Here is a 57,597-nt window from a genome sequence, read left to right on the forward strand (position 1 = left end):
CCGAGGTCGTCGAAGGTCTTCTCGGGGGCGAGGGTGTCGGCGGGGATGCCGAGTCCCTCGATGAGGCAGGTGGCCAGCGTGTCGCTGATGGCGGTCATGAGATGGCTCCGTCGGGTGAGTGCGGTGGGGGGAAGGACGGGGTCTCCCGGCGAGGTGCGCTCACCGGAGGCGAGCGCACCTCGCCGGGAAGCAGACCGGGGGTGCAGGACGGGTCGGAGGACCGGGGCGGGGCGGGCCCGGCGCAGGAGGAGGCGGGGCGGCCGGGCCCGCCTGCCCGCGGTCCTTCAGTGGCCCTCGGTCCGAGGGGCGCTCCGCAGCGCCTCGCCGATCTCGTCGAGCCGGTCCCGCAGTTCCCGGAGCTGCCGCGGCAGGTCCGCGTCGTGCTCGCTCCGGCGGGACTCCGCCCCGTCGGAGCGGCGGTCGTCGCGGGTGGCCCGCGGCCTGGGGCGGCCCGAGTCCAGGTCCTCGAAGGCATCGACGATGTCGTCGAGGTACTCGGCGGTCTCGTCGATGATCTCGTGCAGGAAGCGTCCGAAGCGGGAGTGGCGCCGTTTCATGGTGGTGTTCCCTTCTGCGTGGGCGGGGTGTCTTGCGCTCGCGGCGGTCGTCCGGGCCCACCGCCGGCGAGCGCGGTGACCCGGGGGTGGGCGTCGATGTGGAGGAGCGGCAGCCGTCCCGACAGGAAGGCGGTCCGCAGCGGAGCGCGGCGGATCTTGCCGCTGGTGGTGCGTGGGACGGTGTTGCGCGGCACGAGCAGCACGCTGACCGGGGCACCGACCGCGCGCCGGGCGGAGCGCCTGATCCGGTCCGCCAGTTCGCCGGGCGAGGTGCCGTTCAACTGCTCCGGCCCGATCTCCTGGACCAGGACGACGTGTTCGCCGTCCGCCTCCACGCCGAAGGCGGCCGCGGTACCCGCGGCGGGATGGGCCGTGCGGCCGGCTTCCTCGATGTCCTGCGGGTAGAGATTGCGTCCGTGGACGACGATCACCTCCTTGGCGCGGCCGGTGACATAGAGCTCCCCGCCCAGCAGGAAGCCGAGGTCCCCGGTGCGCAGGTACGGTCCGGCGCCGTCGGTGGTCCGGGCGCCGAAGGTCTGCTCCGTGGCGGTGGGACTGTTCCAGTAGCCCTGCGCCACGCCGGGTCCGGCGAGCCAGATCTCTCCGACCGTGCCGTCGGGGAGCGGGTCCGTGCCGTCCGGCCGGACGATCAGGACCTCGGTCCCGGTGGGTCTGCCGCTGGAGACGATCTCGGTGCGCCGGGCGCCGGCGGGGGCGACGGCGCGGTGGTGTTCCAGGTGGCCGGTGTCGAAGGCCGTGATGCGGGCGCCCGCCCCCCGTCTCGTCCCGGTGACGAGGAGGGTGGCCTCGGCCATGCCGTAGGCGGGTGCCCAGACATCGGGGCGCAGCCCGTACGGCCGCAGGCGCCGGGTGAGGGCGCGAAGGGTGTCCGGGCGGACGGGCTCGGCTCCGTTGAGGGCCCATTCCAGGCAGGACAGGTCCAGCCCGGCGAGGTCCTCGTCCTGCGCGCAGCGGTGCAGCCAGGCGTAGGCGAAGTCGGGGGCCATGGTGGCGCGGGCCCGGTAGCGGTCGATCATCCGCAGCCACAGCACCGGCCGGGCGACGAAGGCCGACGGAGCGGCGATGACCATGTTGCCGCTGGCGTACAGCGGTTGGAGGAGCTGCCCGACCAGCCCCATGTCGTGGTAGTGCGGCAGCCAGCCGACGCCGGTGCCCTCGGTGGCTTCGCCGGGACGGGAGATCAGAGCGTTGATCTGGGCGGAGTTGTGCATCAGATTGGCGTGACTGACCAGCACGCCGCGCGGTTCGCTGGTGGAGCCGGAGGTGTACTGGAGGTACGCGACGGTCTCCGCGGTCACCGCCGGCCTCGACGGCTCGGGCAGGGGGCCCGGCAGTTCGGCGGCGTCGGTGGCCAGGCACTCGACCTTCTCCTCCAGGCCGGTGGTGCGCAGCCAGTGGCGCAGACTCCGCTCATGGGCGCGGTCGGTGAGGACGAGCCGTACACCGGCGTCGTGGACGATGCGTTCGGCGCGCCGGAGAGCGCCGGGGTCGGTGGCGGGCAGCGGGGCGGGAACGGCGACGGCCCGGGCGTGCAGGCAGCCGAGGAAGGCGGCGAGGAACTCCAGCCCGGCCGGGTAGAGCAGCAGTACCGCCTGGTCGGTGGCGCCGGCACCGGTGAGGGCGGCGCCGAGCCGTTCCGCGCGGTGGTGCAGTTCGCGGTAGGTGAGGCGGCCCGTCTCGGCCGGGATGCCGCGTCGGCCCGTCGTATGGGCGAACCAGCGGGTGTCCCCGTAGCGGTCGGCCTGCCGGCGCAGACAGGCGGTGAAGGTGCTCAACGCCGTCCCCCGTGGTGGGGAGGCCCGCTTATGGGCGCCGCCGCGGGGTCGGCGCCCGCCGTGCCCTGGTTCTCCTCGCGCAGGGCGCGCTGGACGAAGGTGACGGCGTCGGCGACGGTACGGAGCTCCCAGGTGTCCTCCTCGGAGAGGGTGATGCCGAACCGGTCCTCGGCGGCGACGGCGAGCCGCACCATGCGCAGGGAGTCCAGTTCCAGGTCGTGTACGAGGGACATGTTCTCGCCGACCTCCCGGACGGGGAGGTCGAGGACGTCGTGCACGATGGCGGTGAGTTCGTCGAGGATCGCTTGTCGGTCCACAACCGTGTGCCTCCTCGGCCGGTCAGGCGGGCCGCACCGCGTCGGCGTCCCACGCCACCGGCAGGGCGTCCAGGCCGCGTTCGAACTGGCCGGGCCGGAACCGCACCGGGCCGGCCAACCGCAGTCCGGGCAGCCGGCGCAGCAGGGTGCTGATCGCGGTCTCGGCGGTGAGGCGGCCGATCTGCGCTCCCAGGCAGTAGTGGGCGCCGTGCCCGTAGGCCAGGTGGTGGTTGCGTTCGCGGCGCAGGTCGATGCGGTCGGGATCGGGGAACCGGGCCGGGTCCCGGTTGGCGGCGGCGAGCGAGACGATCAGGGACTCGTCGGCGGGGACGGTGACGCCCCCGAAGTCGACCGGTTCGAGCGTCCCCCGCCAGCTGGTGAAGGTCAGCGGACTGCAGTAGCGGAGCAGTTCGTCGGTGGCCGAGCCGATCAGCGCGGGTTCGCGGCGGAGCAGTTCGGCCTGGTCGGGGTGGGTGAGCAGGGTCAGCATGCTGTTGCCGACGCTGTTGATGCTGGGGTCCTGGCCCGCCACCAGCATCAGCATGAACATGCCCGCGAGTTCGTCGTCGCTGAGCAGCCCCTCCTCGTCGCATCCGCGCACCAGCAGGGACAGCAGGTCGTCGCCGGGCCTGAGCCGTTTGTCGTTGAGGATCTCCGTGATCAGGGCGTCGGCTTGGAAGGCCATGGCCCGGAAGTACGGCACCGTGGTGTTCCAGTCCACCAGCCGCCAGGTGACGGAACGGAGTTGGACCAGGTCCGGGACCGGTGCGCCCAGCACCGAGAAGAGCACATGGGCGCCGAGGGGATAGGCGACCTCGGCCATCAGATCGGCCTCGCCGCGCGGTCCGATCGCGTCGATGCGCTCGTTGACGAGGGCGGTGATGCGTCCCTGCCACTCCGCTTGGCGCTTCGGGGTGAACAGCGGCGCCATCAGTCGGCGCAGTTCGCCGTGACGCGGATCATCGCTGTCCAGCAGGTGGGTGAAGAGCCGCCGGCGCAGTTCCTCGGGCCACTCGCCACCCCACAGGATGCCGGCCGGCGTGCGCTTGCTGTCACAGCTGACCCGGCGGTCCCGGTGCGCCCGGCGCACGTCGTCGTAGCGGGTGAGCAGCCAGCCGGGTCCGTCCGGGGTGACGATGCGGCACACCGGGTGGTTCTCCCGGTACCAGCGCAGCGTCGGGTAGGGGTCCTGCTGGAAGCGGGGGGTGAAGGGCGCGGGGAGGCCACCCGGCAGGTCGGGCGGCGGCCAGCCGGGGGGATGGTGGTGGGTCGCGCGCCCGCCCGGACGGGCGCCGGTGGGCCGCTGCCCGCCGTACCGCTCGTACGCCTCGGTGAACAGCCGTCGCGGCGAGACGGACTCGGCCACGGACACGGCCTGGAGATGGCTGGTGCGCAGCATCGGGTAGTCGGCCTCGCCGAAGACCCCGCCGCTGCGTCCGGTGCCGCCGTGGTTGGACAGGTAGGGGCCGCCGGCGAGGTGGGAGTCGTTGACCCGCAGCTGGCCGCAGCGGGTGACCCGGTCGAGGAACGCCCGGGTCACCCCGGGGTCGTCACTCCACAGGGAGCAGCGCAGGCCGTGGGGGTTGGCGGCGGCGAAGTCCAGCACCTGCCGCAGCAGTGCGGTGTCGTCGGTGGGATCCGGCACGATGGCGGTCAGTAGCGGGAAGAACGTCTCGTCCTGGACCGACCGCAGCCGCCCGGCCCGCGCCAGGCCGTCCACCCGGACCACCGCCGGCTCCAGGAAGACACCGCTGTCGCTCTCCGCGCCCTGCACGTCGAGGTGGCGCCCGCCGGTGAGCACCCGGGCACCATGGTGACGCGCGTCGGCCAGCGCCCGGTCGTAGCCGGCGCTCAGTGCCGACGGCGCGAGGACCACCTCGGGGTCGTCGGGGTGTCCGGGCCGCAGCCGGCGGACCGCCTCGGTGAGCCGGCCCAGCAGCTCGTCGGCGACCTCGGGGTGGGCCAGGACGAGATTGGGCGCGCAGCAGATCTGCCCGGAGGCGTAGAAGGACTCGGTCAGCGCCTCCACCGCCCGGGTGAGGTCGGCGTCCCGCCAGACCACCACCATGTCGTTGCCGGCCAGCTCCAGCACCGGCTTCTTCCCGGCCGCCAGGCAGTCGGCCTCCAGCCTGAGGCCCCGGGTGCTGTCGCCGAAGTACAGGATGTCGTCCACCAGCGGGCTGGCCAGCCAGGTCTTGAGCGCCGCGGCCGGCTCCGTGCACAGCGCCGACAGCACCCCGGGCGGGGCGCCCAGCTCCGCCAGAACCGGTCCGGCGACCCGCTGCACCAGATACATGGCGGCCAGCGGCGCCTGCCGGGAGAGCCGCACCACCAGGCAGTTGCCGGCGATCAGCGACTGGAGGGCGGCCGCCACACCCACCAGCGGGGTGTTCTGCGGCGGTTGCACGCACACCACTCCGTCCGGCCGGCGCCGCAGCTCCACCCGCCGGCACCCGTCCTCGGCCTCGGTACGCATCTGCCCGGCGCACCAGTCGGTGGTCTCCGGGCCGAAGAACGCCGCGATGTCGGAGACCTCCGACGCCGCGAGCCGCACCGGGTGCCCCTCGCCGACCAGCAGCTCCACCAGCCGGGGCGCGTGGTCGAGCAGTGCCTGCCGGAAGCGGGCGGCAAAGGCGAGCCGCCGTTCGAACGGGACCGCCGCCCAGACCGGCGCGGCCTCTGAGGCCTCCCGCAGGGCACGCTCCATCAGCGGGCGTGAGGCCAGCGCGCACCGGCCCAGCACCACCCCGGGCTCCTCCTGGTGCGACATGGTTCCGGCGTCGAGGCAGCGCCGGTAGGCCGTGGCGCCCAGCGGGTCGTCGACGATCGCGGAGGCATGCACGACATAGGTCCAGCCCTCGTCGGCGGGCACGGAACGCGCGGCCACATACGAGGCGAAGTCGTGGGGAAGAGCGTCCGTGCCGCTCGGGCGCGTCCGTTCCTCCTTGAATACGGTCATGCTCTCTCCTCGGGCGTGAGCTGCCTCCACCGTGCCCGTCCGGACCGCTGCCGGGTCCGGAGGCGAGCGGCAGGCCACGGCAGGGCGCACCGCGGCGGTGGAAGTGACGGTGGAGAAGGTGGTGCGGGAATCGGCGTGGCCGCAACGGGTGTTCCGGGGGCCGATCAACGCCTCCGGCGCGAAAGGCGCCGACCTTCACTGTGCCCGCGGAGAAATACCGAGGGCAAGTACCGGAAAATACTCACCGGCATATTGGCGCGAAATCCCCGGCCTTCCGAATCGTCTTCTCCGCGGGCTCGTTTCGCACGCCCCTCACGCGCCCTCCCCCTACGCCGGCCGGACGCGGGGGGCGACCCGGACGCCCCCCGTGGATCGTGCCCCGAAGCCCGCGTTTCGAGCCGTCAGCGCACCTCAGTAGGCTCCCCGGCGTGCGAAGACGGTGCCGCGCGCCCCTGCCGTCCTGAAACCGACTGGTTGAATACTGATTCGGAAATCAGCCCATGAGTTTCCGGATAACGCTGAGACGGAGGAGAAATCTTCCACGCCGGACGTGCCCCTTCTCCCGCATAGTCGGCCGGAGCCGGGGAATGCCTAGCCGGGATACCGCGTGCCACGGGTACGTCTGGTGAAGCGGCGACCGCCGGGAGAGGAAAGCCGTACGTCCGGGCTCCGGTCCGGCCCACCACGCAGGAGAAGACCTTGACGCATTCGGGAACGCCCGGGCCCCGGGCGGCGACCGCGACCGGCGCGGTCGCCTCGCCGACGACCGCCCGGCAGATCCGCGGCCCGGGCCCGGGAGCGCCGCGTGCTCGCTGAACGCGGCCGTCTGCTGCTCACGGTCGTCACCGACCTGCTCCGCCGGGAGCTTCCCGGTCCCCGCCGCCTCGACGAGGCGCGGAACACCACCGGGGAGCAGGCCCGCGCCGTACGGGTGCGCCAGGCACTGGAACGCCTGGGGCCGCTCTACATCAAGGCCGGCCAGGTACTCGCCACCCGTGAGGACCTGATCCCGTCCGCCGTCGCCCGAGAGCTGGAGCACCTGCACGACCAGGCGGCCGAGCTGCCCTTCGCCCGGATGGCACCGGTGCTGGAAGACGAGCTGGGCCCGCGATGGCGGCGCCGGTTCGGCGACTTCGACACCGGTCGCCCTCTGGGGTGCGCCTCGCTCGCGCAGGCGTACGCGGCGACACTGGCGGACGGGACGCCCGTGGTGGTCAAGGTGCAGCGCCCCGGGATCACCGCGACGATGGCGGCCGACATGCGGCTGCTCAGGGCGGCGGTGCGGCTCCTCGCCCGGCGCACCCCGGTGCTCAACGAGACGATCGACTTCCGGGCGATGCTCGGCGTGGTCTTCGACGCCATGCGAGACGAGCTGGACTTCACCCTGGAGGCTTCCAACATGGAGCGCGCCCGGGTCACCGCGGCCTCCGCCTCCGGCGTCGAGGTGCCGGCCGTGGTGCACGCCACCTCACGGGTCCTGATCCAGCGGCGCGCACCGGGCACCAGCATCCGGGACGCCGACCCCGCCGCCTTCAAGGAGGAGGAGCGCGAGCGGATCGGCACGGACCTGCTGGCCTTCATGTACCAGGGGTACTTCATCGACCACTACTTCCACGCCGACCCGCACCCGGGCAATGTCTTCGTCTGCCCGGACGGCCCCACCACACTCATCGACTGGGGCATGGTCGGCCGCATCGACCGCGGACTGGGCAGGGCGCTGATGATGACCCTGCTCGCCCTGGCGAACAACGACGCCGTGGCCGTCGCGCGGACCTGGCCGGAGATGGGGCGCCCCACCGCCTGGGCCGACATCTCCGGATTCGAACAGGACATGGCCTCCCTCGTTCCCCGGCTGAACGCGGCGTCCATCGACGAGCTGAGGTTCGGTGCCTCCCTCGCCCAGCTCCTGCGCTACTCCACGCACCGCGGCATCCAGACCAACCCCATGATCGGCATCCTCGGCAAGTCCTTCTCCAACGCCGAGGGGGCCGTGCGCCGGCTGGCCCCGCACCTCTCGGTGACCGACGTCCTGGTGGAGCAGACCGACCGGGTCGTCCGGCACTACGCCGAGCAGACCCTGTCCCGGCAGCAGGTCGGCTACACGACGCTGCAACTGCTGTCCGCACTGGAGAACTCCCTGCCGCAACTGCGGTCCGCGCTCCGGTCCCTGTCCGGTGGCGACCTGACCGTGCAGCACACCGCCGTCACCCGGCGCTTCTCCCTCGCCGACCAGCACGACCGCCATCGGCTCTGGCGGACGGGAGAGCGGCTACTCGTCCCGGCGGCCGTCGCCTGGCTGCTCTCCCGCCGCCGGGGCTGACGCGTGGTGCGGTGACCGGCAGCGTAGATTTCCGGACAGTCCGTTCCGGAGGGAGCGGCCCGGCAACCGCCGTGCGTTCAGGGGACCGAGGGACATGCCTTCCATGAGTACCGCCGCCATATGCGAGCGCGCCGCCACGGCACGCTCCACCACCGCCGCCCGCGCCGGCGCCTTCTCCTCGGAGACCACCGCTCGGCCGGCCGGCCGGTGAGCGGCCGTCGCGTGCTGGACGCCGTACGGAGCTACCCGAGGCGTTCGCCGGTCACCTTCGGCTATGTCTGCCTGCTGCTGCTCACCCACGCCTGGGTGGTGTACGGCCTGTCGGCGGAACGCGCCGACGCGCTGCTGCGCCATGTCAGCACCAACCTGGACAACCTGGCCGACCACCCGGTGACCGCGGTGCTCGGCAGCGCGCTGTTCTTCGACGGCACGCTGACCGACGTCACCTCGCTGTACTTCCCGGCCACCGTCATCACCCTGGGCCTCGGTGTCTGCGGCGCACTGGCGTGGGCGGAACGGCGGTGGGGTTCGCCGCGGGCGTTCGCGGTGTTCCTGGCGGGGCACCTCGGCGCCACCCTGCTCACCGCGGGCGTGATCACCGTGGCCCTGCGGCAGGGCTGGTACGCCGACGACGTCCGCCGGTCGCTGGACTACGGGATCAGCTACGGCGCCCAGACCATGATGGCCGCCGCCACCCTGGCCCTGCCCCGCCGGGCCCGGCTGCCCTGGGCGCTGTTCGTGGTCGCCTGGCCCTTCGGCGGGGCGGAGTGGGGCGGGCCGCTGCCCGACTTCACCACCGTGGGGCATGTGCTGGCGGCCGTACTCGGTCTGCTGCTCGTCCTCCCCCCGGTGGCCCGCCGCCTCGACCGTGGGCCGGCGCCGACCCCGGACCCCCGTCCCCGCGGTCGGTACGGAGCCCGCTGATCGCCTACGCTCGACGGATGGCGAAGTACTTCGATGTGCACCCCGAGAACCCGCAGCGCCGGACCATCACCACCGTCGCCGAAAGCATCCGCTCCGGCGCGCTGATCGCGTATCCGACGGACTCCTGCTACGCGCTGGGCTGCGGCCTGAGCAACCGCGAGGGCCTGGCCCGGATCCGCTCCATCCGCAAGCTCGACGACCGGCACCACTTCACGCTGGTCTGCCGGGACTTCGCGCAGCTGGGACAGCTGGTGCAGATCGACAACGACGTGTTCCGCACCATCAAGGCGGCCACCCCCGGCAGCTACACCTTCATCCTGCCCGCCACCAAGGAGGTGCCGCGCCAGCTGCTGCACCCCAAGAAGCGGACGGTGGGTGTGCGCATCCCCGACCACGCGGTCACCCAGGCCCTGCTGGCGGAGCTGGGCGACCCGCTGGTCTCCAGCACCCTGCTGCTGCCCGACGAGGACGACCCGCTCACCCAGGGCTGGGAGATCAAGGAGCGCCTGGACCACGAGGTCGACGCGGTGCTGGACTCCGGCGACTGCGGTACGGAGCCGACGACCGTGGTCGACTTCTCCGGCGGCGACGTCGAGATCGTCCGCCGGGGCGCGGGCGACCCGTCCCGCTTCGAGTGACCGGGTGACCGGGTGACCGCATGACCCCGAGTGACCGGGTGACCGGGTGATCGCGACCGCCCCTCGGCACCCGGGAGGGTCCCGAGGGGCGGGAGCGCCGCCCGCCGGGGCCGGCGTCAGTGCTCCGGCAGGACGTTCCCGTCCTCGTCCATCGGCGGGTGCATCCGCATCGGCTCCTGGCCGTTGACGTCGGACGGGCGGGGGCCCTCGGGGCCGTCGGGGCCCCAGCGCAGCAGCCGGCGGGTGCGGGCGATCTGGTAGACGGTGTCCCCGACCTCCAGCCGGTTGACCCGGACCCCGGCCCTCAGCCGCTCGGCGGCCTCGGCGTAGACGGCCAGCTCCGCGGCGGCCGGGCTGTCGGCGGGCGGGTTGCGGGCGCTGGTCTTGGGGTCGGACTCGATGGGGATCAGGCCGCGGATCCGGGGCCAGGCCCAGAGCAGGGAGAACTCCAGGCCCCTGCGGGCGGCGTGCGCGGTGGCGTGCGAGCCGCCGGCCCCGCGCCAGCCGCCGTCGGTGCGCTCCACCACGGAGAAGGTCGGCGGCAGCAGCAGGATGTCGGGGTGGGTGGTGACGGCCCGCGCGGAGTCGGCCAGCACCTCCTCGGGGAACCGCTCACCGGTGTAGCGCAGATCGTGCAGGCACAGCTGCTCCAGCGCCTGGGTCGGGGTGACCGGCGCGTCCGGGTCCAGGACCAGGTCCGCGTCGATGGACGGCTCCGAGGCCTGGAGGCTCCAGTCGGGGGTGAGGGGCTCGGGGTCGGTGGGGCGCGGCGGTTCGATACCGCCGGGCCCCGCGCCCGCGTACTCCTCGGCGCGCAGCACCCGGTACCGGGTGTCCTCCACGGTGACCTCGTCCACGTAGTCGGTCTCCAGCCGGGCGACCGCCGCCAGCAGGGCGCGCCGCTCGGCCCGGTCCCGGGCCTCGTCCTTCGCCCGGAACCACAGCAGCGACTGGAGGCTGTCCCGGGACACCTGGGGGCAGCCGGAGGTCACCGAGACCACCACCCGCCAGCGGATTCCGTCCTCGGGCCCTTGCCTCGCCACCCCGAACAGCGGGCCGCGCACCATCAGCCCGTCGGCGGAGGTGGCGGCGTCGACCGCGTCGGCCTCGATGGCCGCCTCCACCGGCTCCACCGGCACCCGCACCACCAACGGCCGGGGCGCGCCCGGTCCTGCGTTCGCACGTTCCATGCCCTCATCGTGCCCACTGGCCCCGGCCGCCGTCGGCGGTTCGCGGAATTCGCCCCTCCACGGGGTGACGTCTTTTTGCGGGCCGGTGTCGGCTTCGTCGGCGGCCAGGGTGGGCGGGGGCAGGGTCCGTGCCGGGATAGTTGGCCGGAAAGAGGCGGCCGGGGGTACGCGGTCGGGCCGTTGGGCGCGTGTCCACGCCTCGGCCGACCGCACCGGGGCGGCCCCCGGGACGCTGCCGGGCCGCTGCCGGGCCGCTGTTCGACGGCGGGGCGCGGGCGGCGGCTCCTCTATCACAACTCTCCTTGCCGACCTATGGGTTCACGACGAAGTCGCCCCCGAGGCGGACTGGGCGGTCAGAGCGATCTCCGCACCGGGCAGGCTGGCTAGCATGACTTTCTGTCCGGACGGAAGATCGCGCGGCCGCTTGATGCCGGCCTTCCCGACCGCCGGTCGCCGCGCGGCGACCGTCTCGAACCGTCTGCTCTCACCGACCGAGGGGCCGCCGAATGTCCGTGCCTGCACCGCCCGTTGAGCACCGTTCGGCGAAGGCCCGAGGCACCTCCCGGGCCGCGCCGGTGGCCGTGCTGGCGGTGAGCGCCGCGGCCGCCGGAGCGGCGGTGGTCCTGGCGCCGTCCGGGGCGCGGACCTGGACGCAGCTGGTGGCGGCCGCCGCCTGGGTGTGCCTGGCCGCCGCCGTCCTCGTCGGCGGCCGGGCCGTACGGCGGGCCCGGCGTGCGGCCGCCGCACGGGCGGCCGAGGCCGAGCGGCACCGCGCCGCCCTGGCGCAGCTGTCGTCGGAGACCGCGTATCTGGTCAATGTGACGCTGCCGGGCCTGGCCCAGCGGCGCGACGGCACCGCCGCGGCCGCCGAGCCGTTCGGCGGCGTGCTTCCGCCGAGCGATCCGCAACTGGCGCGGGTGCTGCACCTGTTCACCTCCGCGATCGAGGCGGGCGAGCGGCAGGCGGCCGCGCTGGACGCCGAGCGCCGGCAGGCCCGGCAGGAGCTGGACGAGGCGGCGGCCGAGCTGGAGCGGCTGGCCCGGGAGACGCTGCCCGCCGCGGTCGCCCGGCTGCGCGAGGGCCGGTCGGCCGACACGGTACGGGCCGAGCTGACGCTGCCGAGGATGCCGCTGGTCCGCGTACCGACGGAAACGTTCATCCGGGAACTGGCGCTCAGCGAGCGGCGGGCCGCCGCCGCGCAGGCCGCCTCCGCCAAGGCGCTCAGCCGGGTCCAGGCCAAGTCCGTCTCCATGCTGGCCGATCTGCGGGAGATGCAGGACCGGCACGGCGAGGAGGTCTTCGGCGACCTGCTGAGGCTGGACCACAGCACCTCCCAGCTGGGCCTGATGACCGACCGGCTGGCCCTGCTGATGGGCGGCCGGTCCAGCCGCTCCTGGAACAAGCCGATCGTGATGGAGAGCATCCTGCGCGGCGCCGTGGGACGTATCGCCGCCTACCAGCGGGTGCGGCTGCACTGCGCCACCTCGGTGGCCATCTCCGGCTTCGCCGCCGAGGGCGTGATGCATCTGCTCGCCGAGCTGATGGACAACGCGGCGAACTTCTCCCCGCCCATCGACGAGGTGCACGTCTATGTGGAGGAGCGCAGCGCGGGCATCGTCGTGACCATCGAGGACAGCGGCCTGAAGATGGCCGACGCGGCGATGCGGCGGGCGGCGGACGCGGTGGCCGGGCGGATGAACGACCTGGTCTCGCTCCAGGGCACCCGGCTCGGTCTCGCCGTCGTCGGGCGGCTCGCGGTGAAGCACGGGATCAGCGTCAACTACCGCCCCTCGTCCCGGGGCGGCACCGGCGTGGTCGTCCTGCTGCCCCGGCAGCTGCTCGCCCAGCAGCAGCGCCGCGCACCCCGCCTGCTCTCCCGCGAGACGGCGACCGGGACCGCACCCGCCCAGACGGCGGCCCCGGCCCCGACGGCCGCCCCGTACGAGCCGGCTCCGGCTCCGGTCCCGATTCCGACCCCCACCCCGGCCCCGGAGCCCGCCGCCGTCCACTTCACCGATCCCGCCGCCGTCTACTTCACCGATCCCGGCGAGGCCGCCGCGGTCGCCGAGCGCCCGGCGGTACGCCCGGGGGCGTCCGAGCAGGCGGCGCACCGCCGTCCCGCGGCCTCCACGCCCAACGGGCTGCCGGTACGCACCCCCGGCCGCACCATGGGCGAGGCCGAGCGGGAGCGCGGACGCGGACGCGAGCGGTCGGCGCCACCCGCCCCCACCGCGAACGGGACCGGGACCGGGACCGGGACCGAACCCGGCACCTGGGGCGGCGAGGTGCCCGAGCAGCGCCCCGGGCGGGACGCGGGCTCGCGGTTCGGCGCCTTCGCCCGGGCCCGCAGGTCCCCGCGCGGCACCACCGGCGGGGGCGCCCGGCCCGAGCCCCCGGCGGGCGGCCCCTCGTCCTCGTAGACCGCGCCCCGCCCCGTACGCACTCCCGATCCCGTACCCCACCCCCGCACCGAGATTGGAGGGACGGACCGTGGCCGGCCATCCTGGCCCCGCGGGCCCGTCACCCGTCATGCAGACCACCGACAACAGCCTCACCTGGCTCCTGCAGCAGCTGCTGGAGCACACCCCCGGCAGCCGGCACGCCCTGGTGCTGTCCCGCGACGGACTGAAGCTGTGCTGGACCGAGCATCTGACGCTCGACCAGGCGGACCAGCTGGCGGCCATCTGCTCCGGTATGCAGGCCCTCGCCCAGGGCGCCTCCGTGGAGTTCGGCGACGGCACCGGCGGGGTCCGGCACTCGATGACCGAGTACCACGGCGGGCTGCTCTTCATCGTGGGCGCGGGCGAGGGGGCGCATCTCGCGGTGCTCGCGGCGGAGGAGGCCGACCCCGGTGTGGTCGGCCACCAGATGACCGAGCTGGTCGAGCAGATCGGCGAGCACCTGCGGGCGGAGCCCCGTACCACCGTCCGAAGGAGTGCCACGCCGTGACGCGCAAGCCCGTCGACACCGGCGACCCCGACCGGCTGTACACGGTGACCAGCGGGCGGAGCCGGGCCGACGACTCCTTCGACCTGGTGACCCTGGTCGTCAGCGAGTCCGGGCCGACGGCGGGGATGCAGTCGGAGCACGCCCGGATCCTCCGGCTGTGCCGGCACCCCACCGCCGTGGTCGAGATCGCCGCGGAACTGGGGCTGCCGATCACGGTGGTGCGGATCCTGCTCGGCGACCTGCTGGGCACGGGCCGGATCACCGCCCGCCATCCGCAGGCCACGCGGTCGCTGGCCGAACTCCCCGACTCCGACCTTCTGAAGGAGGTGCTCCATGGGCTCCACAACCTCTGAGCTGCCCCTGCGGCGTACACCGCTGACCGACACGGCCGAGACCGGGCTGAAGGTCGTCATCGTGGGCGGGTTCGGCGTCGGCAAGACCACCCTGGTCCGCTCGGTCAGCGAGATCCGGCCGCTGAACACCGAGGAGGTGATGACGCAGGCCGGTGTCGGCGTGGACGAGACCGGCGCGGTGGCGTCCAAGACGTCCACCACGGTGGCGTTCGACTTCGGGCGGATCAGCCTCAACGCGCGGATGGTGCTGTATCTGTTCGGCGCGCCCGGGCAGGAGCGGTTCTGGTTCCTGTGGGACCGGCTGTTCTCCGGCACCCTGGGCGCGGTGGTGCTGGTGGACACCCGCCGGATGGACGACTCCTGGTACGCGATAGACCGGCTGGAGCACCACCGGACACCGTTCGTGGTGGCGGTCAACCGCTTCGACGACGACACCGCGCGCTACTCCCTGGACGAGATCCGCCAGGCGCTGGCGCTGCCCGGGCACGTCCCGATGGTCGACTGCGACGCCCGGGTCCGGCAGTCCGGCAAGGACGTGCTGATCACCCTGGTCGACCACCTCTACGAACTGGCGATGGCCCAGGAGGCGACACCGTGACCGAGCACCAGCCCAGCCCCCATGCCCCGGACGCCCCCGCGGCCGCGCCGGGCTGCCCGGTGCGCACCGACGCGGTGCGGCTGGCGGGGGTCTCCTACCAGCAGACGCCGTCGCAGCTGTACCGCGCGCTGCGCCGGGAGCACGGCCCGGTGGCGCCGGTGCTGCTGGACGGGGACGTACCGGCCTGGCTGGTGCTCGGCTACTCGGAGGTCTCCCATGTGACCGCCCATGACGAGCTGTTCGCGCGGGACTCCCGGCGCTGGAACCAGTGGGGCGCTATTCCGCAGGACTGGCCGCTGATGCCATTCGTCGGGTACCAGCCGTCGGTGCTGTTCACCGAGGGGGACGAGCACCGGCGGCGCGCCGGTGTGATCACCGAGGCGCTGGAGGGGATCGACCAGTTCGAGCTGGGCCGGGACTGCCAGTACATCGCCGAGCAGCTGATCGCCGAGTTCGCCGGGAGCGGGCAGGCGGAGCTGATGGCCGAGTACGCGCACGCCCTGCCGATGCGGGCGGCGGTGCAGGTGTGCGGGATGCCGGACGCCCGCGCGGACACCCGGCAGCTCGTGGAGGACCTGCGGATCTCGCTGGACGCGGGCGAGGGCGACGACCCGGTGGCGGCGTACGGGCGGGTGGGCGAGCGGCTGCGGCAACTGGTGAAGGACAAGCGGTCCGCGCCCGGCCCGGACGTCACCTCGCGGATGCTGCTGCACCCGGCGGGGCTCACCGACGAGGAGATCGTCCAGGACCTGATCTCGGTGATCGCCGCGGCCCAGCAGCCCACCGGCAACTGGATCGGCAACACCCTGCGGCTGCTGCTGACCGACGAGCGGTTCGCGGTCAATGTCTCCGGCGGGCGGCTGAGCGTGGGCGAGGCGCTGAACGAGGTGCTGTGGCTGGACACGCCGACGCAGAACTTCATCGGCCGCTGGGCGGTGCGGGACACCCAGCTCGGCGGGCGGCACATCCGGGCCGGGGACTGCCTGGTGCTGGGGCTGGCGGCCGCCAACACCGATCCGCAGATCTGGCCGGAGTCGCATGTCGGGGCGGAGAACGCCGCGCATCTGTCGTTCTCCAACGGGGAGCACCGCTGCCCCTATCCGGCTCCGCTGCTGGCGGACGTGATGGCGCGGACGGCGGTGGAGACCCTGCTGGAGCGGCTGCCGGACCTGGTGCTGGCGGTGGAGCCGGAGGAGCTGGCCTGGCGCCCGTCGATCTGGATGCGCGGACTGACCGCGCTGCCGGTGGAGTTCAGCCCGGTGGTGCGGTAGCTCCCCGGGAGGGGCCTCTCCTCCCGGGGCTCCGCCCGGCCTCAGGCCCGTACGGGGGTGAACCGTACGGGCAGGGTGGCCGGGCCTCGGGTGAAGACGCCCTGCTCCGCCGGGGTGAAGCCGTCGGCGAGGCGCAGGTCGGGCAGGGCGTCCAGGAGCTGGTCGACGCCGGTCTCGACCTCGGCCTTGGCGAGCAGCGCGCCGACGCAGAAGTGCCGGCCGAGGGCGAAGGCCAGGTGGTCGGCGGCGGCCGAGAACGCCGTGGTGGTGGTGAGGTCCTCGCGGAAGAGGTCGAAGCGGTCGGGGTCGCGGTAGCGGTCCGCATCGCGGTTGGCGGCGCCGATCAGGCAGGTGACGGTGGCGCCGGCGGGTATGGTGCCGCCGCTGAGGGTGACCTCGGTGGCGGACTGCCGCATGATCATATGGACCGGCGGGGTGTACCGCAGGGTCTCGGCGAAGGCCCGCGGGATCAGGCTGCGGTCGGCGCGGACGGCGGCGAGCTGGTCGGGGTGGCTCAGCAGGTTGGCGAAGATACCGGCGATCGCCTTGTCGGTGGTCTCGCCGCCGGCGGCCAGCAGCAGGCTGCAGAACGCCCTGATCTCCTCGTCGCTCATCCGGACGCCGTCGATCTCGGCCGCGCACAGGGTGGAGAGCAGGTCGTCGCCGAGGGCGTCGCGGCGGGCCCGGATGATCGGCAGCATGTACGCGGTGAACTCGACCCGGGTCCGCTCCCCCGCCTCGGTCACCGCGGGGTCGGCCGACAGGTTGCCGAGGAAGGCGACGACGGCGGTGTACCAGCGGTGGAACCGGGCGTGGTCGGCCTTGTCCAGGCCCAGCATGTCCACGATGACGTTGACCGGGAAGCGGGTGGCGTAGTCGGCGACCAGATCGGCCGAACCGCGGTCCCGGAAGGCGTCGATCAGCTCGCGGGAGTTGCGCTCGATGACGGGCAGGAACTTCTCCTGCAACTCCGCGCCCCGGAAGGCGGGCGCGACCAGGGCCCGGCGCACGGCGTGCTCCCGGCCGCTGAGCTGGATGATCGTCTTGCCGTGGACGGGCTCCAGCTGCCAGTCGTAGTTGTCGGTGGTGAACTCGCCCTTGCGGTCCTTGAAGACGTACTCCACGTCCTCGTAGCGCGAGACGATGTAGCTCCGGGTCGCCTCGTGCCAGATGAGCGGCGCGGTCTCGCGCATCACCCGGTACGCCGGATAGGGATCCGCGGCGAACTCGGCCGAGAGGATGTCGGGCACCTGCTGCGCGGTGGACATGAGGCTCCCATCGGATCAGTAACCGACTGCGTTCGGACAGCAACCGATCATTCCATGAGCCAATCCGGCCTGGCGACCCCTCAGTTGGCCGACGATCGACCCTGGCCGAAACCCGCGCCTCGCCCCGAGGCCTTGTGTGTCCGGGCGCCGTCCCTGGCGAAACCCCCGCCCCCGTCCGGCCCGTGAGTCGTCAGACCCGGACGACCTCGACGTCCCGGCCGGTGAACCGCTCCGCCACGTCCTCGGGGACCTCTCGGTCGGTGACGATCCGGGCGATGTCGGCGGTGGGGCAGACCTGGGCGAAGGCGCGGCGGCCGAGCTTGGTGGAGTCCGCCACCACCACGACCCGTTCGGCCCGTTCGGCGATGGCCCGGTTCACCATGGCCTCGCCCTCGTCATGGCAGGCCGCCCCGAAGTCGGGGTGCACGGCGTTCACGCCGAGGATGGCGTAGTCCAGACTGAGGTGGCTGAGCACCGCCGCGGCGAACGCGCCGGTGAGTTCGTAGGAGTTGGATCGGGCCACTCCCCCGATGACCACCGTCTTGATGTGCGGCCGCACCGCCAGCTCGTTGGCGATGTTGATGGCGTTGGTGACGATGGTCAGCGCCTCGCCCGGGCCGTGCTCGCGCAGATCGGCGCGTACGGCCAGCTCCCGGGCCACCTCGCTGGTGGTGGTGCCGCCGTTGAGGCCGACGATGGCGCCCGGCGGGATCGCCTCGGCCGCCGCCCGGGCGATCCGCTGCTTCTCGTCGGCGCGGCGGGAGGTCTTGTAGCGCAACGGCAGATCGTAGGAGACGGTGCCTCCGGCCACCGCACCGCCCCGGGTGCGGGTCAGCAGCTGCTGGCGGGCCAGCTCGTCCATGTCCCGGCGCACCGTGGCCTGGGAGGCACCCAGGCGCTCGACGGCGTCGGTGACGGAGAGGCTGCCCTCCTCGGCGAGCACCTCCAGCAGCCGGGTCCACCTCTCGTGCGCCTTCATGCCGTCCCCCTCGTGCCCGTCCCGTGCCGCTCGCGGGGCCATGGATGACGGACCCGCGGGAGAACCGAATCGGGCCCTCGGGCAACATCTTCGCTCACCAGGCGTGTTCGGTGACACCCGGCCCGGCGGCGCGGAAGGACAGGGGCGGTCAGGCGGTGACGGAGTCCGCCCACTCCGCCGGCGGCGCGGGTGCCGTCGGCGGAGCGGGGCCGGTTGCCACCGGTGGGGTCAGTTCAGTCGCCAGCGCTGGGTCGCCGCTCCGGTGCCCGCGGTCTGGACCAGGCCCGCGCCACTGGCGGACGAGGCGGGGGCGAGGAGGAGGCCGCTGTGCTGGGCCTTGATCTGGTAGCCCTCGCCGTCACGGGTGAGCCGCCATTTCTGGTTGGCGTTGCCGGTGCAGGTGTACTGGACGACGGCCGCGCCGGAGGTGGTGGCGCTGCCGGTGACATCGGCGCAGAGCCCGCTGAGCTGGTTGCGCAGCTGGTGGGTGCCGTCGGCGTTGGCGCTGATCTCCCATTTCTGGTTGGCGTTGCCGGTCGGCGACCACTGGATGAGCTGGGTGCCGGCGGTGGTGGAGCTGTTGGGTACGTCGGCGGCGAGTGACGTTCCGTCGTTGACCAGCGAGAACGTGCCCGTCACCGGGTCGGTCGAGCCGCCGGGGATGGCCTTGGGGGTGGGGAGCGCGGCGTCGGAGACGGTCACCGAGAAGGCGGAGGAGGTCGACTGGGTACCGGCCTTGACCCGGAGCACTCCAGAGCGGTCGGCGCTGTCGAAGAACCAGCCGGTGGCGGCGGCGTCGAAGGCGGCACGGGTGGTGTGGCGGGTCAGCGCGGTGGAGCCGAGCGCCACCGAGGAGGGCGCCGAGGCGAGGTGGACCTCCATCTCGTAGGCCCGGCTGGCCTGCTTGCCGGTGAAGTTGCCGACCGAGGCGCCCACATCGACCCTGACCGTGCCGGTGCCGCCGGTCGGGGCGGTCACGGTGGCCTTCTGCCGGGCGGAGGCGCCGCTCTGGTGGGCGCGGGTGACGCCGTCGTCCTCGTAGAGCTCGAAGGAGGAGGTGCCGCGCGGGTAGACGTCGAAGGTGAGGGGGGTCTTCGGCTTCTCGCCGGTGTAGTTCATCGCGGGCTGCATGGGCACGATGGAGCCGGCCTTGACGAAGAGCGGCAGCCGGTCGAGCGGGGCGCTGTAGCCGTTGAAGGTGCCGGGGCCCTGGTAGACGGTGCCGGTCCAGTAGTCGGTCCAGGTGCCCTCGGGCAGGTAGATGCCGCTGCGGGTGCTGCCCGCCGAGGTGACCGGGGCGACCAGGAAGGCGTCCCCGGCCATGAACTGCTGGCTGGTGGCGTTGCCCTGGGCGACCGGGTCGTTCGGGTACTCCAGCACCATGGCGCGGGTGCTCGGTACACCGGTGTCGGCGGCGACCTTGCTCATCGTGTAGAGGTAGGGCAGCAGCCGCTGGCGCAGCTTGAGGTACTTGCGGTTGATCGCGGTGTGCGCCTCGTCGAAGCGCCAGGGCTGCTTGTCCTGGTAGCCGGCGCCCGGGTTGGTCGCGCCCCAGCCGGACATGCTCATCAGCGCCGGGGTGAAGGCCTTCCACTGCAGGTCACGTGCGTAGGTGTCCGGGCTGCCGCCGAAGATGCCGTCGACGTCGCCCGCCGCGTAGTTGAGCGCGGAGAGGCCCGCGCCGGTGACGGCCGGGACGTGCCAGCGCATGTTGTCCCAGTCGCCCTCGGTGTCCCCGGTCCAGACGACGGCGTTGCGCTGGGTGCCCGCCCAGCCGTCGACCGTCCAGACGAACCGGCGGGCGTCGCTGTTGTTCTCGATCCCGGCCACCGCGGACTTCACGCCCTGGAAGGCGTCCCGGTAGCCGCCGCCGACCCAGGCCACATCGGTCTTGACCATCCGGGTGCCGGCGGTGCCGACCTCCCAGCCGATGTTCCCCAGGCTGCGCTGGGTCCACAGTCCCGTCTTGAAGCCGCGCTGGGCGAGCTGCTTGACCGTGTTCGGCAGGTCGACGTACTCGCAGCCGTAGCCGTCGTTGGGCAGGAACCAGCCCGACGGCATGTCCTTGGCGCGCGCCTGGTCGGCGTACTTCACCACATCCGGGGTGCGCTGGTGGTCCGCCCGGTTGTGGTCGCCCTGGTAGTCGGGGCTGGAGGCGTTCCAGCAGTCCGCGTGGCCCATCTCGAAGCCGTAGATCGGGGCGAGGAACGGCTTGCCGGTGACGTCGGTGTACCGGCCCAGCACGTCCTTCAGTCCCGCGCCCGCGAAGTAGACCGCGTCGAAGCGGTTCTCGTTGTGCGTGGTGGTGACCGTGGGCCCGAAGCCGTAGCTGCCGGGGGCCCAGGTGTTGCGGACCACGCCGTAGCCGGCGGTGCTCATATAGAACGGCGCGGGGCTGGCGTTGTTGTTCTCGTTCCACTTGTTGTCGATGGCGACCGGCACCGTCTTGTCCCGCAGCGCCCACTGCCCCAGGCGCAGTCCGGTGCCGTAGAACTGCTCGGATGTGCCCCGGGCGAGCCGCTGGCGCGCCGTGCCGTCGCCCCAGGACAGTCCGGCCGACTCCTGCCAGATCAGCGTGGTGTTGTCCGCCTTGTACAGGGCGAAGCGCAGCGGGGTCTTGTACGCACGCAGCACCACCGAGCCGGTGGCCAGGCGGTAGTGGTCACCGGCGTCGGTGGCGCTCGCCTGCACCGCGCCGAAGTCGGTCCTGGTGAGGATGTCTCCCGCCCCGGGGTCGGTGAACGAACCGCCCGGCCCGAGCCAGATCCGGAACACATCCGGCTTGAGGAAGCCGACCCGGACCCGGTCGGCCCCGGCGGTGAGGGTGAAGGTCGAGCCGGACTGGGTGACCGAGGTCAGGTTTCCGATGGTGGTGGTCGCGGCACTGGCGGCGGGCGGCGACACCAGCGCCGCCCCGGCGAGGGCCAGCAGGGAGACCACCAGCGCGAACCATCGTCTAGTTGGGGGCATGACCATCCTCCACAGCAGAGAAGCTCGAAGATGCGCGAAACATAGGGCAGTCGCGCAACATGCCGCAAGACACAGCCCCAAACAATCAAGAAAGCCAGACCTGACGTGCACACGTCTAGACCGGCGCCCGAGGGGCAGACGGATCAGCACATCACACCGACCACACCGTTCCGCATGAGGGAGCCGCCCCATGGCCGCCATCGCCGCCGCTGTCCTGTTCTTCGTCGCCTTCCTGATCAACGCCGCCGACATCAGCACCAACGACGTGTTCTCCTCGACCAACATCATGCTGCTCGGACTGCTGCTCCTGGCCCTGCATGTGGCGGGGATCGGCAGCTCGCTGCGCACCAGCCGCCGCCGCTGAGCCCCACCCCCTCGGGAGGGGCGTCCACTCGGTGGTGCGCGGGAACACCAGGGCCGTCCGACCGGAGACACTCCGGTCGGACGGCCCTGGGGCTTCGGAACAGGCGGGTCAGAAGGTGTACTGGGCGGATCCCGAGCACTTGCCGGTGGTGCCGCCGGACTCCAGGCCGACATCGCCCTCGGTGCTGACGGTGCCGCTCACCGGGCCGAGGCCGCAGGAGAGTTCACCGGACCAGCCGGAGTTGACGTTGCCGCTGGAGACGCCGACGTCCACGCTCGCGCCCGGCGACCCCAGCCCGAAGGTGAGGTACCCGGACTCGTTGCCGGTGTTGTCCTCGGTGGCCCCGCCGCCGATGCAGAGCCCCAGGCAGACCTCGACGCCGATGTTGCCGCTCCAGGTGCCGTGCGGGTCGATGCGGTTCATCGGGTCGCCGTCGGCGTAGAGGTAGGGGTTGGTCTCCTTCCCGGCCGGGTCGAGCTGGGTGAAGCGGCCCAGCAGCGGGTCGTAGTAGCGGGCGCCGAGGTGGTACAGGCCGCTGGGGTCGCGGTAGCCCCCGGCGAACCGGTAGGGCTGCGGGACCTGTTCGGCCGTACCGGCCCGGGGCAGTCCGGTGGGGGTGTACGCGTAGCTGTTGACCACGTTGCCGGACTCGTCGACCACCGCGATGACCGAACCGAGCGCGTCGGTCAGGTAGTAGTAGCCGCGCCCGCCGGTGGTCACCGAGGTCAGGGTGCCACGCGGCTCGCGGATGAACTCGGTGTCCTTGCCACCCGTGGTCTGCCCGGAGAGGCCGAGCGGGCCGTGGTGGAAGGCGGTGGAGCCCAGCCGGGTCCGCTCGCTGCCGTCGGTGCTGGCGTACTGGGCGGTGTAGCGGGTCCCCGCGCTGGTCAGGTCCTTGAGCTGGTTGTGGTCGGTGTACTGCTCGGCGGTGCGCAGCAGGTCCTGGGCCGGGGCGGCGGCGGTCTCGTTGCCGGCCTTGTCGTAGGACCAGCCGGTGGTGACGCCGTTGCGGGCGGTGAGCTGGGAGGCGTCGTTGTAGCTGTACGCGGCGCCCTTGCCCGGGCAGCCCGGGGAGCTGCCCTCGGAGGTGCGGTTGCCCGCCGCGTCGTAGCAGTACTGCCAGTTGGTGCGCACGCCGTCCTGGCCGGTCTCGGCGGCGAGCGCCAGGCGCCCGGCGTCGTTGTAGCCGAAGGTGGTGCGGCTCTTGGCGAGGCGGTCGCTGCGGGCGCGGATCTTGACGCCGTCCAGGGACTGCTGCCCGGAGACATAGCCGTACTCGTAGGTGAGGTGGGAGAGGATCACACCGGACGGGGCGATGGCCTTGATGGCGGTGGGCCGTCCGGAGGCGTCCAGGGTCTGCTGCTGGACGGTGCCGCCGGGGTAGGTGGTGCCGGTGCGGCGGTCGTTGTCGTCGTAGCCGTAGGTGGTGTGCTTGCCGCGCGGGTCGGTCAGCTTCAGCAGCCGGTCGGCGGCGTCCCAGGCGTAGGCGGTGGTGCCACCGGGGTCCTTGTAGGTCTCCACATTGCCGTCGGCGGTGTACGCCAGGATGGTCTGGGAGCCGTCCTGGAGGGTGCGGATGGTCTCCCGGCTGAGCGCGTCGAACTGGTAGCGCTGGGTGCCGGTGGCGTCGGTACGGGTGGTGAGGTTGCCGTCGCCGTCATAGGCGTAGGTGACCGCGGCGCCGCCGCCGGAGGTGTCCACCTTCACCACGCGGTCCCGCTTGTCGTAGCTGTAGGTGATCTTGACCCCGCGGCCGTCGGTGAGGGTCGCGGTGCGGCCGAGGGCGTCGTAGGTGTACGTCGTCCTGCCCAGCGGGGCGGGCGGGGTGGCACTCTCCAGGTTGCCCTGGGCGTCGTAGCGGAACTCGGTCTTCTTGCCGTTGCCGTCGGTGGCGGTGCAGATCTGGCCCTGGAAGCCGCCGCAGCGCGGGCTCGCCTCGTTGTAGGCGAAGGTGCGGGTGCCGCCGCCGCTGCCGGGGGTGGAGACGGAGAGGGTGTTGCCGGCCCCGTCATAGGCAAAGTCGGTCTTCTGCCCGTCGGCGCTGGTGGAGCTGGTGGGCCGCTCGGCTCCGGCGACGGTCTGCCAGCTGCCGGTGGCGGTGGCGCCGGTGGGGAGCTTGGCGGAGGTGGGGTTGTTGCGGGCGTCCCAGCCGTACTGGGTGACATTGGCGCCGGGGCCGCCGTTGCCGGTGCCCATGGCGTCGGTGGCGGTCTGCAGCAGCCGGTTGAGGTAGGTGGCCGCGCGGTGGTGGCCCAGCGGGTCGATGGCCTTGGTCACCTCGCCGTCCGCGTTGTGCTCGTAGCGGGTGGCATGGCTCAGCGGGTCGGTGACCGTGGTGGTGCCGGCCTCCAGCGCCCCGGCCGCGCTGTACGCGTAGCGGTAGGTGGGGCCGGTGCCGCCGCCGCTCTCGGCGTACCGCCGCACCGAGGTGACCCGGTCGGCGGCGTCGTAGGTGAAGGCGGTGGAGCGGCCCTCGGCGGTGGTCAGCCGGGTGAGCCGGCCGTCGCCGTCATAGGCGTAGCCCACGGACTTGCCGGCGGTGTCGGTGGTACGGGTGACGTTGCCGTGGTCGGCCGAGAGCTCGTAGACGGCGGTGCGCCCGGTGTGGTCCTTGGCCTCCCAGCGGGTGGCGGTGGGATGGGTGAGGTCGATCCAGCGGCCGGAGCGGGTCTCGGTGAGCTTGAAGCCGGCCGCCCCGCCGGCGGGGGTGGTGTGGGCGGTGACGGTGGTGGCGCCGCCGTTGCGGTCGCTGACCTTGGTGAGCCGGCCCGCGGCGTCATAGGTGTCGGCCGCCCCGGAGCCGCGCTCGGTGAGGGTGTGCGTACCGTCGGCGTTCTTCTTCAGATCCAGCGAGTAGCCGGCCGGGGTGGTGTAGCTGCCGTCGGCCTGGCGGGTGAACTCGACGGTGGAGCCGGTCTGGTCGTAGTGGATCACCGCGTTGGGCCCGGCGGATCCGGTGAGGTCCAGGGAGCGTTCCCAGCCGAGCCACCAGGGGCGGCTGACCTGACCCACCGGCGCGTCGAAGGAGTTGTAGGTACGGGTCAGCTGGAGCCGGGTGCCGACGCCCGCGAGGTCGACGTCGGTGGCCGCCAGCATCAGATTGCCGGTGGAGTAGTCGACCCGGGCCACCAGGGCGTCGGTGACCCGGAAGTCAGCGATCCGATGCCAGGGCACCTGGCCCTGTCCGCGCGGCACATAGGCCGCGGTACGGGAGTCCCCGCCGTCCCCGGACCGGGGCGCGGGCCGCACCCGGCCGGTGCGCAGCCGCTCCAACGCCCGCTGCCGCCAGTCGCGTTCGGCGGCCGTCGGGGCGGTGGAGGGCAGGCTGCGGGGCGGTGCGGTGGTGCCGGCGCGCACCGGGGGCATGGCCGCCCGGCCGTGGTCGCCCCAGTGCGACCCGCCCGGAGCGGGCGGCGGCGAGGGTTCGGCGGCCGCGATCGGGACGGCGGTGGCGCACAGGGCGAGGGCGCCGAGCAGCGCGGCCAGCAGCCGGCCGGAGCGGTGCGCGGTGGGGCGCCCGGATCTTCCGGGCGTGCGGATGGGTGACACGTTCCCCCCATGTCTGGAGCTGTCTGAGTCGTGCCCGAGCCGTCCGCCCGTCAGATCGGCGGACCGCCGCACCCGAATGCGCGGGACGAGCTGCGGACGCGCCCGGTCCGGGTCGGCTCTCGGCGCCGGGCGGTGCCCAATCTGGCATGCGGCCCGCGGTGCCGCAGGGGTGGAACCGCACCACTGTTTCCGTATGACACCGATCCCGCCAACCGCCAGCAGGGCATACGGCGTTGCCGCACCTCCCGCACCCCGGTGAGCTGCCGCCACGGGTCGTACGGATGTGCGCCAAGTCGGCGGGATCAGGCTCCCGGAGTTGTCGCCTCCGCTCTCGGCCACCCGGTAGAACGGTCAGCGGCCGAAGCCTCCCACCCCCACCTCATCCCTGGAGCAGCACCATGCGTACGTCCGCGTTCGCCGCCGCCACCGCCGGCGCCGTCATCCTCCTGGGCGCGGTCTCGGCGCCCACCGCCCTGGCCGAACCCGACCCGTCCGGCTGCCCGAAGGAGAACTTCTGCGTCTACGCGGGAGAGGGGCAGACCGGCGCCGTGGCGCTGCGGGTCACCGACAACTGGACCGGCAGCGTCTCCGGGCAGTCGGTCTTCAACAACGGCATCCCCTACCCCAACGCCGACCACATCCAGCTGACCTGGACCTACAACGGCGGCACCTGGGAGCGGTGCCTGCACTACAACCCGGGCCCCGGCGAGTACAAGCTCGACTTCGCCCCCGGGGTGACCTTCACCAAGGTGGTCTGGCGCGGGGAGTGCTGACCGGGGGGACCGCCTGGGCCGGCCGGGCGGAGGGGCCGGGCCCCGGCTGATGGACCGGACGGTGTCCCCGTCGCCGTTGACAGGAGCGCGCCGCGCGGGGGACCCCCGTACCGCCGCGACGGCGCTCGCCTGCCTGCCTGTTCGCCTGCCCGATGTGACGACGGCCCAGATGAGGCGCCGTCGGCATCGATTACAGTGGGCCGCTGCGACAGCGGAGCACCAGGTCACCGCATTTCGGAGCGTCCGATGAACCGCTCGAACGAGAACGATCACGAAGGTATACGCGCGGATGCGGCACGGCCGAGGGCTCAGGACGCCATCCGCAGGGCGCCTGACGCCACCGCCGCCTCCCGCCCCGCCGGCCCGCCCCGCCGGCCCGCCGGGCCGGCGGCCGCTTCCGCGAGCGGTCCCGAGGCGTCCACGACGGCCACCGCCCATCCGGGGACGACGCCGTCCGCCCTCACCCGGCTGAACGTGGCGAGCGCCGGCCTCCTGGGGATCCGGCCGGACGCGTTCGCCGGCCTGCTCGGCGTGGCTCCCGAGCACCTGAACGACGACCGGTACCGCACCCCGGCGGCCACCAATGTGCGCATCTGGGACCTGATGACCGCCCGGGCCTCGTGGACCGAGGTGGCTGCGATGATGGCCCGCCAGTCGGCCCTCGGCCGCCTCGGCGCCTGGGACTACCTGATCACCTCCGCGCCCACTCCGCTCCAGGGTCTGCGGGACGCCACCGACCTCCTGCCCGCCGTCGCGGACGCGCGGACCGAAGCCCTGGTCATCACCGACAACGGTCCGCAGATCGTGGTCAGCCACGTGAACACCGCCGAGCTGGCCTACGACACCGCCTCGGCCATTCGCGCCTACAGCCTCGGCCTGCTCCGCCAGCGGCTGACGGAGGCCACGTTCCGGCAGATCGTCCCCGTCCGGGTGGCGCTCACCGCGCGGGCGCCCCGGGAGCACCGGAGCCTGGTCGACCTGTACGGCACGGCGGCCATCGACTTCGAGAGCCCCGTCAGCTCCATCACCTTCCGGGCGGCCGACCTGCGCACGCCCCTCGCGCACGCCCAGCCGGGGCTGTCGGAGGTGGTGCGCAGGCAGACCGAGATGGGCCTCACGGCGGCCGTCCCGCTCCGGAACTGGCTGGACTCCTTCCGCGGCACCCTGCGCGAGGTCTGCGCGGAGCGCACGCCGAGCCTGTCCGCGGTGGCGGGGCGGCTGTCGGTCAGTCCGCGCACGCTGCAGCGCCGGCTGGACGAGCACGGCACCTCGTGGACGGCGGAGCTCGAACTGCTGCGCCGTACGCGCACCCTGGAGCTGCTGCGGACCACCGGCCTGACGCTGGAGTCGATCGCGAAGGAGGGCGGCTACACCGACGCCCGGACCCTGCGCCGGGCCATCCACCGCTGGACCGGCCACACGGCCACGGCCCTCCGCGGCATGCGGCCGCCGGGCGCTGAGCAGGACTAGAGCGCGATCCACTCGGTGGACGTGGTGACCTCCTTCAGGACGTCGGGGAGCGGCTGGACGCCCAGGCCCGCGCCGGTCGGGACGTCGAGATGGCCGTCCGCGAGGACGAAGGGGTCCGTGATGTCCGTGGCGAAGTAGCGGGAGGAGCCCGAGGTGTCCCCGGGGAGGGTGAAGCCGGGGAGGGCGGCGAGGGCGAGGTTGGCGGCGCGGCCGACGCCGGTCTCCAGCATGCCCCCACACCACACCGGGACGCCGTGCGCGCGGGCGAGGTCGTGGATGCGGCGGGCTTCGAGGTAGCCGCCGACCCGGGCCGGCTTGATGTTGATGATCGAGCAGGCGCCCAGCGAGAGGGCCGCCGCGGCGTCGGCGGCCGACTCGATGGACTCGTCCAGGCAGATCGGGGTGCGCAGCAGCCGGGCGAGCCGGGCGTGCTGGACCATGTCGTCGTTGGCCAGGGGCTGTTCGATCAGCAGCAGTCCGAAGTCGTCGAGCTTGGCCAGCTGCTGGGCGTCGACCAGGGTGTACGCGGCGTTGGCGTCGACCTGGAGGAGGAGGTCGTCGCCGAAGCGCTCGCGGACGGCGCGGACCGGCTCGACGTCCCAGCCGGATTCGATCTTCAGCTTGATCCGGACATAGCCCTCGGCCACGTACCCCTCGACCGCGTCCAGGAGTTCGGGGATCGAGTCCATGATGCCGACGGAGACCCCGCAGGGCACGCGGTCGCGGGCCGCGCCGAGGTACGAGCCGAAGGACTCGCCGGAGGAGCGGAGCTGGGCGTCGAGCACCGCCGTCTCCAGCGCCGACTTCGCCATGTGGTGGCCGGTGAAGGGGTGCAGCAGACGGCCCACCGCCGCCGCGTCCACGCCGTCCTTCGGCAGCGCCGGGACGAGGAAGCGGCGCAGCACGTCCTGGGCCCCGTCCACGTACTCGGAGCAGTAGCGCGGTTCGGACATGGCCGCGCACTCCCCCCAGCCCTCCGTGCCGTCGGAGGTGACCACCCGGACGAGCAGCACATCGCGGCTGGTCTCGACCCCGAAGGAGGTGCGGAACGGGGCGACGAGCGGCATGGCGATACGGCGCAGTTCGACGCCGGAGATCGTGGTCTTCATATGCGGATGGCTCCTGCGGTACGGGGGTGGGCGCGGTGGACGACATAGCTGCGGCGGTCGTGGAACCCGGCGACCCTGGCCCCCTCGGCCAGCAGTCCGTCGAGGACCTGGCGGACGGCCAGCCGCCAGTCCTGGGCGGCGCCCGGGTCGGTGCGGCGCAGCGCTTCGATGTCGTCGGGGAGGTCGATCAGCACGGTGCCGGCGTCGGTGGGGCCGAGGAGTGGGCGGCCGTCCTGGTCGCGGACGCCATGGGCGGTGTCCGGGGGCAGGTCGAGAGGGTACGGCCCCGGGGGCGCGGTCAAGTCCCAGGCGGCCAGCACCCGGTCGGACTCGTCGCCGCCGTTGATGGCGTCGTCCATCGCCCCGTAGAACGACCGCAGGTACTCCTCGGGGCGGGCACCCAGCTTCACCAGGTTGAAGTGGGCGTTGCGGCGGATCAGCGGGTCGTAGGTCCAGGTGATCCGCTTCAGCCCGCGGGCCAGGGCCCAGTCGCGCTGGTGCCGTTTGAGGGCGAGCCCTATGCCGCGTCCCATGGCGGTGCCGGTGATATGGGAGTGCAGGGTGGTGCCGACGGGCTCCGCGTAGAAGGCGACGGACGCGCCGACCAGCCGGCCGTCCTCATAGGCGCCGGCCACGTAGTTGCCCGCGTGGGACAGGGCGCGCATCACCTCGGCGGAGACCGGTGGGCTGTCGGCGCCGGTGCCCCAGATGTCGGCGTAGAGGCGGCAGACGGTGTCGAGCTCCGCCATGGTGTGCAGTTCCCGGAGTTCGAGCCCCCTCGGCTCGGGGGCGTTCACTGGAGCGCTCCGACCAGGTGGGCCAGCAGCCGGGCGCGGTCCGGCAGGGTGGCGGTGAGGACGTGTTCATGGTCGGCGTGGGCGCCGTCGCCGACGGCGCCGAGGCCGTCCAGGGTGGGGCAGCCGACCCCGGCGGTGAAGTTGCCGTCGGAGCCTCCGCCCACGGCCGCCTGCCGCAGCGGGTCCAGACCGAGCCGCAGGGCGGTCTCCTCGGCCCGGGCGAAGAGCCGCCGGGACGCCTCAGGGTCCAGGGGCGGGCGGTTGGGGCCGCCGGCGAGCGAGAGGCGCGCGTCCGGGTGGTGCGGGTGCAGGGCCCTGATCGCGCGGTCCACCGCCTGCTGGGCCGCCGCGGTCGGGACGCGTACGTCCACGCTGAGGTCGGCGCGGGCGGGCACGGTGTTGGTGGTGGTGCCGGCCGAGGCCAGGGTGGGGGTGACCGTGGTCCCGGGCCCGGCCTGGGCGGTGACCGTGTCGGCGATCCGGCTCAGGGCGAGGATCTGGTGGGCCAGCTCGGTCGCCGCGTTGACGCCCTTCTCCGGTTCGAGTCCGGCGTGGGCCGCCCGGCCGTGCACGGTGAGGTCGTAGTGGGACAGGCCCTTGCGGCCGGTCTTCAGCGCTCCCCCGGGTGCGGAGGGTTCCAGCACCAGGGTGGCCGCGCACCGGCGCGCCAGCTCCTCGATGAGCGGGCGGGAGGTGTCCGAGCCGACCTCCTCGTCCCCGGTCACCAGCACGCACACGCCGTCCAGGGAGGGCAGCGCGGCCAGGGCGTGGAACAGCAGCACCAGCCCGGCCTTCATGTCGAAGACGCCCGGACCGCGGGCGACGCCCCGCTCCACCGACCAGGGGTGAGTGGCCAGCGAGCCGATCGGCCAGACCGTGTCATGGTGGCCGAGCAGCAGGACGCGCGGGGTGCCGAAGGTCCACCGGACATGGGTGACGCCGTCGACCACCAGTGTCTCCGGGCGGGCGCCGAGCAGCCGGCCGCCCTGGTCGGCGACCACCCGCGCGCTGCGGGCCACCGCGGCGTGGTCGGCGGAGTACGACTCGCAGACGACGAGCTCTTCGAGGTCGGCGAGCATGGCGTCAAGGTCGAACGCGTGGTCCGCTCGCGGTGGACGGGGTTCTCGGTCAACCGGCACGGTGGGTCCTCCAGATCGGTTCGTCCGCCACGCTAGGCAGGGTGGCGGGGACGCGGTTGGTGGTGTGGTGACAGAACCTGACCGCCCGGTTCGTACCGCGCACCGAAGGCGCGCCGGAGCGCGGGCGGAGCCCGGCGGTCAGCCCATGTGCTCGGCCATCAGCCGCCGGGTGTTCCCGCCGAGGATCTTCAGGATGTCCGGCTCCGGCAGGCCCCGGCGGACCAGCGCCTCGGTCACCAGGGGCATCCCCGCGGGCCCCTCCAGACCGGGGAAGTCGAACATCGGGTCCTCGTCGTCCGGGCTCTCGCAGCAGGGCGGGGTGACATCCGCCATGACCTCGCGGACGAAGTCCGAGCCCAGGCCCACATGGTCGATCCCGGCCACGGAGACCAGGTGCTCGATATGGTCGGCGATCCGGTCGGTGCCCACCTTCGCCTGGTCGTCGGTGAGGAAGTCCGGTACGAAGTTGACGCACACCACCCCGCCGGTGGCGGCCACGCCCCGGATCTGCTCGTCGGTGAGGTTGCGGTGGTGGTCGCGCAGCGCCCGGGCGCAGGAGTGGGTGGCGATCAGGGGCTTGGTGGCCAGCTCCAGGACATGGGCCACCCCGCTCGCCCCCAGATGGGAGATGTCGAACAGCATGCCGAGCCGTTCCATCTCCCGCAGCGCCTGGACACCGGGGGCGGTCAGCCGGCTGCCGGTGGCGTCCTCCCGGCTGCCGTCGGCGAACGGGGTGCGCCCCCAGTGGGCGAGGGAGGCGATCCGTACGCCGAGGCGGAAGAGGGTGGGCAGGAGTTCCACCGAGGCGTCGATGCCGGGCGCGCTCTCCAGAGCGAGCACCAGGGCCACCTTGCCCTCGGCCAGAGCGGCGTCGATCCCGGCGCCGTCGAGGCAGAGCGCGACCTGGTCGGCGTTGGCCTCGGCGAGGGTGTGGGCGCACTCGATCATGCGGAGGGTCTGCCGGAGCGCGCCCTCGGGGCGGTACTGGTCGTCGACGAACACCGGCAGCACCTGGATGTCGATACCGCCCGCGCGCAGTTGCGGCAGCCAGCGCTCGCGGAAGAAGGCACCCCAGCGCCGCGGGGGGCGTGCGGTGACGGCCATCAGCAGGTCGTTGTGGGCGTCGGCGACGACGGCACGACGGTGGAGGTCAGCGGACACGGGGAACCCTTTCAGGGGCAAGAACGGGGGCGGGGCTCAGGCGCGGGACGGCATCGAGCAGGGCGCGGGTGTACGCGTGCCGGGGTGCGCCGATCACGTCCTGGACGGGGCCGGACTCCACCAGCCGGCCGTGGCGCATCACGGCGACGGCGTCGCAGACGTACCGCACCACGGCGAGGTTGTGCGAGATGAACAGCATGGTCAGGCCCAGCTCACCGCGGAGTTCGCGCAGCAGGTTGAGCACGGCGCCCTGGACCGAGACATCCAGGGCGGAGGTGATCTCGTCGGCGATCAGCAGCTCCGGCCCGGCCGCCAGGGCGCGGGCGATGGCGACGCGCTGGCACTGGCCGCCGGAGAGTTCGCGGGGGTACTTGCCCGCGTACGCGGCCGGCAGGGCGACCAGTTCGAGGAGGCGCCCGACCTCCGCCGCCCGCCGGGCGCGCGGGACGCGGACGCCCTCGGCGATGGCGTCGCCGATGCTCATCCGGGGGTTGAGCGAGGAGGACGGGTCCTGGAACACCATCTGGATCCGGCCGGGTTCGACCCCGGTGACCGTGCCCCGGTACGGGATGAGTCCGGCCACCGCCCGGGCCAGGGTGGACTTCCCGGAGCCGGACTCCCCCACCAGACCGGTGGTGGAGCCCTTCGGGACCTCCAGGCTGAGCCGGTCGACGGCGGTGTGCGAGCCGAAACGGACGGTGAGCTCGCTGATGTTCACCGGATCGCTGATGTTCACTGGACCTCCCAGCAGGCCACGGAGTGGGTGCCCGTGTGAGTGCCCGTGCGGGTGCGCAGTTCGGGGCGGGTGGCGCAGCGGGCGGTGGCGAGGGCGCACCGGTCGGCGAAGGCGCAGCCCTCCCCGATGTCCCCGGGTGCGGGCTGGCGGCCGGGGATGGTGGTGAGGGGGCGTGAGCGGTCGGTGTCCATGTCGGGCAGCGAGCCGACCAGGGCGCGGGTGTAGGGGTGGCGGGCCTGCTGGAGGGCGTCGGCGGGCAGTTCCTCGACCACCCGCCCCGCGTATATCACCGCGATCCGGTCGCACACCTCGCCGACGACGGCGATGTCATGGGAGATGAACAGGGCGCCCGCGCGCGTCTCGTCCACGGCTTCGCGCAGCACCCGCAGCACCTCGCGCTGGACGGTGACGTCCAGGGCGGTGGTGGGCTCGTCGGCGATGATCAGCCGGGGGGTGTTCATCAGCCCCATGGCGATGACGGCGCGCTGGCGCATACCGCCGGAGAGTTCGTGCGGGTACCGCCGGGCGGTGTCGGCGGGATGGCGGATACGGACCCGGTCGAGCCGTTCCACGGCGCGGGCCCGCGCCTCGGTGCGGGTGGCCCCGCCGTGCAGGGTGGCCACCTCGGCGAGCTGGCCGCCGACCCGCAGAGCCGGGTTGAGGGCACTGGTGGGGTCCTGGAAGACCATCGCGAGAGAGGAGCCGAGCAGTCCGCGGCGCTCGGACGGGGTCAGGCCGTCCAAGTCCGTCCCGCCGAGGCGGATACGGGCGCTGCCGGCGAGACCGGGGTGGGGCACCAGCTGCCCGATGGCGGCGGCCGTCATGCTCTTGCCGCTGCCCGACTCGCCGACCAGGCCGAGGATCTCACCGGCGCGCACGGTCAGCGACACCTGCCGTACCGGGGTGACGCCGCCGGGGAAGGCGACGGTGAGGTCCCGTACCTCCAGGACGGTGTCCGGTGCGGGCTCGTCGGTGGCCGGGGCCACGGCGGGGGCGGCGGGCGGCCCGCCGGCCGGGGCGCGGGTGTGGGCGGCGGCCCGGGCGAAGGAGTCGCCGAGCAGCATGAAGCCGAGACCGGCCAGGGTCACGGCCAGGGCGGGGGCGACGACGGCCGACGGGGTGACATAGACGTGCCCGAAGGCCTCGTTGAGCAGCCGGCCCCAGTCGTAGGCGGGTGCCTGGACGCCCATGCCGAGGAAGGACATCGCGGACAGGCCGAGCAGGGCGCCGCCCATGGCCTGGGCGGTGTTGAGGATCAGCGGTTCGGCGATGTTGGGCAGGACATGCCGGGTGAGGACGCGGTGGCGGGGCACGCCCAGCATCCGGGCCGCGGCGATGTAGTCGGCTCCGGCGACGGACGCGGTCATGGTGTGGGTGAGCCGGGCGAAGGCCGGGGCGAGTGCGGCGCCGATGCCGAGCACCGCGCCCTGGGCGTCGAGTCCGGCCACCACGGCGGTGAACATGGCCAGCAGCAGGGCGGGAAAGGCCACCAGCAGATCGACGGCGGCGATCACCGCGCGGCCCGCGCGCCGGGGCAGGACCTGCGGCAGGGTGCCGAGCAGGATGCCGGTGGCGGTGCCGATCAGGGTGGCCAGCAGGGCGAGGCCCAGGGTCAGCCGGGTGGCGACCAGGGTCCGGGCGAGCAGGTCCCGGCCCAGGGCGTCGGTGCCGAGCAGATGCGCGGCGGACGACCCCTGGCTGATCTCCTTCGGGTTGATCCGGGCGGCGGCGTCCGCCCAGAGCGGCGGGCCGGTCAGGGCGAGCAGCACGAGGAGGGCGACGATTCCGGCGCCCAGCAGACCGGCGGGGTTGCGTGGCAGACGGCGCATCAGCCCTCCCCATGGGTGGTGGACGCGGACAGGGAAGACTTCGGATCGAGGACGCCGAGCAGCACGTCCACCAGGAAGTTGACGACGAGGACCAGCGCTCCGTAGACGAGGATCATGGCCTGCGCCACCGGATAGTCCTTCTGGGTGATGGCCTCGACCGTGCGCAGACCGAGCCCGGGCCAGGCGAAGACGTTCTCGACCAGCACGCTTCCGGTGATCAGGCCGCTGAGCAGCAGACCGCCCATGGTGAGGGTCGCGGTGAGGGTGTTGGGCAGCAGATGGACCGCGTACAACCGCCAGGCGGGCAGCCGTTTGGCGCGGGCCAGGCGCATGTAGTCGCCGTCGAGTTCGCGCAGGGTCTCGACCCGGGCGAGGCGGGCGATCATGGCCGCCGGGGCGATGGCGAGGGCGGTGACCGGCAGGACATAGGAGGCGGGGCCGGTGAGACCGGCCGGCGGGAACAGCCCGAGTCCCAGGGAGAGGACGAGCAGCAGCGCCAACCCGTAGAGGTATTCGGGGACGGCGACGGCGGCGCCGGTGAGGGTGGTGAACGCGGTCTCGGTGCCCCGTCGGCGTCCGTCGCGGGTGCGCACGGCGGCCCAGAGTCCCAGGGGCACGGCGACGGCGAGCGCGGTGAGGGTGGCCAGGGCGGCGAGCGCCAGGGTGTGCGGAAGGCCCTGCTTGATGATGTCGGCCACCGGCTGGGCGGAGAAGAAGGAGGTGCCGAGGTCGCCGGAGAGCAACTGCCGCACATGGTCCGCGAACTGCACCGGCAGCGGCTGGTCGAGGCCGAGTTCGGCTCTGCGCTGGTCGACCAGTTCCTTCGGGGCGGTCGCGCCGAGCATCTGGCGCAGCGGGTCGCCGGGGATGAGGTGGATCATCGCGAACGAGGCGACCACCAGCACGGCGAGCGAACCGGCCAGCCGGAGCAGCCGGCGGGCGAGGAGGCGGCCGGTCAGCCGCCGGGAGCGGCGCGGCGGGGCGCCGATGCCGGTGTCGGGCGGGGCGGTCACTTCGCTCCTCCCGTCATCCGGATCGAGGTCGGGTCGAAGAGGCCCGAGGTGATACGGAAGGTGGCGTTGTGGGCGGCGGTGGTGACGGTCTTGTCGATGACCGGGACGATGTCCGCGCTGTCCAGGAGGGCGTGTTCCGCGCGCTGCCACAGGGCGCAGCCGGTGGCGTCGGGCAGCCTGCTCGCCTCGGCGGTCAGCTGCTCGTACCTGGTGTTGCTGAGGTGGGCGAAGTTGCCCCCGTCGGGGGTGAAGGGGCCGGACAGCGCCCCGAGCAGCTGGGTGGGCAGAGTGACGCCGAGGGGCGCCCAGTTGACGTCCCAGTCCTGGGTGACCGCCTCCACCTCGCCGTACGCCGCGTCGGACACGGCCCGCAGCCGGACCTCGGCGCCGGCCGTCCGCCAGGCCTCGGCCAGGTACTCGGCCGCGGCGGCCATGGTCTCGCCGGACGAGGCGCCGTAGATCATCCGGATGGTCAGCCTCCGGCCGTCCTTCGCCCGGACTCCGCCCGGGCCGCGGTGCCACCCGGCGGTGTCCAGGGCCGAGGCCGCCGCCCCCGGGTCATAGCCGGGCAGTCGGCCGGTGACGGTGTCGCCGGGGCAGGGCTTCGGTGCCATGACCAGACCGGTGGGGGCGCGGCCGGTCCCGCCGGTGGCGATCGCGCCGAGGGAGCCGAGGTCCACGGCCTGGAGCAGGGCGGTGCGGACGGCCGGGTCGCTGCCGGGGTGCCCGGTGCCCTGGTGGAAGAAGAACTCCTGGGTGCCGTTGGCCTGGTCGGTGGTGGTGATGCCGGGGACGCCGGTGACCCGGGCGCGGTCCGGCCCGGTCAGCTGGGCCCCGTTCAGCTGGTGGGAGAGGAGCAGGTTGGCGGCCGTCGCCTCGCTGCCGACGACCTTGAGCACCACCGAGCCGGGCATCGCGGGGTCGGCGGTGGTCGCCCCGTCCGCCCCCCAGGTGTAGTCCTCGCGCCGGGCGAAGGTGTAGCTCTGCCCGGGCTCGGCGGCGGTCAGCCGGAAGGGGCCCGACCCGGAGGTGCCGCTCCGCAGCAGCGTGCGGTCCTTCAGCCCCGCCCCGCAGACGACGAAGAGGTAGCGGGTGCTCCGCAGGATGAAGGCGAACGGCTCCGGGGTGGAGAGCGTCACCGTGCGGGCGGCGTCGTCCGCCTCGGCGGTGAGGCCCTCGGGGACCACCACCCCGTAGGCGGGCGACTTGGTGGCCGGATCGGTGAGGTGGGCGACGTTCGCGGCGACGGTGCTCGCGGTCACCGGGCTGCCGTCGGAGCAGGTGGTACCGGGACGCAGGGTGAAGGTGACGGAGTCGGGCCTGACGCTCCACTTCTCGGCCAGTCCGGGGACCGTCCGGCCGTCGGGCCCGGTGTGCACCAGGGTGTCGTAGGCCAGCGAGAGCGCGGTGTACGTGGTGGTGTTCTGGACCTGGGCCGGGTCGAGCAGTCCCGGGTCGCTCCGGATCGCGTAGCTGAAGGCGTCACCGCCGGACGATCCGGCCGGGGCGACACCCCCGCAGCCGGTCGTCAGCAGTGCCGCCGCCAGACAGGCGGACACCACCTTGGCGCTCCTGGCCGAGGGGATCGAGGGGATCGGGGGGATCGAGGGGATCGGGGGTTTCACAGGGGGCTCCTTGGGGGGGGCGGCAGCGCTGGGTGGGCGGGGCCGGGCGGTCGGTCAACCCCGGGCGCGGAGGTGGTCGACGGCGGCGCGGGCGGCTCGGCCGATGGCGCGATCCGCCAGGGGCTGCCGGGTGGCGGCGGTGGAGGTGCGCAGGAAGACGCCCACCGCGTACCGCTTGCCGTCGGGGTACTCGACCACCCCGGCCTCGTTCCGTACGGCGAAGTCGGTGCCGGTCTTGCCCGCGAGCCGCACGCCCGGCTCGGGGAAGCCGGAGACCAGGCGGTGCTGCCACACCTGCTGCCGCATCAGGTCCCGTACCTCGGCGCAGGCGCTCGCCGGTCCTGCCTGGTCGTGCCAGAGGGCGGCGAGCAGCGCGGTCACCTCGCGGGGCGTGCTCGACGGGCTGGTGCCCGGGGCGCAGGCGCGCAGGGCGAGCAGCCGTGCGTCGGGGATGGATGCCAGTTGCTCGTCCAGCGAGCGGCCCGGGTCCAGGCCGAGTTCCCGGCGGATGTCGTCGTCCAGGGCGGCGCAGGAGGAGAAGCCGAAGCCCGGGAAGCCCAGGCGGTCGAGCGTCGCACGGACCCGCTCGGGGCCGACCAGGTCAAGGAGCAGGTCGCTCGCCGCGTTGTCGCTGATGGTCATCATCATGAACGCGAGGTCGCGGGCGCTCATCTCCACATCGTCCGCGCAGCCGTCGGTACCGCTGCCCCCGGCCCGGTAGGCGGCCGTGACCGTGTGGCGGCCGACCGGGTCCAGCTCCCCGGCCGCCACCTGCCGGGCGTACTCCAGCGCGATGGGGACCTTGAAGACGGAGGCGAGCACCACCGGGGCGTCGCCGCCCTGGCCGAACTCCGCGCCGGTGTCCAGGTCCCGGACATGCACATGGCCCTCGACCCCGGCCTCGGCGAAGGCGGAGGCGAGCACGGTGTGCACCGGCCCGGACGGCCGGGCCGCGCCTCCGGTACATGCGGCAGCCGGCGCCCGGCGCAGCTGGTCCACCGCCGTCCGGGCGGCCCGCCCGATCGCGGCGTCGGCCGCCGGGTTACGGCCCCCGAGGGTGGGGGTGCGCAGGAAGACCGCGACGGCGTAGCGGCCCCCGTCGGGGTACTCCACCACGGCCGCCTCGTTGAGCACGCCCCACAGGGAGCCGTTCTTGGCCGCGACGCCCACCTCGTCGCCGAAGCCCGCGGCGAGGCGGTGCACGGACAGCTGACGGCCCATGAGGGCCCGTACCTCGGCGCAGGCGCTCGCCGGTCCGGCCTGGTCGCGCCAGATCGCCGTGAGCAGGGAGGTGATCTCCCGGGGGGTGCCGGCGGGCGACCGGGTGGGGTCGAGCATGGCCAGGCCCCTGATCCGGTCCTCGCTCACCCGGTCCAGCTGGGCGTCCAGGTCGCCGTCCGGGTCGAGGCCCAGCTCCTGCCACACCGGGTCCCACAGCTCGTGGTAGCGCCCCACCGGCAGGCGCGGGCAGCCGAGTTCGGCGGCGACGGCGCGCACCCGGTCGGTGCCCAGGATCTCCATCAGCTTGTCGGTGGCCGCGTTGTCGCTCATCGAGAGCATCAGGAAGGCCAGATCGCGGGTGCTCAGGGTGACATCGTCCCGGCAGCTGTCGGTGCCGATGCCGCCGCCCTCGCGGTGGGCGGCGGTGATGGTGTGGCGGGCGGTCGGGTCGAGCGCCCCGGCCGCCGCCTGCCGGGCGTAGGTCAGGGCGACGGGGATCTTGCGGAGCGAGGCGACGATGACGGGGGCGTCGGCGCGGAAGGCGACCTCGCGGTCACCGTCGATGTCGCGGGCGTGGACGAAGCCCTCGACTCCGGCCTCCTCGAAGACCGTACGGAGGGCGGCGGTGACGTCGTCGCCGCGGGAGGGTGCTGCCATGGCGTGGTGGTCCCATCGTGCGGGGAGGTGTCAGCCGGTCCTGGGGGTGGCCCGGCCGCTGTAGTGGAGGTACGCGGGCCCGTCGGGACGCCGCTCGAACACCACCGCGTCCCAGACGGCCTCGCCCTCGTCCCGGCCGAGGAAGGTGGTCGCGTCGACGGCGACCAGGTCCAGGGTGCGGGGGCGGCCGAGGCCCGCGAGCAGACCGGTGGGCTCGGTGCGCAGCCTCAGCCGGCCCTGGTGCGCGGTGACCTGGATGCGGCTGCCGGCCCGCTCGTACACCCCGGTGAGCGGGTCGAGATCGACCTCGACGGGCCGCTCGGGTGGGGCGAGCGGGGCGGGCACCTCGATCGCGTGCAGCTCCCGGAGGAGTTCGGTGGCCAGCCGGTGCTGGAACTCCACGCTCCGGCCGCCGTTGACCAACGCGGCGATGACGGTGCCGAGTTCGGGCAGCACCCAGAGGGCGGCGTGCTGGCCGATGGTGTCGCCGGTGTGCGAGACGACCCGGTGGCCGTCCCACTCGTCCAGGCTCCAGCCGATGCCCCACTGGCGTCCGCCGGCGTGCGGGTTGACCAGGTCGACCTGGGGCTGCCGCAGCGCGGCGGGATCGGCCAGCAGCGCGCCGGGGGTGAGATGGGCGCGGCCGAAGGCGACCACATCGGCGGCCCGGGCGCAGATCAGCCCGGCCGGGCCGACGGACCGGGGCAGCGACCAGCGCTCCACCACCGCGCCGTGCTCGTCATGGCCGACGGCGGCGCCGAAGCGCAGCACGTCCTCCGGGAGGGTCCAGGTGTGGGTGAGCCCCAGCGGCTCGCAGATCCGTTCGCGCAGGTCCTGGTCCCAGACCCGGCCGGTGAGCCGCTCGACCAGGCGCCCCGCGATGACGAAGCCGGAGTTGCCGTAGGAGTGGGCGTCGCCGACTGGGAAGGTCTGCTCCAGCTCGGCGCAGGCCTCGACATAGCGCCGCAGGCAGTCGTCGCCCCGGCCGGTGTCCAGGAACAGGTCCCCGTCGATGCCGGAGGTGTGGGTGAGCAGATGGCGCGGGGTGATCTCCGCCGTGGCCTCGGGGTCCCGCACCCGGAACTCCGGCAGGACCTCCGCCACCGGGGTGTCCAGGGTGAGGCGGCCCTCCTCGGCCAGCAGCATCAGCTGGGTGGCGGTCCACACCTTGGTGACCGAGCCGATCTGGAAGAGGGAGTCGGTGCGCACGGGCGCCCCGGTGGCGGTGTTGAGGACGCCGGTGGCGAAGGCGTGCGTCTCACCCCCGTACCGGAAGGCCAGGCTCGCGCCCGGCACTTCGGAGTCGGCGGCCAGCGCCGCCAGGCGGTCGGCCCAGTGCTCGAAGTCGGCGCTCACGCTGGTCCTCCGGTGGCTCGGTGCTCGAAGTCGGCGCTCACGCTGGTCCTCCGGTGGCTCGGCGATTCGACCGGAAGCGTAGGGAGGAAGGGCGCCCCGGCGGTTGGTGCGGGAGGACGAACGGGCGGGCCGGGACTTGGCCCGCCGGACGACTCCCGGCCGGGACCCGATTCCTAGGGTGGCGGAAACCCGAGGTACGAGGAGACGAGACGACGATGCCCCTGATCGACCGCGACGACTGCGCCCTGGTGGTCATCGACGTGCAGAGCGACTTCTACCCGCCGGGGCGGCTCGATGTGGACCGGCAGCGGTTCCACGACCTGGTGCGGCGTATCGCCTGGATCACCTCCGTCGCCGACCGCCTGGAGATCCCGGTGGTGGTGACCGAGGAGGACCCGGCCACCAGCGGCCGTACCGTCCCGGAGATCCGCGAGGCGCTGCCGGCCACGGCGGTCACCCTGCCGAAGAACGCCTTCGCCGTCGGGGACAACCCGGACATCGCCGCCGCCATCGAGGCCACCGGCCGGACCACCATGGTCCTCGTCGGCATCGAGACCGACATCTGTGTGGCCCACTCGGCCATCCGGCTGCACCAGGCCGGCAAGCGCGTCGTGGTGGTGGAGGACGCCGCCTACTCCCCCGGTGCCGCCCATGAGCGGGGCCTGCGGCGGCTGGCCGGCCAGTCCATCGAGACGCTCTCCACCAAGGAGCTGTTCTACGACTGGGTGCGCACCATCCAGGACGCGGACGCCTTCCACGACACCCACCCGGAGCTTGCCGTCCCCCCGGGCGTCCGTCTCTGAGCCGGGCCCCGGCCGACGGCCCGCCCTACCCTCCCGACCCCGGCCCCAGCAGCCGCAGTTGCAGCATCGCGGCGAACCGGGCCTCCGGGTCCTGGAGGTCGATCTCCCCCACCTCCGCCACCCGGCGGATCCGGTAGCGGAAGGTGTTGGGGTGCACGAACACGCTGGCGGAGGCGGTCATCACATCCCCGAAGGCGTCCAGCCACGCCCGCAGGGTCTGCACCAGATGGGCGTTGTGCCGGGTGTCATACGCGACGAGGCGGGCGAGTGGGCCGGAGAGCTGGTCCCGGTTGGCGACGGCCAGGTCCCGCAGCTCGATCAGCAGGGCCTCCACATACACATCGGCGATCGAGGCCGCGCGCCGGCCGGTGCGGCCGGTGGACAGCACCCGCAGCGCCCGGTCGGCGTTGGCCCGGGAGCGCGGCAGCGCGGCGGGGTCCGCGGCGACCGAGCCGATCCCGAGGACGGCGCCGGTCCGGTCGCCGGTGCGGGCCAGGAAGTTGGCGGCCACCTGCAGGGCCCGCTCGCGGGCGTGCGAGGTGTCGCCGGGCACCGGGAAGAGCGCGTAGACGACGTCCCCGAGCAGGGCCACGGCGGACCGCGGTTGCACGGCGGTGAGGTGGACGGCCAGGGCGGAGGCCAGGCGCTGGCGCTCGGCCGTGATCTGGGCGTGGTCCTCGTCCGGTTCGGACCGTACGGGCGCCAGGCCCATGGCCATGACCAGCGCCGGTTCGCCGACCAGCCCGAGCCGGCCGAGCGCCTGGAGCGCCCCGGGCCCGCCTTCGAGCGCGGTGGTGACGAGGTCGGCCCGCAGCCGGTTCTCGGCGTCGCTGCCCGCCCGGAAGCGGAGCATATGGAGGGCGACCAGCTTCGCCGCCTCCAGGAAGGCCCGCTCCCGCTCCGGGGTCAGCGGCTTGCGCAGCGCCGCCCACACCGAGCCCAGGAACTCGTCCCCGGCCCGGACCGCCACCGCCACCCGGGGCAGCGCCCCCTCGTCGCCGAGGGCCGGGGCCGGGACGTGCACCAGCCCCTCCCCCCGGTACAGCTCCCGGAAGACGCCATGCTCCTCGTGGTGGCGCAGATAGCGCTCGGGCACCTGGCGGGCCAGGATGCTCTCCACCCGGGGCGCGTCCGCCTCGTCCTGCCGGCCGGAGAACGCCAGGATGCGGGAGCGGCGGTCCTCGATGGTCACCGGGGCGTCGAGCAGGGTGGCGACCGCGTTGGCCACGGCGAAGAGGTCGCCCGACGGCACCCCGCCCAGGGTCTGCTCCTCGCCCTCCCCCACATCGCCCTCGGCGAGCTGGGTGCGCAGCATCGCCGCCAGCTGCGCCCAGGAGGCCCCGCGGGTCAGGGCCAGCAGGGCCACCCCGGTCTCCTCCACCACCGGCTCCAGCGCACCCTCGTCCTCGACGGGGCCGCGGACCACCAGGGCGGTGGCGCCGAGCGCGCCGAGCTGGCGCAGCAGCCGGCCGGTCTCCTCCGCGCCGTGCACCCCCACACCGAGCACGATGGCGCGCTCCGGATAGTGCTGCTCGTCGTACGGGTCGTGGATGCCGACGCCGCCGATCTCGCCGACCGCCCCGGGGTCGCCGTACAGCAGATCCAGCAGGGTGTGGCCGAAGTCCTCCAGCACCCGGCTGAGGCTTCGGGCGGGGTACGCCGACATATGCCTGATCATCTCCGCAGGGTAGGCCGCCCGCGGCCGGGCGATCCGGTGCCTGTGGACGAGAACGGGTCAGCCTGTTCGTACCACCGTACGAACCGCCTCGCCCGGGCGCCAGAGGCGGGCGACGGCGGCCTCGGCGAGGGCGTCGGTGGAGTCGACCAGCGGCAGCACCCGGGCCGCCGCCCCGCTGATCAGCGGCAGCTCCGTACAGGCGGCGACGACCGCCTGCGCGCCCCGCTCCCGCAGGCTCGCCGCCGCCACGGCGATCCACCGCTCGGGCCCGGCGAGGTCGGCGCCGCCCTTGACCGCGCGGATCGCGGGATCCACGTACTCCCGCTGTACGGGGCCGGGCACCTGGACCACGCCGAGCCCGAGCCGCTCCCCGGCCCGCTCGTACAACCCGGCCAGCCGGGTCCCCCGGGTCGCCAGCACCCCCACCCGCTCGGCCCCCGGCACCCGGCGCGCGGCCGCCTCCAGGGCGGCCCCGACCATGTCCAGGACCTCCACGCCGGTGGCCCGGGAGAGCTGCTGCACATAGGCGTGCGCGGTGTTGCAGGGCACGGCGAGGCAGCTCGCCCCCGCGTCCCGGAGCCGGCGCGCACCCTCCACCAGGGCGGGCACGGGGGACGGCCCCTCGCCGAGCAGCGCCGCGGTGCGGTCCGGGACGGCGGGGTCAGCCCAGAGGACCACGGGCAGATGCGCCTGGTCGGAGCCGGCCGGGGTGCGCTCGACCAGGCGGCGGTAGAAGTCCGCGGTGGCGAGCGGCCCCATCCCGCCGAGGATGCCGAGCATCCCGAGGGCCGGGCGGGTGGCGAGACGCATAGGGGGCAGCCTTCCGGTCGTTCCCGCCGCCGTCCGCGGGCCTGTCCCGATCCTGGCCCGCCCGGCCCCCGCCGGGCCTCGTCGCCGCCGCCGAACGCTCCCGCCCGCGTTCGTACGGCAGGCCGACGAGGCGACCGCGGCGGCGGCGTGGACGCCTTCCCACACCGCCGCCACCGGCCCGACGCACCGTCACGCCTCAGAGGGCGCCGACGATGTCCTCCACCCGGGCCTTGGCGTCGCCGAAGAGCATCGCGGTGTTCTCCTTGAAGAAGAGCGGGTTCTGCACGCCCGCGTAGCCGGAGGCCATCGAGCGCTTGAACACGATGACCTGGCCGGCCTCCCACACGGTGAGGACCGGCATCCCGGCGAGGGGGCTGCCGGGGTCCTCGGCCCCGGCCGGGTTGACCGTGTCGTTGGCGCCGATCACCAGGACGACGTCGGTCTTGGCGAAGTCCTCGTTGATCTCGTCCATTTCGAGCACGATGTCGTACGGCACCTTGGCCTCGGCGAGGAGCACGTTCATATGGCCGGGCAGCCGGCCGGCCACCGGGTGTATGCCGAACCGCACGTCGACGCCCCGGGCGCGCAGCTTGGAGGTGAGTTCGGCGACCGGGTACTGGGCCTGCGCCACGGCCATGCCGTACCCGGGGGTGATGACCACGGACCGGGCCGAGCCGAGCAGTTCGGCGGCGGACTCGGCGGTGATCTCGGTGTGCTCGCCGTAGTCGGTGTCCGCGTCCGAGGCCGCCTCGATGCCGAAGCCGCCGGCGATGACCGCGAGGAAGGAGCGGTTCATCGCCTTGCACATGATGTAGCTGAGGTAGGCACCGGACGAGCCGACCAGCGCGCCGGTGACGATCAGCAGGTCGTTGCCGAGCAAGAAGCCGGAGGCGGCCGCGGCCCAGCCGGAGTAGCTGTTGAGCATCGAGACCACGACCGGCATGTCACCGCCGCCGATGGAGGCCACCAGATGCCAGCCCAGCGCCAGCGCCAGGGCCGTCACGGCGATCAGCAGCCACAGCTCCGGGGTGATGACGAACCACACCGTCAGGGCCGCGAACAGGCCCAGCGAACCGAGGTTGAGGGCGTTCTTGCCGGGCAGCATCAGCGGCTTGGAGTCGATCTTCGCGGCGAGCTTCAGATACGCCACGATGGAACCGGTGAAAGTCACCGCGCCGATGAAGAGGCCGATGACCACCTCGGCGTGGTGGACGCCCAGCGTGCCGAGCGCGTCCAGGGCCCGGGCCTCGTGGCCGTCCGGGTCGTGCTCGACGTTCAGGAAGCCGTTCCAGCCGACCAGTACGGCGGCCAGTCCGACGAAGGAGTGCAGCAGGGCGATCAGTTCGGGCATGCCGGTCATCTCGACGCCGCGGGCCTTCCTCAGCCCGATCAGCGCGCCGATCAGCATCGCGAGGGCCATCAGCCCGATGCCCGCGGCGCTGATGTCGCCGTCCACGGCGAGTACCACGGTCGCGGCGAGCGCGACGCCCATGCCGAGGATGCCGTAGGCGTTGCCGAGCCGTGCCGACTCGTGCTTGGAGAGTCCCGCCAGCGCCATGATGAACAGCAGCGCGGCGACGAGGTAGGCCGCCTGTGCGGCGGTGGTCGCAGACATGTCAGCTCCGGTTGAACATGGCGAGCATGCGACGCGTCACCGCGAAGCCGCCGAAGACATTGATACTGGCCAGCAGGATCGCCACGGCCGACAGCACCGTGACCGCCGTGCTCGCGTGGCCGATCTGCAGGATCGCGCCGACCACGATGATCCCGGAGATCGCGTTGGTCACCGACATCAGCGGGGTGTGCAGCGCGTGGTGCACATGGCCGATGACGTAGTAGCCGATCACGATCGCGAGCACGAAGACCGTCACATGGGGCAGCAGCGCCGCCGGGGCGAACGCCGCGGTGAGGAAGAGCGCCAGGGCGCCGAGGGCCGCGCCGCCGAACCGCTGCCGCGCCGTCGCCGGGGCCTTCTGCGGCGCGGGCTCCGCCACGGCCTTGGCGGGTGCGGGGGCCGGGGCCGCCGAGACCTGGACCGGCGGAGGGGGCCAGGCCGGTTCGCCCCGGCGTACGACCGTGATGGAGCGCTGCACCGGGTCGTCCCAGTCGAGGACCAGTCGGGCGTCCTTGCCGGGGGTCATCAGCTTCAGCAGGTTCACCAGGTTGGTGCCGTACAACTGCGAGGCCTGCGCGGGCAGTCGGCCCGCGAGGTCGGTGTAGCCGATGATCGTCACACCGTTGGCCGTGACGGTCTTCCCGCCCTTCACCGTGCCCTCGACGTTGCCGCCGTTGGCGGCCGCCATGTCGACGATCACCGAACCCGGCCGCATGGCCGCCACCATCTCAGCGGTGATCAGCCGGGGCGCGGGGCGGCCGGGGATCAGCGCGGTGGTGATGACGATGTCGGCCTCGCGGCACTGGGCGGCGTACAGTTCGGCCTCGCGCGCCCGGTAGCCGTCGCCCATCTCCTTGGCGTAGCCGGTCGCGGAGACCTCCACCTCGGGGGACTCGATCGGCAGGTACTCGCCGCCCAGCGAGCGGACCTGGTCGGCCACCTCGGGCCGGGGGTCGGTGGCGCGTACCACCGCGCCGAGCGAGCCGGAGGCGCCGATGGCCGCCAGTCCGGCCACCCCGGCGCCCGCGACCAGCACCTTGGCCGGCGGCACCTTGCCGGCCGCGGTCACCTGGCCGGTGAAGAACCGGCCGAACTCGTGCGCCGCCTCGATCACCGCCCGGTAGCCGGCGATGTTCGCCATGGAGGACAGCACGTCCATGGACTGCGCCCGGCTGATGCGCGGCACGGCGTCCATCGACAGCGCGGTGAAGGGACGGCCGCCCAGCTCCTCGACCATCGCCGGGTCGAAGGCCGGCGCGAACAGGGCGATCACCGTCGCCTCCGGCCGGACCAGGTCGAGCTGCGCCGGGGTGGGGGCGTTGACGCCCAGCACCACGTCCGCCGCGGCCGCGTCGCCGACGGTGGCACCGGCGGCCTGGTAGGCGCTGTCGGGGAAGCCGGCCGCGGCGCCCGCGCCCGGGTCGACGACCACCCCGTACCCCAGTGCGCGGATCCGCTCGACGGTGGCCGGTGTGGACGACACCCGGCTCTCCCCCGCCCGCGCCTCCTTGAGGACTCCGACAATCACGAGTGTTCTCCGTTCGCTGCTCTGGCCGTCAACGGCGGTGGTCCCGACTCGATCAGAAACGCGCCCGCGATGTTTCCGGGCGTGCCGCACAGCTTGGCCGGGGAGGACTCCCCTTGAACAGCACGCACGGGTGAGGCGTGGGCAACAACACGGCAACCCGCCGAGTGGCACGCCCCGGTACGCCCGGCGTGCGATACCGTCCGCACCGGGCGTACCGGCGATCGGCGCGATCGGCACCGCCTCCCGTGCCGGATGCCCGGTGAGCGGCCCCCGGCCCCGGCCGCGCACGGGCCTCCGGCCTCCGTGCGTCTCTTGAACAACGTGGACAACCGGAGTCCCTTGAACGACCGGAGTCATCTGTGGACAGATCCAACGGAGTGATCGGCGGGCCGCCGCACGAGGTCCATGGCCCACCGGGTGCCGTAGGCGCCGGAGGTTCCTCCTTCCGGTCCGCCGCGGCGGGCGGAGTGATCTCCCTGGTGATCGTCGGCGCGATCCTCTGGGCGGGGGGCGCCGGTGAGTGGCTGGCCGGACCGGGTTTTCTCGCCTGGCAGACCGTCTGTGTCGCCGTCACCGTGCAGGCGCTTCCCTTCCTGGTCCTCGGGACACTGGTCTCGGGTGCGGTGAACGCCTTCGTCCCGGCCGGGGCCTTCACCAGGGCGCTGCCCCGCCGCCCGGCCCTGGCGGTGCCGGTGGCCAGCGCTGCCGGCGTCGTCCTGCCGGGGTGCGAGTGCGCCTCCGTACCGGTGGCCAAGAGCCTCATCGGACGCGGGGTGCCGCCGGCCGCGGCGTTCGCCTTCCTGCTCTCCGCTCCGGCCGTCAATCCGATCGTGCTGGTCTCGACCGCGGTCGCCTTCCCCGGCGAGCCCCGGATGGTGGCCGCCCGTCTCATCGCCTCGCTCGCCGTCTCCACGGCCATGGGCTGGCTCTGGCTGCGCCTGGGCCGGAGCGAGTGGCTGCGCATTCCCGCACGGCATCAGGGGCACCGGCACGGCGACAGCCGGTGGACGGAGTTCCGGCTCGCCTTCCAGCACGACTTCCTGCACGCCGGGGGCTTCCTCGTGGTCGGGGCGATGGCGGCCGCCACGTTCAATGTGCTGGTACCCCGGTCCGTCCTGGAGACCTTCTCCGGTTCCCCCTGGGGCTCGGTGCTGTTCCTCGCCCTGCTGGCGATCGTGCTGGCCGTCTGCTCCGAGGCCGACGCGTTCGTGGCGGCGTCCCTCACGGGCTTCTCGCCCACGGCGAGGCTGGCGTTCATGGTGGTCGGACCGATGGTCGACCTCAAGTTGATCGCCCTTCAGGCGGGCACCTTCGGACGCGCCTTCGCCCTGCGGTTCTCGCTGGCCACGACCGTGGTCGCGGTGACCGCCAGTGCTCTGGTGGGATGGTGGCTGCTGTGAAGGCACCACTCCAGTCCGCTCTGCTGCTGGCGATCGCGGCCGCCCTCCTGCGCGTCTCGCTCCTCAGCGACATCTGCCTGCGCTACGTCAAGCCCGGTCTGCAACCGTGGCTCGTCGCCACCGGCTTCGTCCTGCTGGCCACCGGAATCCTCAGCGCGCTGCACGCCGTCGCCGCCGCCCGGCGCCCGCGGCCCGCACACCCGGAGGACGGCCGGCCGGGGCACGGCGGTCCTGAGGACGGCGAAGCGCCCCGGCCTGCCGCGGAGGACGGCTGCGGTCACCACCACGGCCACGCACAGGGACCGCGGATCGCCTGGCTGCTGGCACTGCCGGCACTCACCCTGCTGCTGTTCGCCCCTCCGGCGCTCGGCTCGTACACCGCTTCCCGGGACAGCGCCTCGATCGTGGCGGAGGTCGAGCGCTTCGAGGCACTGCCTCCGGGCGCGGCGCCCCTGGCGCTCGCCGAGTTCATCGCCCGGGTCCAGCAGGACGAGAAGAAGAGCCTGGCCGGACGGACCGTGGTGATGCAGGGGTTCGTCACTCCGCGCACGGACGGGGCCTGGGACCTGTCCCGGCTCCTGGTGGCCTGCTGCGCGGCGGACTCCCAGTCCCTCACCGTCACCGTGCACGGGATGCCGGCGCCTCCGGCCGACTCATGGGTGAGGGTGAGCGGCACCTGGCACCCGGAGGGAACCCTCGGCACACCCGGCGCGGCGCTCGCCCTGGACGCCACCGAGGTCCGGCCCATCCCGGAGCCCCGGCTCCCCTACCTCGACCGGGCGCCTGTCCTCACCCCGGACGGCACCGAGCCCGGCTGACCGGTGGGGGCCGGAAACCGTGTGCCGGACGTCCGGGGCTCGATCCCCGGCGGCCGCCATGCGGACGGCACGGCTCCCCCGTCGCCGTAAGCGTGTGCCGGATGAGCGGGGTATGCGGGGCCACACCTCTCCATCCGCGCGGGTGCGGCGGCGGCGTACGCTGGTAGGTGCTGTCCGCTCGGGCCTCTGCCATCCGGCCACGGGGCGGCGCGGCGGAGGGTCCGGCCAGTGCAGCCGACACGATCGAGGAGACGGTGAGGCGAGTCGAGGGCGCGACCGGCACGGGACCGGAGAGCTGGTCCGCCGGGCTGCACCGGATGTGGCTGGCCGCGCAGGACGCCGAGGACATCACGGACATGGCCCGGCATGTGTACGCCCTGATGCTCGCCGAGCAGTCCGTGGTCGCCGTCTCCGGAAGCCGGTGGGACGGCCGCGACCTGCGGTACGTCCGGCGGCTGACGGCGGACGGCGGCGAGTCGGCGGCCACCACGACCCCCCGCCCCGGCACGGTGCGGACCGTGCCCGCCCGGCCGCCCGCCGAGGACGGGGAGGGCGCCGGGGGCCGCGCGCCGGTGCGGCTGTACGAGCACGACCTCGCGGTGGACGGCGAGGGGTTCGCCCCCGAGGCGGCCCTGCTGGCCGAGGCCGGTGCGGGCTGGGCCCTGGAGGCCCGCTTCTCGCTCGGGGGCGACGACTGGGCGGCCTTCTCCCTGGGGCTGAGGCGGCGCCAGGACGCCGGTCCGTCCCTGCCGACCCGGCTGCTCCAGCTGAGCGAGGTCCTGGTGGCCGGCAACCGGCGGGTTCTGGAGCACCGGGCCGCGGAACGCCGCCGGGTGGAGGAGGCCTTCCTGGCCGAGGCGTCGCTGCAGATGGACGCCAGCCTGGACGAGCGGGAGACCCTGGAGCGCATCGCCCGGCTCGCCGTCCCGGCGGTGGCGGAGGCCTGCGTGGTGCATCTGTGCCGGCCGGGCGGCCGACTGTCCCCGGTGGCCACCGTGCATGTGGCGGGATCCATGCAGCCCTGGCTGCGCGCGGTGGCCGCGGACGACCCCTGGCTGGACGGGGTGCTGCGGGATGCGGCGGGCCGGCCGCACGGCACCCTGATCGCCGGCGAGTCCCTGGGGGCGTCCGCGTTCGGGCCGGGCAGCGAGGGCCCGGGCCGGGCGGTACGGGTCGTGAGCATCAGCCCGCTGCGTGCCCGCGGGAAGCTGCTGGGCACGCTGACCTTCGTCTACCACCGCCCGGAGCGGGAGATCGTCGACCTGCGGGTGCTGGACGACCTGGCCCGCCGGGCGGCGCTGGCCATCGACACCACGACCGCCTACGAGCAGCGCCGCAGCAACGCCGAGCAGCTCCAGCGGCATCTGCTGCCGGGCACGCTGCCCGAGTGGCCCGGCGCCGAGCTGAGCGCGGCCTACGAGGTGGCCGACGACTCGCTGGAGGTGGGCGGCGACTTCTACGACGCGGTGGTGCGCCGGGACGGCGGGCTGGCCCTGTTCGTCGGGGACGTGTGCGGCCGCGGGGCCGAGGCCGCGGCGCTGGCCGGTCTGGCCCGGCACACCCTGCGCGTACTGCTGGAGGACAAGGTGCCGCCGGGCGAGGCGCTGCGCCGCCTCAACACCGTGCTGACCGACCAGCGGACCGCGCGGTTCGTCACCGCGTTCGTGGCCGTGCTCACCCCGGACGGCGACGGGCACACCGTCGAGGCGGCCTCGGCCGGGCATCCGCGTCCGCTGATCCGCCGCGCGGACGGGCGGGTGGACGAGCTCGGGGCGTCCGGACTGCTGCTGGGGGTCGTGCCGGACGCCCTGTACGAGCCGGGGACGGCCCTGCTGGGGCCGGGCGACGCGCTGGTGATGTTCACCGACGGGCTCTCGGAGGCCCGCTCGGCGGACGGGACGATGTTCGAGGACATCCTGCCCGAGGCGGTACGGGAGTGCTGTCGCGACGGGAGCGGCGCCGCCGGGCTGATCGCCCGCGCGGCCGCCTTCCGCGCCCTGGGCGACGACGACACCGCGGTGCTGGTCGCCCGGGTGACGGGAGAACGCGTGGAGGACGCACCATGAGCCGGACGCCGGAGACGACGGGGATGACAGGGACGCCGGGGACGCCGGACACGGGAGGGTGGACGGGCCCGGCGGAGAGCAGGAGCGCCCGGCGCCCGGCCGCCGACCGGATCCTGGTCGTGGAGGACAGCCCGGAGGACGCCGAGGCGATCGATCGGGCGCTGCGCCGCAGCCACCTCGACCTGGCGCTGGAGTTCACCGACCGCGGAGAGGGCCTGGCGGACGAGCTGCTCGCCCGCGAGGACCTTCCGGGACTGATCCTGCTGGACCTCAACATGCCCGGCATCGGCGGGCACACGGTGCTGGAGCAGATCCGCGCCCGGCCGGAGCTGAGCGGGGTGACGGTGGTGGTCTTCACCTCCTCCACCGCTCCGGCCGAGGTCGACGCCTGCTACGCGGCGGGGGCGGACAGCTATGTCTACAAGCCGGTCAACTTCACGCTCTTCCAGACGGTGCTGAAGGGCGCCGTCGACTACTGGCGTCAGGCCGGGTCCGGCTCGGACGCCCCGAGCGTGAAGTAGAACGCCGTACCCCCGCCGGGCACGGCGTCCAGCCAGATCCGGCCGCCGTGCCGTTCGACGATCCGTTTGACCAGGGCCAGTCCCACCCCGGTCCCGCCGCCGTGCTCGGCCGGCCCGTGCAGGCGGCGGAACAGGTCGAAGACGTCCTTGTGCCGCTCCGCCGGGATGCCGATGCCGTTGTCCCGGACGACCACGACCCGCTCCGGGCCGGCGGGCGTCCCCGAGGCCTCGCCGACGGGCGGGACCGGGCGGCGCTCCACAGTGACCTCCACCCGGCGCTCCCCGTCCGGCCGGGCGTACTTGGCCGCGTTGACCAGCAGGTTGACCAGGATCTCGTCCAGCCGGTCGGCGTCCGCCCATACCCGCGGCAGGGTTCCGCGGACCACCTCCACCCGCTGCTCGGCCAGCCGGGGCCCGGCCACCTCCAGGGCCCGGTCCAGGGCGGCGCCGAGCTCCAGCTCGCGCACCCGCAGCCCGGCGCGGCCGAGCCGGGCGTAGTGCAGCAGCGAGTTGAGCAGCTCGTCCATGCGTCCGGCGAGCCGCCGCATGGTCCGCAGCCGCCGCAGCGTGACCTCGTCGAGCCCGTCCCCGGCGTCCTCCAAGGCGAAGGTGGCCGCGTTGGAGATGCCGCGCAGCGGCTCCTTGAGGTCATGGGCGGCGGCGTGCGCGAAGGAGTCCAGGTCGGTGTTGCGCATCCGCAGCTCGTCGTTGATCGCGTCCAGCACCTCGGCGTGCCGCAGCACCAGGCCGGTCAGCAGCCGCCACAGCTCCTTGGCCACCACCTGGTCGCGGACGGTCCAGGGCAGGCTGCGGCCGCGCACGGTGGCCCGGAACACGGCTCCCGAGCCGCGCGGGGTCAGCCGCTCGCCGCGCGGCCCGACCCGTACCGGGGCCGCGGGGTCGGCCGCCCACTGCCGCGGCATCGGCCGCTCCCCGCGGCGCCAGGCCAGATACTCGCCCGCGGCGGACAGCGGCACCATCAGCACCCCGGCCGGTCCTCCGCCCGCCGCCTCCGCGCCGCCCTCCGGCCCCTCCTCCTCCGCCAGCCGGTCGGTGCACCACAGCCCGCCCGGTGTCAGGGTGCGCGCCCGCGCCTCCAGCGCCCGCAGCAGCCCGGGGGCGAAGGGCTCGCCCGCGCCCAGGGTGCGGTCGGCCCGCCGGAGCACCACCCCGTCCGCGTCCAGCAGCTCCAGCAGCGGACCGCCGCCCCCGCCGAAGCCGTCCGCCAGCCGCCCCCGCTCCAGCAGCTCGGCCACCGCCGCGGACCGTGCGGTGGACTCCACCAGGGCATCCGCGCGCTCACGCTCCTCGATCGCGGACAGCTGCAGCGAGAACGCGGCGCCGAACATCTCGCACGCCGAGCGCACCTCCGGGGTGATCCGCGCGGGCTCGGCCCCGTGGCAGGCGATCAGCCCCCACAGCCGCCCCTCGCGCATCACCGACACCGACATGGAGGAGCGCACCCCGATGTTGCGCAGATACTCCAGATGGAACCCGGAGACGGTGCGCAGGGCGGCCTGCGACAGATCCAGCGGAGCGCCGGTGGCCTCCCGTACGGGAGGGTGCAGGCCGACGGCGGCGTCGTCCACATCCCCGATCACCCGGATCCAGTTCTCCCGGTACAGCCGCCGGGCCTGCGGCGGGATGTCGGTCGCCGGGAACCACAGCCCCAGCCACGGCTCCCAGCCCTCCCGCACGTCCTCGGCGACCACCTCGCCCGGGCCGTCCTCGCCGTCGAAGCGGTAGGCGACCACCCGGTCGAACCCGGTCAGCGCCCGCACCTCGCGTACCGCCACCCGGCAGCAGTCCGCCACGCTCGCCGCCGACCGCAGCCGGGCCAGTGCCCGGCGCACCCCCTGGTAGAACCCGCGCGCCCCGGCGCCGTCGGCGCCACGCGGCTCGAACTCCAGGATCAGCAGCCCGTCCCGGCGGTGGGCGGACACATCGAACCGCCCGCCCAGGGCCGCCGCCTCGTCCGGCAGGGCGAGCGCGGCCGGCACCCCGCCCTCGTCGCCGGCCGCCTCCAGCGCCTCCGCGAAGACCGCGGCCGGCAGCAGGCGCGTCACCGGCCCGCCGACCAGGTCCACCGCCTCCACGCCCAGCAGGGTTCCGGTGTTGCGCGCGGCGACCTCGACCGTGCCGGTGTCCGGATCGACCGCCACCAGCGAACCGTGGGACTGCACCCCGCCGAGCAGATGGATCGGCTCGCGTACGCATTGGGTGAGGTCGAAGTTCCCCTCCGCGGCCCCTTCGGCCTCCCGCGCGCGCCGCGACAGCCACTGCTGCTCCACTGCTCCACCACTCCCTTTCGGACGCGACCGGGAGCGGCGCCCCCGATCCCGGCCATGGCCCCCATCCTCCCCCGGCTCACCGGCGGCTGGAGTAGTGGCGCCTGGCCCACATCGGCAGCAGCAGCCACAGCACCAGCAGCCAGAGCGCGAAGACGCCCGTCAGTACCGCGGCGATGGTGTCGTCCACCGCCACGCGCAACAGCAGCAGCAGGGCGGCGGCCATGGTGGCGGCCAGCATGCCCATGGATGCCTTGGCGATGGCCGCCGCGAGCACCACCGTCTCCGGCTTGATGTGCCGGCCGGCCACCATCCGGTGCAGGGCCACCGGGGCGATCAGCGCGGCCACGGTGGCCGCGCCCAGGGTGACCGCGGTGACGTAGAGCGCGCGGTCGGCTGCGCCCAGAGTGGCGAAGGCCGGCTGGAAGACCACGATCAGCAGCACACCGAACAGGATCTGCATGCCCGTCTGCGCCACCCGCAGCTCCTGCAGCAGATCCACCCACCGGCGATCCGCCCGCTCCTCGGCGCTCTCGTCCCGCCCGTGCCTCGGCCGCTCGTCCGCGGCGTCTTCCCGGTGGACCCCTGTCTCCGCCATGGCGACTCCTCAGACCCCCGGACCCGCCCCACCCGCCTCTTCATCATCCCACCGCACCCCGCGGACCGAACCGGACCGAACCGGACCGAACCGCACCCCGCGGACCGAACCGGACCGAGCCGGACCGAGGCCGGATCCCGGGATGTACCACCGCCGTCCCGCTCTACCACCGGCGCATCCGCGCGTGCGCCCCCTCACCCCTATGTCTCGGACGCACTCCCGGTGAGCGACCGACCACCGGGTATGCGTGACGGTGCACGGACAATGAGGCCGTCTTCCGGCCCGTCCGTCGAGCCCGGCCCCGCCGGGCACCCACCACCCCACCCCGGACGGACGAGGAGTTCGTCATGCGCGGCTTCCGCCTGCGCCCCGTCGAGAACGGCGGGCGCTTCTTCAACGACCGACCCGACCACGCGCTCCTGGGCATCAGCCCCTGGAACGGCCGCTACAAGACCGCCTACATCGAGGATCTGGTCGGCTGGGCCTGCTCCCGCTTCCCGCGGGTGGACGTCATGATCCCCGGCTACGAGGCCGCCCACACCCTGGTGGCCGCCGGGCGCCCGCCGGCCTCGGCGGTCCGGCGGGCGAAACGGTCCGTCAACCAGCTGCGCAACCCGGCCGAACGCGCCCTGGCACAGGCCGGGGTCCGCGACCCGGCGGCCCATGTGCACAGCTGGACCCGGCTGCTGACCAACACGGGCTACGCGGCACGGCTGGCGCAGGTCCACGACGCCTACCGGCACGACCCCCAGGTACGCGGTGCCTGCCGGGAGACGGCCCGGGCCACCCTGGTCCACGTCGGCTGCGCGCGCCCGGGCCCCGAGGCCCTGGACACCGCGGTCGGCTACCCGCTGGCCGAACTCCCGCTGACCCTGGACTCCCCGGCCATCTTCCAGGCACCCACCTCGCTCTTCCTCTACCACCGGGAGATGGAGCTGCTGCGCCCCTTCCTCACCGGCACCAGCCACGCCCTGCGCCCGGGCCCCGGCCAGGGATACGCCATCGTGGAACCGATCGGAGCCGACCGATGACCGCGCCCCCGACCCCCGACCCCGCGCTGCCCCTGCGCTACCCCTTCCCCCTGGGCGACAACGGCCGGCTGCCGCCGCTCATCCGCTGGGCGCAGCGCAACAAGCCGGTCTGCCCGGTGGCCATGCCCAGCGGGGCGCGGATGTGGATGCTGACCCGCAGGGACGACATCGCGCGGGTCTTCGCCGACCCGCGGTTCAGCCGCGATCTGGACGACCCGGCCGTCCCCCGGATCGCGGGGCAGGACATCACCACGGTCAGCCGGGGGCTGTTCAGTCTGGACCCGCCGGACCACACCCGGGTCAAGTCGGTGGTGTCCGGTTTCTTCACCCGCCGGGCCGTCCGGCGCTACGAGGAGCTGGTGGCCCGGCACGCCACCGCGCTGCTGGACGCCATGGACGACGGCCTCAACCCCTGCGATCTGGTGGCGGCCTACACCGCCCCGCTCCAGATGCGGGTGATGCGCGAAGTCCTCGGCGTACCGGAGGAGTTGTACGAGGAGCACGGGCGGGTCTTCCCCTCCGCCTCCAGCATCACCGCGGGGCCCGAGGAGACCTCCGCCGAGACCGAGGAGATCAAGGCCTTCACCGCCCGGGTGATCGCCGCCCGGCGCCGACTGCCGCCCCGCGACGACCCCATGGGGGCCCTGCTGCGCGCCGCCGACGAGGGCACCATCAGCGAGCAGGAGATGTTCGGCACCGCGTACGTGCTGTTCTTCACCGGCTCCGACGCCATCATCGCGCCCACCACCACCGGCGCCATGATCCTGGTCCTCAACCCCTCCCAACTGCGCGCCGTGCTGGACGACCCCGGCCTGTGGCCCCAGGCCGCCGAGGAGGTGCTGCGGTACTTCCACAACGGGGTGCTGGGCTTCCCGGTCGTCGCCCGGGAGGACGTCGAGCTGCACGGCGTGAGGATCGCCGCCGGGGACGCGGTGGTCGCCTCCATGCAGGCCGCCACCTGGGACCCGAGGCATGTGAACAACCCGGAGAAGTTCAACGTCCGCCGCCGGGAGGACGCCGCCGCCACCTTCGGGGCCGGACCGCACTACTGCCTGGGCGCCCAGCTGGCCCGCCTCTACCTCGCCACCGCCCTGCGGCTGCTCTTCGAGCGCCACCCGTCCCTGCGGCTGGCCGTGGCCGAGCAGGACGTCCCCTGGCGCAACGACATCATGTTCGTCCGCCCGGTGGCCCTGCCCGTCTCCTGGAGCGAGGAGCCCCGCGCGTGAACGACGGCCCCGACTCCTTCGACGACCTGGCCGAGGCCTACGCCGGCAGCGCCGACGAACTCCCCTTCCGCCGGGACATCGAGATCCCCTCGCTCCTCACCGCGCTCGGCGACCTGACCGGCCGTCGGGTGCTGGACCTCGGCTGCGGGCCCGGGCTGCACAGCCGGCTGCTGGCACGGGCCGGCGCCCAGGTCACCGGCACCGACGCCTCGCCGGGCATGATCGCCTGGGCCAGGCGGCAGGAGGCCGAGCGCCCCCTCGGCATCACCTACGAGGTGGCGGACGCCGGCGCCACCGAACCCCCAGGCCGCGACTTCGACACCGTGCTCGCCGTCTACGTCCTGCCCTACGCCGACACCCCCGACGCCCTCACCGCCATGTGCCGCACCGCCCGCACCGCGCTCTCCCGACGCGGCGGCACCCTCGTCGCCGCCACCCTCAACCCCGACTACGCGACCACACCCGGCTACTACCGCCCGTACGGCTTCGACCTCACCGCTCACCGCCCCCACGACCCCGCCCGCACCCCCGTCCCGGACCCCCACGACGGCGACACCATCGCCCTGCGCACCTGGATGGCCGGCCGGCACTTCGACGTCACCGCCCGCTACTGGAGCGCCGCCACCCACGAACACGCCCTCCGCACCGCCGGCTTCACCGGCATCACCTGGCAGCGCCCCACCGCCGGACCCGACGCCGACCGCACCGCCCTCGCCGGCTACCTGGCCACCCCGCACGCCCTGCTGCTCACCGCCCGGGCGGCCCCCGCCCCGGACTGACCCCCTCCACGCGGCGACGCCCGGCCGGGGAGCGGTTCCCGGTCGGGCGTCGCGGGGTGGGTCACCCAGGGTTCAGAGGATGTCGACGAGGACCTTGCTGATGTCGATGGGGATCGACAGCTTGTTGACGTAGGTGTCGACGGTGGCGACGGCGAGGTCGACCTTCTGCAGGACGACGGCGGTGCCGGCCTTGACGTCGGCCACGTCCTCCAGGGACGTCTCCAGGATGTCCAGCTCGTTGTTGGACAGCACGTTGATGTCCTTGACGTCCAGGTCCACGTTCTTGACGACGTTGCCGATGCCGGTGACGGTGCCGATGCAGTTGACGACGTGCAGCGAGCCGCTGCCGGAGTTGGAGCAGGTGTACGGGTGGGAGGTGGTGCTGGCGGCGGTGCCGGCGGCGGAGGCGGGCAGGGCGCCGGCCAGGAGCAGGGCGCCGGTGGCGGAGGCGACGGCCAGAGCGGGCTTGATACGCATGACGAGACTCCCGAGTGCGTTGGGGACGTGTGCGGAAGATGTGTGCGTTCCGTGCGTTCGTTGCGGTGATG

46 protein-coding genes (1 of these 46 only partly in view) are annotated in these 57,597 nt (G+C 73.6%); 19 read left to right on the plus strand and 27 right to left on the minus strand.

The annotated features are described in order from the left end of the window. The 5 genes from ABZ945_RS15410 to ABZ945_RS15430 all read right to left on the minus strand — a co-directional run. Nucleotides 1-98, minus strand: partial view of an acyl carrier protein gene (locus tag ABZ945_RS15410; RefSeq protein ID WP_361268812.1) — the 5' portion only. 163 nt of this gene lie to the left of the window's left edge; 98 of the gene's 261 nt are visible here — the first part of the coding sequence; its start codon is at nucleotides 96-98; the stop codon falls past the left edge of the window. 186 nt (nucleotides 99-284) lie between these two features. After that, entirely contained in the window at nucleotides 285-557 is a 273-nt protein-coding gene (locus ABZ945_RS15415; protein ID WP_361268815.1) for a hypothetical protein, read from the minus strand. After that, entirely contained in the window at nucleotides 554-2,353 is a 1,800-nt protein-coding gene (locus tag ABZ945_RS15420) for a fatty acyl-AMP ligase (RefSeq protein WP_361268818.1), read from the minus strand. The genes ABZ945_RS15415 and ABZ945_RS15420 overlap by 4 nt, the downstream gene beginning before the upstream one ends. After that, nucleotides 2,350-2,670 (minus strand): acyl carrier protein, encoded by a 321-nt coding sequence (locus ABZ945_RS15425; protein ID WP_361268821.1) that lies wholly within the window; start codon nucleotides 2,668-2,670, stop codon nucleotides 2,350-2,352. The genes ABZ945_RS15420 and ABZ945_RS15425 overlap by 4 nt, the downstream gene beginning before the upstream one ends. Nucleotides 2,671-2,692: 22 nt before the next feature. Then, nucleotides 2,693-5,629, minus strand: coding sequence for an aldehyde dehydrogenase family protein (locus tag ABZ945_RS15430; protein WP_361268823.1), 2,937 nt, complete (start codon nucleotides 5,627-5,629; stop codon nucleotides 2,693-2,695). 805 nt (nucleotides 5,630-6,434) lie between these two features. Here ABZ945_RS15430 and ABZ945_RS15435 point away from each other — a divergent pair. From ABZ945_RS15435 to ABZ945_RS15445, 3 genes are all read left to right on the plus strand, one after another. Next, the gene (locus ABZ945_RS15435) at nucleotides 6,435-7,949 is read left to right on the plus strand and encodes an AarF/UbiB family protein (protein ID WP_361268825.1); all 1,515 of its coding nucleotides are present in this window, start codon (nucleotides 6,435-6,437) and stop codon (nucleotides 7,947-7,949) included. A gap of 207 nt (nucleotides 7,950-8,156) precedes the next feature. After that, nucleotides 8,157-8,873: a rhomboid-like protein gene (locus ABZ945_RS15440; protein ID WP_361268828.1), complete on the plus strand. Its 717-nt coding sequence runs from the start codon at nucleotides 8,157-8,159 to the stop codon at nucleotides 8,871-8,873. A 17-nt stretch (nucleotides 8,874-8,890) separates the two neighbouring features. After that, complete coding sequence (locus ABZ945_RS15445; protein ID WP_361268831.1) at nucleotides 8,891-9,511, plus strand: L-threonylcarbamoyladenylate synthase; 621 nt, start codon at nucleotides 8,891-8,893, stop codon at nucleotides 9,509-9,511. Between the two features lie 116 nt (nucleotides 9,512-9,627). Here ABZ945_RS15445 and ABZ945_RS15450 read toward each other — a convergent pair whose 3' ends face one another. Then, complete coding sequence (locus tag ABZ945_RS15450; RefSeq protein ID WP_361268833.1) at nucleotides 9,628-10,701, minus strand: DUF5954 family protein; 1,074 nt, start codon at nucleotides 10,699-10,701, stop codon at nucleotides 9,628-9,630. A gap of 506 nt (nucleotides 10,702-11,207) precedes the next feature. Between ABZ945_RS15450 and ABZ945_RS15455 the strand changes: the two genes are divergently transcribed. From ABZ945_RS15455 to ABZ945_RS15475, 5 genes are all read left to right on the plus strand, one after another. After that, nucleotides 11,208-13,121, plus strand: a complete 1,914-nt coding sequence (locus ABZ945_RS15455) for an ATP-binding protein (RefSeq protein ID WP_361268836.1) — start codon at nucleotides 11,208-11,210, stop codon at nucleotides 13,119-13,121. 109 nt (nucleotides 13,122-13,230) lie between these two features. Next, on the plus strand, nucleotides 13,231-13,650 hold the full coding sequence (locus ABZ945_RS15460) for a roadblock/LC7 domain-containing protein (RefSeq protein WP_361268839.1): 420 nt from the start codon (nucleotides 13,231-13,233) through the stop codon (nucleotides 13,648-13,650). After that, on the plus strand, nucleotides 13,647-14,003 hold the full coding sequence (locus tag ABZ945_RS15465; protein ID WP_361268842.1) for a DUF742 domain-containing protein: 357 nt from the start codon (nucleotides 13,647-13,649) through the stop codon (nucleotides 14,001-14,003). Before ABZ945_RS15460 ends, ABZ945_RS15465 begins: the two co-directional genes overlap by 4 nt. Then, nucleotides 13,984-14,601, plus strand: a complete 618-nt coding sequence (locus tag ABZ945_RS15470) for an ATP/GTP-binding protein (protein WP_361268845.1) — start codon at nucleotides 13,984-13,986, stop codon at nucleotides 14,599-14,601. The genes ABZ945_RS15465 and ABZ945_RS15470 overlap by 20 nt, the downstream gene beginning before the upstream one ends. Further along, complete coding sequence (locus ABZ945_RS15475; RefSeq protein ID WP_361268848.1) at nucleotides 14,598-15,872, plus strand: cytochrome P450; 1,275 nt, start codon at nucleotides 14,598-14,600, stop codon at nucleotides 15,870-15,872. The genes ABZ945_RS15470 and ABZ945_RS15475 overlap by 4 nt, the downstream gene beginning before the upstream one ends. A 41-nt stretch (nucleotides 15,873-15,913) precedes the next feature. Here ABZ945_RS15475 and ABZ945_RS15480 read toward each other — a convergent pair whose 3' ends face one another. The 3 genes from ABZ945_RS15480 to ABZ945_RS15490 form a co-directional block, all read right to left on the minus strand. Next, entirely contained in the window at nucleotides 15,914-17,140 is a 1,227-nt protein-coding gene (locus tag ABZ945_RS15480; RefSeq protein WP_361268850.1) for a cytochrome P450, read from the minus strand. A gap of 190 nt (nucleotides 17,141-17,330) precedes the next feature. Beyond that, nucleotides 17,331-18,119 (minus strand): DeoR/GlpR family DNA-binding transcription regulator, encoded by a 789-nt coding sequence (locus ABZ945_RS15485; protein ID WP_361268853.1) that lies wholly within the window; start codon nucleotides 18,117-18,119, stop codon nucleotides 17,331-17,333. Nucleotides 18,120-18,347: 228 nt separating this feature from the next. Further along, nucleotides 18,348-21,089 carry an RICIN domain-containing protein gene (locus ABZ945_RS15490; protein ID WP_361268855.1) on the minus strand — a complete coding sequence of 914 codons (2,742 nt, stop codon included), beginning with the start codon at nucleotides 21,087-21,089 and terminating at the stop codon, nucleotides 18,348-18,350. A gap of 190 nt (nucleotides 21,090-21,279) precedes the next feature. Here ABZ945_RS15490 and ABZ945_RS15495 point away from each other — a divergent pair, with 190 nt between their 5' ends. After that, nucleotides 21,280-21,453: a hypothetical protein gene (locus ABZ945_RS15495; protein WP_361268858.1), complete on the plus strand. Its 174-nt coding sequence runs from the start codon at nucleotides 21,280-21,282 to the stop codon at nucleotides 21,451-21,453. 108 nt (nucleotides 21,454-21,561) lie between these two features. On the opposite strand, the gene ABZ945_RS15500 is transcribed toward ABZ945_RS15495, so the two are convergent. Further along, nucleotides 21,562-25,002, minus strand: a complete 3,441-nt coding sequence (locus ABZ945_RS15500) for an RHS repeat-associated core domain-containing protein (RefSeq protein WP_361268860.1) — start codon at nucleotides 25,000-25,002, stop codon at nucleotides 21,562-21,564. A gap of 398 nt (nucleotides 25,003-25,400) precedes the next feature. On the opposite strand from ABZ945_RS15500, the gene ABZ945_RS15505 reads away from it, so the two are divergent. Together ABZ945_RS15505 and ABZ945_RS15510 are read left to right on the plus strand one after the other, a co-directional pair. Further along, on the plus strand, nucleotides 25,401-25,775 hold the full coding sequence (locus ABZ945_RS15505) for a hypothetical protein (RefSeq protein WP_361268863.1): 375 nt from the start codon (nucleotides 25,401-25,403) through the stop codon (nucleotides 25,773-25,775). Nucleotides 25,776-26,249: 474 nt separating this feature from the next. Continuing rightward, nucleotides 26,250-27,245: an AraC family transcriptional regulator ligand-binding domain-containing protein gene (locus ABZ945_RS15510; RefSeq protein ID WP_361268866.1), complete on the plus strand. Its 996-nt coding sequence runs from the start codon at nucleotides 26,250-26,252 to the stop codon at nucleotides 27,243-27,245. On the opposite strand, the gene menC is transcribed toward ABZ945_RS15510, so the two are convergent. From menC to ABZ945_RS15560, 10 genes are all read right to left on the minus strand, one after another. Further along, on the minus strand, nucleotides 27,242-28,354 hold the full coding sequence (gene menC, locus ABZ945_RS15515) for an o-succinylbenzoate synthase (protein WP_361268868.1): 1,113 nt from the start codon (nucleotides 28,352-28,354) through the stop codon (nucleotides 27,242-27,244). The genes ABZ945_RS15510 and menC overlap by 4 nt on opposite strands. Then, a complete protein-coding gene (locus ABZ945_RS15520) occupies nucleotides 28,351-29,103 on the minus strand; it encodes a GNAT family N-acetyltransferase (RefSeq protein WP_361268945.1) in 753 nt (250 codons plus the stop codon). Before ABZ945_RS15520 ends, menC begins: the two co-directional genes overlap by 4 nt. Nucleotides 29,104-29,147: 44 nt before the next feature. Next, entirely contained in the window at nucleotides 29,148-30,230 is a 1,083-nt protein-coding gene (locus ABZ945_RS15525) for a M20 family metallopeptidase (RefSeq protein ID WP_361268871.1), read from the minus strand. Between the two features lie 198 nt (nucleotides 30,231-30,428). Next, complete coding sequence (locus ABZ945_RS15530) at nucleotides 30,429-31,451, minus strand: membrane dipeptidase (RefSeq protein WP_361268874.1); 1,023 nt, start codon at nucleotides 31,449-31,451, stop codon at nucleotides 30,429-30,431. Then, complete coding sequence (locus tag ABZ945_RS15535; RefSeq protein ID WP_361268877.1) at nucleotides 31,441-32,187, minus strand: ATP-binding cassette domain-containing protein; 747 nt, start codon at nucleotides 32,185-32,187, stop codon at nucleotides 31,441-31,443. Before ABZ945_RS15535 ends, ABZ945_RS15530 begins: the two co-directional genes overlap by 11 nt. Beyond that, the gene (locus ABZ945_RS15540; RefSeq protein ID WP_361268880.1) at nucleotides 32,184-34,016 is read right to left on the minus strand and encodes a dipeptide/oligopeptide/nickel ABC transporter permease/ATP-binding protein; all 1,833 of its coding nucleotides are present in this window, start codon (nucleotides 34,014-34,016) and stop codon (nucleotides 32,184-32,186) included. Before ABZ945_RS15540 ends, ABZ945_RS15535 begins: the two co-directional genes overlap by 4 nt. Continuing rightward, nucleotides 34,016-35,029, minus strand: a complete 1,014-nt coding sequence (locus tag ABZ945_RS15545) for an ABC transporter permease (protein ID WP_361268882.1) — start codon at nucleotides 35,027-35,029, stop codon at nucleotides 34,016-34,018. The genes ABZ945_RS15540 and ABZ945_RS15545 overlap by 1 nt, the downstream gene beginning before the upstream one ends. After that, complete coding sequence (locus ABZ945_RS15550) at nucleotides 35,026-36,654, minus strand: ABC transporter substrate-binding protein (protein ID WP_361268885.1); 1,629 nt, start codon at nucleotides 36,652-36,654, stop codon at nucleotides 35,026-35,028. The genes ABZ945_RS15545 and ABZ945_RS15550 overlap by 4 nt, the downstream gene beginning before the upstream one ends. A gap of 54 nt (nucleotides 36,655-36,708) precedes the next feature. After that, entirely contained in the window at nucleotides 36,709-38,532 is a 1,824-nt protein-coding gene (locus ABZ945_RS15555) for a serine hydrolase (protein WP_361268888.1), read from the minus strand. A gap of 30 nt (nucleotides 38,533-38,562) precedes the next feature. Further along, nucleotides 38,563-39,888, minus strand: a complete 1,326-nt coding sequence (locus ABZ945_RS15560) for a serine hydrolase domain-containing protein (protein WP_361268890.1) — start codon at nucleotides 39,886-39,888, stop codon at nucleotides 38,563-38,565. A 215-nt stretch (nucleotides 39,889-40,103) separates the two neighbouring features. On the opposite strand from ABZ945_RS15560, the gene ABZ945_RS15565 reads away from it, so the two are divergent. Beyond that, nucleotides 40,104-40,691: an isochorismatase family protein gene (locus ABZ945_RS15565; protein ID WP_361268893.1), complete on the plus strand. Its 588-nt coding sequence runs from the start codon at nucleotides 40,104-40,106 to the stop codon at nucleotides 40,689-40,691. Nucleotides 40,692-40,716: 25 nt separating this feature from the next. Here the strand turns inward: ABZ945_RS15565 and ABZ945_RS15570 are convergent, their stop codons facing one another. The 4 genes from ABZ945_RS15570 to ABZ945_RS15585 all read right to left on the minus strand — a co-directional run bounded on the left by ABZ945_RS15570 (nucleotide 40,717) and on the right by ABZ945_RS15585 (nucleotide 46,322). Further along, entirely contained in the window at nucleotides 40,717-42,369 is a 1,653-nt protein-coding gene (locus ABZ945_RS15570; RefSeq protein ID WP_361268896.1) for a helix-turn-helix domain-containing protein, read from the minus strand. A gap of 57 nt (nucleotides 42,370-42,426) precedes the next feature. After that, on the minus strand, nucleotides 42,427-43,179 hold the full coding sequence (locus ABZ945_RS15575; protein WP_361268899.1) for an amino acid racemase: 753 nt from the start codon (nucleotides 43,177-43,179) through the stop codon (nucleotides 42,427-42,429). Nucleotides 43,180-43,375: 196 nt separating this feature from the next. Continuing rightward, entirely contained in the window at nucleotides 43,376-44,794 is a 1,419-nt protein-coding gene (pntB, locus tag ABZ945_RS15580) for a Re/Si-specific NAD(P)(+) transhydrogenase subunit beta (RefSeq protein ID WP_361268902.1), read from the minus strand. Between the two features lies 1 nt (nucleotide 44,795). Continuing rightward, entirely contained in the window at nucleotides 44,796-46,322 is a 1,527-nt protein-coding gene (locus tag ABZ945_RS15585) for a Re/Si-specific NAD(P)(+) transhydrogenase subunit alpha (RefSeq protein ID WP_361268906.1), read from the minus strand. Between the two features lie 494 nt (nucleotides 46,323-46,816). Here ABZ945_RS15585 and ABZ945_RS15590 point away from each other — a divergent pair, with 494 nt between their 5' ends. The 4 genes from ABZ945_RS15590 (at nucleotide 46,817) to ABZ945_RS15605 (ending at nucleotide 51,127) form a co-directional block, all read left to right on the plus strand. Continuing rightward, complete coding sequence (locus ABZ945_RS15590; protein WP_361268948.1) at nucleotides 46,817-47,722, plus strand: permease; 906 nt, start codon at nucleotides 46,817-46,819, stop codon at nucleotides 47,720-47,722. After that, nucleotides 47,719-48,540, plus strand: coding sequence for a TIGR03943 family protein (locus ABZ945_RS15595; RefSeq protein WP_361268909.1), 822 nt, complete (start codon nucleotides 47,719-47,721; stop codon nucleotides 48,538-48,540). Before ABZ945_RS15590 ends, ABZ945_RS15595 begins: the two co-directional genes overlap by 4 nt. Nucleotides 48,541-48,794: 254 nt before the next feature. Next, entirely contained in the window at nucleotides 48,795-50,606 is a 1,812-nt protein-coding gene (locus ABZ945_RS15600; protein WP_361268913.1) for a GAF domain-containing SpoIIE family protein phosphatase, read from the plus strand. Nucleotides 50,607-50,629: 23 nt separating this feature from the next. Beyond that, nucleotides 50,630-51,127 carry a response regulator gene (locus ABZ945_RS15605; RefSeq protein ID WP_361268951.1) on the plus strand — a complete coding sequence of 166 codons (498 nt, stop codon included), beginning with the start codon at nucleotides 50,630-50,632 and terminating at the stop codon, nucleotides 51,125-51,127. Here the strand turns inward: ABZ945_RS15605 and ABZ945_RS15610 are convergent. Both ABZ945_RS15610 and ABZ945_RS15615 read right to left on the minus strand, forming a co-directional pair. Next, complete coding sequence (locus tag ABZ945_RS15610; protein WP_361268915.1) at nucleotides 51,088-53,418, minus strand: ATP-binding protein; 2,331 nt, start codon at nucleotides 53,416-53,418, stop codon at nucleotides 51,088-51,090. The genes ABZ945_RS15605 and ABZ945_RS15610 overlap by 40 nt on opposite strands. A 76-nt stretch (nucleotides 53,419-53,494) precedes the next feature. Next, nucleotides 53,495-54,013, minus strand: a complete 519-nt coding sequence (locus tag ABZ945_RS15615; protein ID WP_361268918.1) for a DUF6328 family protein — start codon at nucleotides 54,011-54,013, stop codon at nucleotides 53,495-53,497. A 347-nt stretch (nucleotides 54,014-54,360) separates the two neighbouring features. Between ABZ945_RS15615 and ABZ945_RS15620 the strand changes: the two genes are divergently transcribed. The 3 genes from ABZ945_RS15620 to ABZ945_RS15630 are packed head-to-tail and all read left to right on the plus strand — an operon-like array spanning nucleotide 54,361 to nucleotide 57,049. Next, nucleotides 54,361-55,044, plus strand: a complete 684-nt coding sequence (locus ABZ945_RS15620) for a tRNA-dependent cyclodipeptide synthase (protein WP_361268921.1) — start codon at nucleotides 54,361-54,363, stop codon at nucleotides 55,042-55,044. Beyond that, nucleotides 55,041-56,270, plus strand: a complete 1,230-nt coding sequence (locus ABZ945_RS15625; RefSeq protein WP_361268924.1) for a cytochrome P450 — start codon at nucleotides 55,041-55,043, stop codon at nucleotides 56,268-56,270. Before ABZ945_RS15620 ends, ABZ945_RS15625 begins: the two co-directional genes overlap by 4 nt. Beyond that, on the plus strand, nucleotides 56,267-57,049 hold the full coding sequence (locus ABZ945_RS15630) for a class I SAM-dependent methyltransferase (protein ID WP_361268926.1): 783 nt from the start codon (nucleotides 56,267-56,269) through the stop codon (nucleotides 57,047-57,049). The genes ABZ945_RS15625 and ABZ945_RS15630 overlap by 4 nt, the downstream gene beginning before the upstream one ends. 72 nt (nucleotides 57,050-57,121) lie before the next feature. On the opposite strand, the gene ABZ945_RS15635 is transcribed toward ABZ945_RS15630, so the two are convergent. Continuing rightward, nucleotides 57,122-57,526 (minus strand): hypothetical protein, encoded by a 405-nt coding sequence (locus ABZ945_RS15635; RefSeq protein ID WP_361268930.1) that lies wholly within the window; start codon nucleotides 57,524-57,526, stop codon nucleotides 57,122-57,124. Nucleotides 57,527-57,597 lie beyond the last annotated feature (71 nt).

The organism is Streptomyces sp. NPDC046887, assembly GCF_040644755.1.
Taxonomy (GTDB): Bacteria; Actinomycetota; Actinomycetes; order Streptomycetales; family Streptomycetaceae; genus Streptomyces; species Streptomyces lichenis.

What these genes read in the sequence shown, in the direction of transcription:
- ABZ945_RS15490 (WP_361268855.1), bottom strand. Translation starts at nt 21,089, where the DNA reads ATGCCCCCAACTAGACGATGGTTCGCGCTGGTGGTCTCCCTGCTGGCC.
- ABZ945_RS15625 (WP_361268924.1), top strand. Translation starts at nt 55,041, where the DNA reads ATGACCGCGCCCCCGACCCCCGACCCCGCGCTGCCCCTGCGCTACCCC.
- ABZ945_RS15525 (WP_361268871.1), bottom strand. Translation starts at nt 30,230, where the DNA reads ATGCTCGCCGACCTCGAAGAGCTCGTCGTCTGCGAGTCGTACTCCGCC.
- ABZ945_RS15615 (WP_361268918.1), bottom strand. Translation starts at nt 54,013, where the DNA reads ATGGCGGAGACAGGGGTCCACCGGGAAGACGCCGCGGACGAGCGGCCG.
- ABZ945_RS15445 (WP_361268831.1), top strand. Translation starts at nt 8,891, where the DNA reads ATGGCGAAGTACTTCGATGTGCACCCCGAGAACCCGCAGCGCCGGACC.
- ABZ945_RS15565 (WP_361268893.1), top strand. Translation starts at nt 40,104, where the DNA reads ATGCCCCTGATCGACCGCGACGACTGCGCCCTGGTGGTCATCGACGTG.
- pntB (WP_361268902.1), bottom strand. Translation starts at nt 44,794, where the DNA reads ATGTCTGCGACCACCGCCGCACAGGCGGCCTACCTCGTCGCCGCGCTG.
- ABZ945_RS15505 (WP_361268863.1), top strand. Translation starts at nt 25,401, where the DNA reads ATGCGTACGTCCGCGTTCGCCGCCGCCACCGCCGGCGCCGTCATCCTC.
- ABZ945_RS15555 (WP_361268888.1), bottom strand. Translation starts at nt 38,532, where the DNA reads ATGGCAGCACCCTCCCGCGGCGACGACGTCACCGCCGCCCTCCGTACG.
- ABZ945_RS15485 (WP_361268853.1), bottom strand. Translation starts at nt 18,119, where the DNA reads ATGAAGGCGCACGAGAGGTGGACCCGGCTGCTGGAGGTGCTCGCCGAG.
- ABZ945_RS15570 (WP_361268896.1), bottom strand. Translation starts at nt 42,369, where the DNA reads ATGATCAGGCATATGTCGGCGTACCCCGCCCGAAGCCTCAGCCGGGTG.
- ABZ945_RS15605 (WP_361268951.1), top strand. Translation starts at nt 50,630, where the DNA reads ATGACAGGGACGCCGGGGACGCCGGACACGGGAGGGTGGACGGGCCCG.
- ABZ945_RS15635 (WP_361268930.1), bottom strand. Translation starts at nt 57,526, where the DNA reads ATGCGTATCAAGCCCGCTCTGGCCGTCGCCTCCGCCACCGGCGCCCTG.
- ABZ945_RS15450 (WP_361268833.1), bottom strand. Translation starts at nt 10,701, where the DNA reads ATGGAACGTGCGAACGCAGGACCGGGCGCGCCCCGGCCGTTGGTGGTG.
- ABZ945_RS15415 (WP_361268815.1), bottom strand. Translation starts at nt 557, where the DNA reads ATGAAACGGCGCCACTCCCGCTTCGGACGCTTCCTGCACGAGATCATC.
- ABZ945_RS15455 (WP_361268836.1), top strand. Translation starts at nt 11,208, where the DNA reads ATGTCCGTGCCTGCACCGCCCGTTGAGCACCGTTCGGCGAAGGCCCGA.
- ABZ945_RS15620 (WP_361268921.1), top strand. Translation starts at nt 54,361, where the DNA reads ATGCGCGGCTTCCGCCTGCGCCCCGTCGAGAACGGCGGGCGCTTCTTC.
- ABZ945_RS15540 (WP_361268880.1), bottom strand. Translation starts at nt 34,016, where the DNA reads ATGCGCCGTCTGCCACGCAACCCCGCCGGTCTGCTGGGCGCCGGAATC.
- ABZ945_RS15495 (WP_361268858.1), top strand. Translation starts at nt 21,280, where the DNA reads ATGGCCGCCATCGCCGCCGCTGTCCTGTTCTTCGTCGCCTTCCTGATC.
- ABZ945_RS15430 (WP_361268823.1), bottom strand. Translation starts at nt 5,629, where the DNA reads ATGACCGTATTCAAGGAGGAACGGACGCGCCCGAGCGGCACGGACGCT.
- ABZ945_RS15575 (WP_361268899.1), bottom strand. Translation starts at nt 43,179, where the DNA reads ATGCGTCTCGCCACCCGCCCGGCCCTCGGGATGCTCGGCATCCTCGGC.
- ABZ945_RS15520 (WP_361268945.1), bottom strand. Translation starts at nt 29,103, where the DNA reads ATGGCGGAGCTCGACACCGTCTGCCGCCTCTACGCCGACATCTGGGGC.
- ABZ945_RS15480 (WP_361268850.1), bottom strand. Translation starts at nt 17,140, where the DNA reads ATGTCCACCGCGCAGCAGGTGCCCGACATCCTCTCGGCCGAGTTCGCC.
- menC (WP_361268868.1), bottom strand. Translation starts at nt 28,354, where the DNA reads ATGAAGACCACGATCTCCGGCGTCGAACTGCGCCGTATCGCCATGCCG.
- ABZ945_RS15470 (WP_361268845.1), top strand. Translation starts at nt 13,984, where the DNA reads ATGGGCTCCACAACCTCTGAGCTGCCCCTGCGGCGTACACCGCTGACC.
- ABZ945_RS15460 (WP_361268839.1), top strand. Translation starts at nt 13,231, where the DNA reads ATGCAGACCACCGACAACAGCCTCACCTGGCTCCTGCAGCAGCTGCTG.